Origin of the sequence: Autumnicola patrickiae (assembly GCF_031846525.1) — a bacterium.
Lineage (GTDB): Bacteria > Bacteroidota > Bacteroidia > Flavobacteriales > Flavobacteriaceae > Autumnicola > Autumnicola patrickiae.
Map to the genome: position 1 here is coordinate 1 of NZ_JAVRHM010000017.1, position 56,798 is coordinate 56,798.

A 56,798-nucleotide genomic window follows, 5' to 3' on the forward strand; every position below is an offset into this window, starting at 1 on the left:
CAAGCTTGGCCAGGTATCCATCCCCAAACTTAAAGCCCCAGGCCATCCCGGGATTTTCCAAAAAATGTAAGCGAAACCAATCAAGCCCAAGGACTTTTATTTCTTCGCCATAGTAAAAATTCGTCTTTATATAAACCTTTATTGCTTGGTCTATTGCCAACAACAGTAAAATCAAGAATGCTACATTTCTTTTATTCATAATCATCTTGTTGTTACCAATACATATTGCGGATCATATATTTAAATTATTTCGCCAGTTTCAATATTCTTATGGCACCGCGCATTACGAAAGTGAACACGATTCCACCAATCACCAAATCGGGCCATTTACTATCGAGAAAATATACCAGCACACCGGCCAGGATTACCCCGCCATTTACAATAATATCGTTGGAAGTAAAAATCGCGCTCGCCTGCATATGCGCTTCCTTACTTTTGGCTTTGTTGATCAACCAAAGCGAAATAAGATTACCCAGTAAGGCAAAAATGGAAACAATGATCATCCATTGAAACATTGGTATTTCACTTTCACTAAAGAATCTTCTTAAAATTTCCATAAATCCAAGTGTCGCCAGAGCCATCTGAAAGTACCCGCTAAACTTTGCCACTTTCTTCTTTCTTGAAATAGCACCACCAACCGCGAACAGACTTAATGCGTACACTATAGAATCTGCCAGCATATCCAAGGAATCTGCAATAAGACCCATAGAAGACGAAATCCAACCCGTAGTCATTTCGATAACGAAAAAACCAAAATTGATTCCCAAGACCCACCAAAGAATCTTTTTTTGTTTTGATTGGTCTTCCCATACGGGAGGCTCGGCTTCTTCGGTTCCCTGAAGTGTATCCCCGAGCTTTAAACTGGCTATCGATGTCTGTATATCTTCAATGCCATCCAAATGATACACGTGCAATTTTCTGTTGGGTATATCAAAATCTAGGTATTTTACTTGAGGGTAAGTCTCCAATTTCATCCGAATCATTTGCTCTTCGGAAGGACAATCCATTTTCTGAATGGTAAAATTTGATCTTTTCATTTAAATTTTATTTAGTACCATAAATTATTTTTCAAAACTCTTTATGCTAAACATTTGAAAATAATTTTAAGGCTTAAAATTAATGGAAATAATTATGCAACAGTAGTGCATTAACTTCCATTACATTTATTACAGATGCCTTTAACCACTAAATTGGCGTCCATAGCTTTAAATCCTGATGGCAAACTTATATGTGGAAGTTTTTGCTCGGTCAAACACTGTGTTTCGTTGCAGGTCGTGCAATAGAAATGAAGATGTAAGTCATTATCTATTTCACAATTACAACCTGCTTCACAAAGTGCGTATTTTGCCACCCCGGTGCCGTCTTCAATTTTATGTACAATGCTCTTTTCTTCAAAGGTTTTTAAGGTGCGGTAAAGGGTCGTCCTGTCAGATTTTTCAAAAGCTGCTTCCAGGTCCTGTATACTTCCTGCTGCTATTTGCTTTTGCAGTGTTTCCAAAACCAGCAGGCGCATTGCCGTTGGGCGAATATTTTTCTCTTTTAGTTTATTTTCAATATTTGAAAGCATAATTAAATTCTTTTTAAAAATAGATGTATCCTCTGGTAACTCCTTTTTAATTATTACTTTTTAGCTCCCCTACGCGCATTCCGTGCTTGCTTAAGGATTTCCCATCCTCCTTTTAATACAATTCCTACGGTTATAAGGCTGATGATTAAATCCGGAAGAGGGGAGTTAAGCAGCATCACCCCAATACCGGATAATACAATCCCTAAATTAACAAGCATATCGTTGCTGGTAAATACCATAGAGGCCTTCATATGGACTCCTTTTCCACTGTGGGATTTGAGCAAGCGCATAGCTATAAGGTTGCTGGCAGCATTCACCGTTGCAGTAATGATCATCGCCCAGCCAATTGGTTCGGCTTGTGTAACGAACCGCCTGATCACTTCACCTAGCAACAATAAGCCCAATATAATCAAAAGTATGCCTGAAAGATTTGCAGCACGTGATTGCGCAGCAACACCTTTGCCCACAGCGTAAATGCTTACAATGTAAACGGCTGAATCAGCCAGATTGTCAAGGGCTGCACCCAATAATCCTGTGGAATTTGCAACAAAGCCAACAATACCGGCCAATGCCACCTGAAACATATTGATTCCCAGGACCTGTTTTAATGTTTTTCTTTCGGCTTTATTGGCCGTATCGAGCTGGATCTCAGCTTCTTCGTTTTTAGTGTCAGGGCTCATTTTTTCTTTATTTTTTTAATCCACCCATAGTACATGGAAAAAACCAGTATGATAGGCCAAAACACTATAGAAAAAGTATTGAGTCCTTCAGTCAGGGCAATAAAACCAAAATCCAGGGGGAGGTTCGCATTAAATAATCCTATTCCCCAGTGGAAAATTATCTGGGCACTAGCGAAACCTGTAAAAAATTTTGCTGATTCTTTTTTTCGATTTGCCATTTTTCCAATTTTTAATTGCTTTATTTTTCGCTTATGGAACTATTCATACTTCGCATTCTCACATTTAGGCTGATGCTCAGCTGCTTTTTCAACATCTATTTAAAGAAATAACGTCCCATATAAAAAAAATGAGCTGGCAAGCCTGAGATTGTCCTCAGGACAATCAGGCGGTGCAAGTACGCAAGGACTTTGGATTAAGCAATAAGTATAGCATTGTTTTTAGTTGTTACCGCCAGTTTTGCATTGATTTAATATTATTGGGGTCAGTGTCAGACTTAACAGAATCGCTGAAATAATTGAAACAATTACATTTTTATATTGGTCTATCTCAAGTCCGCTCAAAAATTTTAATAATATAATTACCAAAGTCAATCCTATTAAGAGTCCCCAATATTTAAGATCAATTTTTATCTTTTTGTTTTTCTCAGTCGGTAGTTTGTAAACAGCATATGCAATTAAGAATACGCCGAGCACAGTGCTTGAACGTTCAAATATTTTAAAAAAAGAAATTTGGTTGCCAAATACATTTATGATCTTTGGCAACCTTAAAAAAGTCTGAGCGGAATAACCGTTGTCGTGGGTCAAACCATCCCAAAGAATATGAGAAGCAGCCCCTATTAATATTGAAATTACCACAACCAACCTTTTTGTTTTAAAATGTCGGCTCCAGTTAAGTTTCTTAAATGTGGATAACCGTGATTGTATAGCTGACGGTAAATTATCAATTAGACTGTCACGAACAATGTTGTGAAAAATGAAAGCAAGTAATAGTCCTAAGGGTAAATCGAACCATAAAAGTCCTTCAATCGTGTGACCGTAATTGCCTTTAATTTTCATTCTTAAGAAGTATTCAAAATCTGGGGTTAGGCTTCCAATTACAAGCCCCGTCAGCGAGAACCAGTGCTTTGGCAAATAAACAAATGGTAAAACAATTGCTGGATGTGAAAAGGTAAATGGCATCTATTTTTTATCGTTTTTTAATTGGCTGTAACACGAAGGTATTGCTATAAACCTGCAATGAGATTGCATATTTCAACTTGCACAGTTTTGACAAATGCCCTTTACAAGAACTTTTGTCTCCACTGGAATAAAATTTTCGGGTAAGGGCACATCCGGAACTTCAGATTTTGGCAGGCAGAAAGTTTCTTGGCAAATATTACAGTAAAAATGGACATGGATATCTTTAGGAGCGCATTCACATCCTTCTCCGCATAAAGCAAATTTAGTTGCTCCTGCTCCATCTTCTATCCGGTGTACCAATTTCATTTCTTCAAAGGTTTTCAACGTACGGTACAGGGTGGTTCGATCGGCCTTTTCAAGGGTCTCTTCTAAATCATCCAAGCCTACTGCTGTTTTTTGTCTTTGAAGTGTATCCAGTACCAGCAAACGCATGGCTGTTGGCCGTACCTTCTTTTGTTCAAGTTGTTTTTCTAAATCCTTTTTCATTATTCGTGACTTTTGTATTAATACGATAACTTTTAAAAACACAGCAGTTCTTGTTTGTATTTAAATATGCAAAGCCCTGTCATCTGTAGCTGCCAGACAGGCTTCTTTAAAGGTTTCTGAAAAGGTGGGGTGTCCGTGGGACATTCGTGCAATATCTTCTGCAGATGCCCTAAACTCCATTGCCACTACCGCTTCTGTATAGCTATCCGCAATTCGTGGGCCTATCATATGTACCCCCAATATCTCATCGGTTTCCTTATCTGTGATTACCTTAATAAAACCATCGGTATCCATACTTATTTTTGCCCTTGCGTTGGCCTTAAAGGGAAAGGAGCCTGTTTTAATTTTTCTTCCGGCTTTAGTTAATTGTTCTTCGGTCAAGCCTACCCCGGCCACTTCAGGTTGGGTGTAAACAATATTGGGAATAAGGGAATAATTGATATGTGGCTTTTGCCCAACAATCCGTTCGGCTACAAAAACGCCCTCTTCACTCGCTTTATGGGCAAGCATTGCTCCCCGGATTACGTCCCCTATAGCATAAATGCCTTTGACCTTGGTTTCGAGGTTCTCATCTACTGTTATCTGTCCTTTTTCGTTGATTTCCACTCCAATATTTTCAAGGCCTAAATTAGCGGTGTATGGTTTTCTGCCAATGGCCATAAGGCAATAATCGCCTTCTAAACTCATTTCTTTTTTATTGGCAAGATTTTCCGCTTTCAACGCCATTTTGCCTTCAGTTGCTGTTGCATTTGTCACCTTATGTTCCAAATAAAATTCAATTCCCTGTTTTCTTAGGGAACGGTGCAATTGATGTCCCAGTGCGCCATCCATAGTGGCAATGAGGCTATCAAAATATTCCACAATAGACACCTTTGAACCCAGGCGGGCGAATACGGAACCTATCTCGACCCCAATAACGCCACCGCCAACAACCATTAAATGCCTGGGGATTTCCCGTAGGACAAGGGCTTCGGTAGAAGAGATGATCCGTTTTTTGTCGATTTCAATATTGGGCAGTGAAGCCGGTTTGGATCCTGTGGCAATGATAATTTTATCGGTTGCTATGGTTTCAGTTTTGTCCTCGCCCTTAATCTCAATCGTGTTTTTGTCCTTGATGGTGCCGTGGCCTTCATAGACGGTAACTTTGTTCTTTTTCATCAGATAGTCAACGCCATTGATGATTTCCTGTACCACATCCTGTACCCTTTGGTTCATTTTCAAGATATCGACATTGGCTTCTTTTACATCAATCCCAAAGTTTTTAAATTGATGTTTCAGTTTGTAATAATGCTCAGAGGCTTCAAGCCAGGCTTTTGAAGGGATACAGCCCACGTTAAGGCAGGTGCCGCCAAGCGTGCTGTACCTTTCAATAATGGCTACTTTTAATCCTAATTGGGCGCAACGTATAGCACTTACATATCCGCCTGGTCCAGATCCTATAATAGTTACATCAAATTTTTCCATTCTTTGAAATTCAAGTTTTCAATATTGTTCACAACAACCCAAATATTAGGTCTACTTATTATAAAACTGCAATTACATTCCACTTTGACCAATACTTTCTGATAGGTTTCACAGGAAAGTTATTGGCTTATGCCTTAGGTTTCATCCTTCTAGATCATAAAACCATTCTTCCGCCTGTTTAATGGCTTTGGTTATCGCTTCTTTTTTTGTATATTTTCCCTCTTTCATAAGTTCGTTCGCTATTTCAAGAGCCTTCTCCCTCACTGCCGGATTCAGTGAATCCAGGTCTGTCTTAAAATCTTCAAACGTCCAGTCCATAATGACTTATTTTTGTTGAACAATTTTCTCCTGTTTGTTGACAGTTTCCCATCTTAAAAGGGAGTTTTTTTTACTAAGACTACCCCTTTACTAAACCAATCCAGGCTTTGGCCGTATCCTTTTCGTTTATATCAAAGTATTTTATTTGAGAGCCTGAAAAGAAATTTAAAACCTTTGTAGTTTTTTCCTGCCATTTTTTATCCCCAACAATAGCCCTATTTCCGTAGTCGGAAATATGTGCAGCATCTATTTTTAGATCCGCCCACAATCCTTCCAAATCGTAACCGTAGAAACCGTGCAGTTCAAAATAAAAATCCACTTTATTATTTTTAGCAGTAATTTCCTCGATAAGCGGATGCAAACTTTCTACCTCCTCTTTTGAAACCTCACCGCTCACTTCCACGGCAACTAGGTCCTTTTTATTTGAGTTTATAAGGTTTATCATAATTTTTAATATTTTACTTTATAAAATACTTTTTAGTTTGTCCACCACAGTAAGGTCTTCAAAATTACTGAGATTATGCTCCGGCTTTCACAGAACAAATATCTTAAACAACTTCTCCAAGCTCCTGTTGTTCAATGCTCCGGGTCTTCCCCATACTAAGCACAAGTACACCGGCTATGGCAGCTATAAGTGAAGCGAGCAGGACACTTATTTTTGCTACCTGAACCAGGTTATCATCTGCAAATGCGAGGTTCGTGATAAACAGGGACATGGTGAATCCAATACCGGCTATAAGTCCCGTACCTATTATATGTCTCCAACTGAGCCCTACTGGTAACCGGGAGAAGCCCATTTTTACTCCCAGATATGAGAAAGCGGTAATGCCGCAAACTTTCCCCAGCACCAAGCCTGTTAGAATGCCGAGTCCCAAAGGACTTGTCAGGACTTCTGAAATTCCAAGACTGAGTTCTACACCTGCATTGGCCAGCGCAAAGACCGGGATGATAAAGAAGGCATTGAAACCGGTAAGGGCATTTTCCAGCCGCAGCAGGGGAGGATGGGTGTGCTTCGTGTCATCTCGAATTGTTTCCAGAATATTCTGTTGCTTCTTGTCAGTGAGCAGATGGGTGTTTACCAGGTCGGTTTTTTCCAACTCCTCCACGTGGGACTTTGTCCGTTGTTGAAAATCCCCACTTTCTAATTTCGGTTTAACGGGAATGGTGAGGGAAAACAACACCCCGGCCAGGGTGGGATGTATACCGGAGTCAAGGAAAGCCAGCCATAATACAATACCCAGTAAAATATACAAAGACAGGTGTTTTATCCCTGTCTTGTTCAGTATGGCCAATATTAGCAAAGCTCCTCCTGCAATCAGCAGGTTTATCCAGGCTATTTGACTGCTGTAAAATATGGCAATGACCAGAATCGCGCCGATATCATCGGCAATGGCCAAAGCTACTAGAAATATCTTTAACTGCACAGGCACCCGCTTTCCTAAAAGGCCCAGTATTCCAAGAGAATAGGCAATATCAGTAGCCATGGGAATACCCCAGCCTTTGACAGTAGGCATGTTAAGGTTGAATAGGAAAAAAAGTATAGCTGGTACAAACATACCACCCAGGGCAGCAAATATAGGCATGGAAGCTTTTTTAAAATCAGATAACTCTCCTACCATTACTTCTCTTTTCAATTCGAGACCGGCCACCAGAAAGAAGATCACCATCAGCCCGTCATTAATCCATTCTTCCACCGAAAGGGAAATTTCCAGGTGCTCCGGTGCTCCTATAACAATTTCATCAGTCAGGTAATGGTGGTATATATCGGCCACACCGGTATTGGCCAATACCAAAGCGACCAAAGTAGCAAAAATGAGGAGAAGACCGCCTGAGGTTTCCCGGTCAAGAAACTTTCGGGCAGTTTCCCTCATGTAACTTACAGGGGTAGATTTCTTTTTTACTTCTCTATCCATTTTTGTCCTTCGCTTGCATGGTTTATTTCAAAAAATTTTACTTCGGCAGAGGTAAAAGGTTTCATTAAATCTGTCATCCAATTTTCCCATTTTTCATCCCCTACCATAGCCACTTTTTCAAATTTGTTGGCATGTTGTACATCAAATTTCAAATCTTTCCAAAAGGCTTTTGGTGTCCATCCTTCAAAACCTTCCATTTCAAAATACCAGCGGATTTTTTTATATCGCTCCACTATGTTGTTTAGCAGGGGCAATAGCTTATCGTAATCGGCTTCGGTCAAATTTCCTGTTGCCCTTGTGGCTATTAAATTCCCTTCTGTTTGTCCTAATATTAATAGCATAACTCCTTTTTAAATTATTATTTAATTTATTCCGTTTGGTAACATTAATTTCATTAGGGGTTTTTTAGCTCCTGAATTGCCCTAAGAGGATCATCGGAATTGAAAATACTACTTCCTGCTACAACAGCATCAGCTCCTGAATTCAAAATTTTCTTCACGTTATTCCTATTAACCCCGCCATCTACTTCAATAAAGGCCTTTGCATCTTTTCTTTGTATAAATTGCTTTAATTCCTTTGTTTTTTCCAGTGTTTGGGGAATAAATCCTTGCCCGCCAAAACCGGGATTTACAGCCATTAGGCAAACTGTATCTAAATCTTTGATAACGTATTCCAGACTTCCTAAAGAAGTATGTGGATTTAAAGCAACCCCAGCTTTACAACCCAGGCTTTTTATTTGTTGCACCACACTGTGCAAATGAAGGCAGGCCTCGGCGTGTACTGTAATTTGCTCTACCCCATATTTAGAAAAAACTTCCAAATATCTTTCAGGCTCCACAATCATCAAGTGCAGCTCGACAGGTTTCTTAGAGTGCTTCTCAATAGCTTCTAAAACAGGTGTCCCAAAGGAGATATTGGGAACAAACATACCGTCCATCACATCCACATGAAGCCAGTCTGCTTCACTTCTATTAATAGTTTCGAGGGTTTTGCCCAGGTGGGCAAAATCTGTCGAAAGAATGGAAGGGGCAACCATGAAATTTTTCATACAAGTTATGTTTTATCGCCTGTTTTGATACTTAAACTAAACCTTGAACACTGAATCTTCCTGAAGGAAATTATAAAACAGGTTCCAATACAACCTCTGTTAATACAGAGTTGGAGATAAAACATTCAGCATGTGCTTTATGATGCATTTTTTTCATTTCTTCTTCATCAGGTATATGTTCACCCGAGAATTCTACTTTGGGTCGTAAAAAAACCCTGGTCACAGCCTGTTTACCGTCCTTGTTTTTCTCAACCACTGCAACGGTTTCATCTATATAAGTTTTTATAATATACTTTTTAAAGGAGGCAATAGCCAGAAAAGTCAATAAGTGGCAGCTGGAGAGGGAAGCAGCAAAAGCCTCTTCAGGATTGACAAATTCAGCTTTCCCCAAATACTCCGGAGCTGCCGATGCAGTAATTTGCGAGCCTCCTCCAAAAATCCATTGATGGGTACGTGTATAATTCTTATAGGAAAAATCTTCGTAATCAGATTTCCATTCTAGTTTAACTTTAAATTCTGACATCATTTTCTTGTTTTAGTTCATGAATTTGTTTTATACGGCCTTCTGGAAAGGCAGCTTTGTTTTTTTTATAAGCCAATAATCTCAATGCGTTTCCAACCACCAATAAGGTGGAACCTTCGTGAACAAGTACTGCTATACCAATGTTGGCAAACCCGAAAATAGTGGCCGGAATTAATAAAGCTACAATCCCAAGGCTTACCCAAAGGTTTTGTCTTATGATAGCTTTGGCTTTCCGGCTCAGACCTATTGCAAAGGGCAGCGTTTCCAGTTTATCTGCCATCAGGGCGATATCAGCAGTTTCCAGAGCTACATCAGATCCTGCTGCTCCCATGGCAATACCTACGGTACTATGTGCCATAGCAGGGGCATCATTTACCCCGTCGCCCACCATGGCTACTTTATCCTCCTGTTTCTTTAATTTTTTAATAGCATCTACTTTTTCCTCGGGAAGCAGACTACCCCAGGCATCGGTAAGGCCAATTTCCCCGGCCACTGCATCAGCTACTTTTTGGTTGTCCCCTGTAAGCATGATCATCCGCCTGATGCCAATTTTTTTCAGTTCCACAAGTGTGGCTTTGGCTTCTTCCCGTGGAGTATCCATGAGGGCAATAATTCCAATATATTCCTCATTCCGGCGTATCAACATCGTCGTGTTCCCGGCAGCTTCCTGTTCCCTTACTTTTTCTACAGTTTCATCTGAAGGCTTTTGAGCATCGAGCGCATCAAAAAGGTCAAGATTGCCTATATATATCTTATTTGCCCCGAGATTGGCCTTTATACCTTTTCCTAAGACAGCTTCCATATTACTTGCTTCCGGAATTTCTACATTTCCCAAGCGTTCTTTTCCGTCCCGTACCACTGCCTTTGCAAGGGGGTGGTCGCTCAGGGCCTCGACCGCTACAGCCGTTTGTAGCAGTTCCTCTTCACTTACCTTTGTTAAGGTAATAACTTTAGTGAGTTTTGGTTTTCCTTCGGTAAGGGTACCGGTTTTGTCAAAAGCAATAGCGGTGAGAACGCCAAGGTCTTCCAGGGGGCGACCGCCCTTTACCAGAACACCGCCCCTGGCCGCGCGGGCCACTCCGCTAAGTACGGCACTAGGCGTGGAAATGGCCAGGGCACAGGGACTGGCAGCTACCAAAACAGCCATAGCCCTGTAGAAGCTGGCGCTAAAAGGTTCATCGAGGACCAGGAAGGCGAAATTCAGCAAAACCACCAGGGCCAAAACCGATGGTACAAAATATTTCTCAAATTTATCAGTCAATAATTGTGTGGGCGATTTCTGCGTCTGGGCTTCATTCACTAATGTCACCAGTCTTGACAGTGTAGAATCCTGAGAGGTTTTTATCACCTTTATTTCCAGGGTGCTATTTCCGTTGATGGTTCCCGCAAAAACCCGATGTTCTTCTTTTATCTCATTTTCTTTTGAATAGTCCCTGTCAGTATCGGGTACAGGAGATTTATCCACAGGAACGCTCTCACCGGTGATGGGTGCCTGGTTCACACTACTGTTACCATTAACAACGACCCCATCGGCAGAAATTTTGGTATTGGATCTTACTACAACAATATCATCTACCTGAAGTTCTTCTATTTTTACTTCCCGGGTCTTTCCATCTCGTTTTATCAAAGCAGTTTTAGGAGCAAGGTCTGCCAGGGCTGCAATAGATTTTCGCGCCTTGTTCATTGCGTAATTTTCCAGTGCATGGCCCAGGCTAAAGAGGAAGAGGAGCAAAGCCCCTTCTGCCCATTCTCCCAGAACGGCTGCCCCAATTGCCGCGACCAGCATAAGGAAATCAATTTCAAAACCTCCTTTGGCAACCGTTTCAATGGCTTCTTTTGCCGTGTAATAGCCTCCAAAAAAATAGGCGCCTATGTATAAGGCCAGACTTACCCATTCCGGCACAGTTTCACTATACGAAAGGCCAAAGCCGGCGCCCAATAACACTCCACAGATGATGGAAAAATACATCTCGGTATTTTTCCCCAAGATCCCACCGTGGTCATGGGCGTGGCCTTCATCTTTAAGCTCTGCCTCCTTGCGGGAATGTTCATGGGTTTCAGCCGTTTCAGGAGACATTTTTTCATTCTTTTTGGCGGTCTTGATTTTCAAGCCTTCGTTCCTCAGGATTTGACGAAAATCTTCTTCGTTGGTTTTAATCTTAATAAATTCCAGCCTTACGATTCCCGATTCGGAAACCGAGGCTTCCATTATCTCCTCCAATCCGTTCAGGGCATTCTGAATTTTCCTTGCATGTCTTGCATGTCTAATTCCCTCAACCTCGAGCAGCGTATGTCCAAATTCATTGGTCAACGATGCCCCTGCCTGTTTTGCAAGTTTTCTAATATGGGCAATGGAAATAATGTCGGGATCGTAATGAAAACAAAGCTGGGGGGTATCATCATCTTTTTCAGAAACAATATGCACCTTTTCAATACCTTCCCTGTTTTGCAGGTGATCCATTAGCCTCCGCACACATTGATCGTTCTCATCAGGAATTTCCGGCAGGAGTATTGGCAGTTTTACTTGCGTTTTTTTCATTTTTTCTATCAGTTTTTAATTTTGTCCGGCAAATTCTCTGAAAACTTTGATGGCAATGACCTTTTAATGAGAAGTGCCTTCACCTCCTCGAGTTTTTACTTCGTCTTTTAAGCTTAAAAATCCTTTTCCTTACAGCAACCATAAGTGCAAGAGCTATCCCCAGCAAAGCAAAAAGAAGGTTCATCAAGATTTGATTTTCATCATTAAAATTGAATATTTCTTGGTAACTCTCAGGGAGGTACTTCCACCAATTTTCATCTCCCTGTAAATAATTCATTTGTAGGGAAAGAACCAGCGGTTGCATGATCAATATTCCAAAGAGTACACCTGTTAGAATCGCCATGAAAATATTTTGCTTCCTCATAGTTTACTCCTTTCCGCAACTATTTCTAAAACTCTGTCCAATAACAGCTTCTTCTCCAGGAGCAATTTTGTATAGAGTTTTTTCAGTTGATTTTCTCACCGGTACCTGAATAATCCATTTGCTATTATCCAGGATTAATTGATTGGAAATCACACTAAATATGAACCTCCTTAATGACAAAAAATTTTTATTTCTTAATTTAAGAAAAATCTTTTTCACCTCCTCAACACCTTTTCTTCTAAATCATTAAAAAATAATACAGAAAAAACATGTTAGCGGATTTAATCTTTGTTTTCAGCATTTTCGTAACTCTGCTGTTCTTAAATCCGAGCAGTTTTATAGTTTGTTTCTTTTTATAGATTCCCCAGTTTTTATCTGGAAAGCATCTTCAATGTCTGACAAATAAATTATGCCGTCGCCTGGATCCGTTGTTTTTCCATTTTCGACTATGATGTCTATGGCTTTTCGTGCTTCCTCATTTTGACACACCAGTTCCAGTTTCACTACGGGACTATCTGTAATGCGAAAATCAAGGGAAGGACTGGCTCCTTTGGCTTTGAACGCACCGGTTCCTTCCCCCTGTGAGAGAGTCATGCTTTTAAATCCACTATCACTAAGGGCTTCAACCACTTTTTGTACCCTTTTTGGTTTGACAAATGCTTTAATTTCTTTCATCGCTATAGTTTTAGTTTGTATTAAGGATGAACCCTCTGGGTTAACTAATTAAGACAAAAATTATACAGAGAGCCCATCCATTTAATTTTTTAAATTAATGACCGTGAGAAGTTTGGCTTTTCTTCATCTCTGAAATTAAATAGTAGGCATTGTTCCAGGCCAACTTTGCATCTTCAGGTAGAGGCTGCAGTAATCTTATTTCTACCCAACCTTCATTTTCTTCTCCTGTCACCACTTCCACCGGCTTAAAAGACCACTCGGTTTCCCCGTTCTCCTCGTGCTCTTCAGCGATGAAGATGTAGGATTTCCCTTCTTCCTCAATAATGGCCTCCTCCGGCAAAGCCGTTACTTCTGTTCCTGTCCCGGTAATAATCCGGCCGTTGATGTACATGCCCGGTACCAGGTTTTCTGAATCCTCCTGTATCTCTGCATGGACGTGAACAGCTCTCGGATTTTCTTCAAATTTTTTACCGACTGAATAGATCTCAGCAGTATAAGTCTTGCCGGGCACCGATTCCATTTGTAGCAGGACCTTTTGTCCTTCCTTAACTTTATAAACATCTTTGGCAAAGACCATTAAATCTGCATGCACATGTTCGGCATTGATCACTTCCAATAGCTCTGTTTGGGGATCCACATATTGGCCTACTTGTACAGTTACATCTTCAATGCTACCTTCTATGGGACTTACTACAGGAATATTCTCCACAATATTTCCTTCCCGTATGTTTGAAACATTAAGGTTTAACCGCCTTAGCTGTGACTCGAGACCTTTCACTTCTGCCTGCACAACGCGATAATCGGCCTGCGCCTGTTGAAAAAGTTTGCCTGAACCAACTTCCTGTTCGTACAGCCTTTGTTGGCGGTTAAATTCTTGCTCCAGATTCTGCAGACGACTGTAAGCTGTCATATAATCAGTCTGTAACCTGGTGAGATTAGGGTGAGAAAGATACGCCAGGGTTTGGCCCTTTCTTACCTCATCCCCCTCAATCACCTCAATAGAAGTTACATTGGCTCCTATAACAGCAGTTACTGTAGCTTCATATTGTGGTGGCACTTCCAGTTGTCCTGTAGCCTCAACTACATCTGAAAGTGGCCTTGTAGGTAAAGTATCTATTTCTATACCTAAACTATTGAATTTTAGTTCAGAAAGATGCACTTCACCCATTCCTCCTTCTTCCGCATGACCGCCTTCTGCATGGCCTTCTTCTTCTTCTGTAGCCAGCTCTTCCTGAGCGGCAGTTTCCCCTTCTTCGCCTCCTCCATTATTACAAGCAACAAATAAGGTTGTTGCAATAAATAGGGTGAACAATTTTATAATGTATTTTTTCATTTTTTTATTCTTTAGCTATTAGTACCGATTTATTCTGAAGTATTCATATAATACTGAAGTTGGGAGCGGCTGTCGAGATAACTTGCCAATGCCTCCCAGGCATCAATCTCTATCCGTACAGCATCCCTAATATTTTGGAGAAAGGTCACATAATCAATTGCTCCTTCCCTATACGCAATGATTGCTCCTTCCCGCTGTTCGACGGCTAGTGGAAGCGCCTCCTCCTGATAATATCTCCACGAGTTAAGCCATTTAAGGTATTCCTCGCGCGCCCCGGTGTAAGCTGTTTTAAGCTCCAGTTGCGTTTGTTGTAGATTTGCCTCGGCTATCTCACGATTTATCCTGGCAGATTGTGTTCTCCCCAGCTCAGGTCCAAAGAACAACGGAATACTGATGCCCACTTGATATTGATAAAAGCCCGTTTGGCCGTCAATTTTTTGACGCCCGTACTGCGCCTGGAACTTTGGAAGAAACTGCGCTCGTCTTTCCCTTAGGGTTGCATCAGCCACCTCTATCCTTTGTTCATACACATTGAGCAGGGGATGATTACCAAGGGGGTTCAGTAATCCGCTTATGGGCTCATCAAACTGATCGGCAGGAACATTGGGTACCGTGTAAAGTGTGTCACTGGCAAACCAAAGGTTGAATCGCTGGATGGCACCCAGGTAATCGCGATAGGCCTGCTCTTTCTGAATTTCAACCTCATTGCCCTGATTTACGGTGGCCAAATATTCCAATCTGGAAATAGTCTCGGTTTCCAACCTGATTTGTGCAGCTCTTTCAATATCTGTAAATGAGGAGTCCAGCCTCCGCAGTGTTTCATATGCATTTTTAGCAGCATATACCGATGCCCAGGCCTGACTTACTTCCAGTTCTACTTCAAGAATGGAAAGATCGAGGGCCTCTTCTGCAAGCGCCACTCTTTCTTTCTGCAATCTAAGACGCGGAGCAATCCCGAAGATGTCGATATTTTGTTGCTGAACCCCAATTTGTGTGTAAACCCCGAGGTCAGCATTACTCGAACCTTCACTAATTTCTTCTGCGCCGGTAAATAGCTGGGTATTACCAAGATCCCAGGCCGTTTTCTTTAAAGCCTCCTGACTTTCTATCTCCAGGGCAGCGGCTCTTATTTTCGGAAAAGCTTCTATTGCCCGTTCCTGTGCCTCTTCTAACGAGAGGCTTGGCAAAGAATCCTGTTGGACAATTGTCTCAGTCTGTGCCGGAAAATTTTCCTGTAAAGAATTGTTTTCCTGTGCCTCTGCAGGGCTGCTAAAACCTAAGAGGCTTCCGACAGAAAGCAATGCCACCATTATTGCCGGGGCCGGTGAAAACCCATTACTACTATTATTATTCCTTCTGTTTTTCATATTTTCTATTAAAGTATAAAGGACTGGCAACACTACCAGGGTAAGGAGGGTAGCCGTGAGCATACCACCTATAACCACCGTTGCTAAAGGACGCTGCACCTCCGCACCGGCCGAAGAAGAAAATGCCATAGGTAAGAACCCAAAAATATCGGTTGTAGCTGTAAGCATGATCGGCCTGATTCGTTCTTTGGTACCTATTAATATTCGGTCTTTGATACTGGTTACGCCTTCTTCTTTAAGAGAGTTGAAGCGGTTGACCAGCACCAGTCCGTTGAGTACTGCCACTCCAAAGAGCACGATAAAGCCTACACCTGCAGAGATACTAAAGGGCATGTCCCGGAGCCAGAGCGCGAAAATACCTCCAATGGCCGCTAATGGAATGGCCATATAAATCATAATAGACTGCGAGAATGACTTCAGGGCAAAATACAACAGCACAAAGATCAGGAAGAGTGCGATGGGCACCACTATAGACAAGCGGTCTTTGGCACTTTGAAGATTCTCAAATTCCCCACCGTATTCAATGTAGTATCCTGGGGGTAAATCGAGTTCAGCATCCAGCCTTTCCTGGATATCATTTACTACAGACTCCACATCACGCCCCCGGGTATTCACCCCAACATACGTTCTTCGATAGGTATCGTCACGCGATATCTGCATCGGTCCGGGCACATAACCTATATCGGCTATTTCATTAATAGGAATCTGTGTACCATCGTCAAGATCAATGTATAAAGTTCTTAAATCTTCAATGCTTTGTCGGTGTGCTTCGTCAAAACGAACCACCAGGTCGAAACGCCTTTCTCCTTCGAAAACAACCCCGGCTACTCCGCCTGCAAATGCGGTACTTATATACTCATTGATTTTTTGAATATCCAGCCCGTATTGAGCGAGTTTATCCCGGTTGTAACGAACTGTCATTTGTGGCAGCCCTGACGTCCTCTCAGGGTTCACATCTCCGGCACCGGGTACCGTCTCAATAATTTCTGCCATTTCCTGGACTTTAGTAGAAAGAACTTCTAAATCCTCCCCATAGAGTTTTACGGCAATATCTTCTCTTACCCCTTCCAGAAGTTCATTAAACCTCAGCTCTACCGGCTGTGTAAAAACCAAGTTGACTCCGGTCAGGTTTTTATTTAGTAGGTCCTGGATTTGTTCAATGAGTCCTTCTTTGGTTTCAGCAGAAACCCATTTGTCCCTGTCTTTTTCGAGTATAATATACATGTCTGCGATATCCATCGGCATGGGGTCGGTAGGGATATCGGCCACCCCAATACGGGCTGTTACCGTTTTAATTTCAGGAAAGTTCTCCAATAACAAAGTTTCTATTTCCTCGGAAACTTCTATGGATTCAGTCAGGGAACTACCGGGCCTGATCAAAGCTTGCATGGCAATGTCCCCTTCATCTAACTGCGGAATAAATTCTCCCCCCATCGTGGAAAAAACATAGCCTGCAGCCCCTAATAAAACGATAGATCCTATGATCACCGCTGCTCTGAGGCGGAGGGAAGCCTTTAATAGCGGAAGGTAGGCACGGTGGATACCACCAATGATCTTATCACTGACTTTTTCCAGCCAGCGTTCTAACCTGCCATACCAGTTTTTCTTGTTTTCAATCGGCTTCATAAACAATGCCGTCATCATAGGAACGTAGGTAAGGCACAAGATGATGGCACCTATCATTGCAAAACCAAAAGTGTAGGCCATTGGCTTGAACATTTTGCCTTCCACTCCTGTTAGGAACAGGATGGGCGTAAACACAATAAGGATGATAACCTGGCCGAAAAATGCCGACCCCATCATAGTGCTTCCAGAATCGTAAGCTACCTCGTCCATAACAGCCTGATTAAATTTGACTTTTCCGGCTTTGATCCTTTTATGGATTTCATAAACGGCGCCTTCTATGATAATAACCGCACCATCAATGATTATCCCGAAGTCAATGGCACCCAGGCTCATTAAGTTTGCCCACACCCCAAACTGTTTCATCAGGATGAATGCAAAAAGCAAGGATAGGGGAATGGTAGTGGCCGTAATGAGGCCCCCGCGCAAACTTCCCAATAGGAACACTAGGGCGAAGATTACGATCAAGGCTCCTTCCAGCAGGTTTTTAGTTACAGTATCGGTTGTTCTGCCGATAAGCTCACTCCGGTCAATGATGGGCTCGATTTCAAGGCCTTCCGGCAAGGATTCTTCTACCTCTGCCATCCTGTCTTTTACATTCTGTATCACTGCATTAGGATTTGAACCTTTCAGCATCATAATAATACCACCCACGGCTTCCTCTCCATCCTGAGTAAAAGCACCGTAACGCACCTGACTTCCGAAGCTCACTTCTTCGGCTATATCCCCAATGGTAACCGGAATCCCGTTTTCATTGGTAACAATTATTTTCCTGATGTCATCTAGAGACTGGATCAGGCCTTCTCCACGAATGAAGTTGGACATTCTGTTCCTCTCAATGTAGGCTCCGCCGGTATTTACATTATTCCGGGCCAGGGCCTCATACACCTGGGAGATGCTTACATCCAGCGCATTTAATTTCTCAGGGTTGATGGCTACTTCATATTGCTTGATAGATCCACCAAACGAATTGACTTCCACAACCCCCTCCAGCAAGGTTAATTGCCTCTTTACAATCCAGTCCTGAATACTGCGAAGCTCAACAGGAGTGTATTGCGTCTCAAAACCGGGTTGCGGCTGGATCGTATATTCATAAATCTGTCCCAGCCCAGTGGAAATAGGCCCCATAGATGGGCTGCCAAAGTTTTCCGGAATGGTTTCCTGCAGCTCCGTCAATTTTTCCTGAACCAACTGCCGGGGCAAATAAGTACCCATGTCATCTTCAAAGACGATGGTTACCACCGAAAGTCCAAAGCGGGAAACAGACCGTAATTCAGTCACTCCGGGAAGATTTCCCATAGCCAGTTCGACCGGATAAGTCACGAATTGTTCAATATCTTCAGTACCTAAACTTGGGGATTGGGTGATAACCTGAACCTGGTTATTTGTAATATCAGGAACCGAACCTAGGTTTACGGTCATCATGGACCATATTCCGGCTCCTATAAGTGCCAATGTTAGCAGGCCTACTATAAACTTATTGTTTATAGAAAATGCTATTATTTTATTAATCATTAAAAATAAAGTTTAATTCAACGTAAATAGATGAGATAGCCATAGAAGAAATCAATGGCGTCAGGATATAATTATCCTATCACAAAAGTTAAATTAAACTTGGGGTGGATGAAAGATAGTACCTAAACTGGCCGAGGAAAATGGAGGTTGGTAGAATATACTTGTATTTTGATCCTCTAAGGGTTCAATTACAATTAGCTCAAAAGTATCCGAATTAACAAAGGAAAATCCATGAGAACACACATGATGACCTTGAAGCGGAAGTTCACCGTCATGTCCATCGTCCTTGTGGTTTTCAGAGTTTTTTTTATCTCCGTAGTGGTTATCTAGAAATTCAATAAAGCCAATACCGCTATCTTCTGTTTGTTCATCATAATGTTCAACAAGATTCGGTATTTTCAATAACTCACAACACCAATCCATCACTGGTCCCGAAGATTGGAACAAGAAAATGATAGATAAAAAAGTGGTTGTTAGAATTTTCACCTTGCAAAGATAAAAAATTTAAATACAACAGAAGTGCAAAAGTAGAACTTCCAGAAAAAAAGCTATTTCGCAACTTTTTTATGATGATTCATAAAAACTTATATAGGCGGGCTTATAAAAAGAAGAGCAATTACGGCTTTGGTAAAGTTAAAAAAATTATAATGAATTAAGAAACAGGACATGGAAATAAAATTTAGATATAATCCAGCGGGACTAAAAGAAAAAATGAGACTGATATTTACCAGCCATTTGAGTGGAAGGAGTCAGATATGAGACCTGTCTATAGAATAGATTTTTCGCAACAGTTGTCCCGGAAAAAAAATCAGTATCTTTTCATTTATATTTAATAAGTTGCTTAAATAATAAATAACATATACCTTAGCAGCATTAAAAATAATTTATGAAACTTGAAATAACCTGTACACGCGCTGAAGCTAACCATACACAGCTTTTAAATTGTCAAGCAACAATTGAAAATTTGGACCACGGTTTCCAGCAAATAACAAAACTCCTATCTATTGCCGGTAATGATGTGCGTTTAAAGATTCTCTTCCTTTTAAATATGGAGAATGAATTATGTCCCTGTGATATAGCAGACATTTTAGAAATGAGTATGCCGGCGATTTCACAACATCTCCGGAAAATGAAAGATGCCGGCTTCATTGCCTCCAGAAGGGAGGGACAAACTTTGTATTATTCGCTGGTAAAATCTGAAATCCAGGTTCTGGATAACATCTTCACTTCAATTAAATCATTAAAAAAATCCGCTTAAAATGGATACATCCCAAAATAAATCTAATAGAGCTGCTTTAGGCGGAGTAGCAGCAGCTATAGCGGCTTCTTTATGTTGTATTGCCCCGGTTCTTGCTTTAGTCGCGGGCACGAGTGGCATGGTGACTACCTTTTCGTGGATGGAACCTTTCCGGCCGTTTTTAATTGCTCTCACGGTGTTAGTTCTGGGCTTGGCCTGGTATCAAAAGTTGAGATATAGAAAAGAAGCTGAAAGTGATTGCGGATGTGCAGAAGATGAAAAACAATCCTTTTTGCAGTCAAAGAAGTTTTTACTGGTTGTAACATTATTTGCAGGGCTCATGATGGCTTTTCCAACTTACTCCGAGGTGTTTTACAGCCAGCCTAACAAGGAAGTGGTCTATGTCTCACAATCAAATATTGTTAAAGAGGTATTTGTTGTAGAAGGAATGACCTGCGCAGGATGTGAAGCACCGGTGGAAAGTGAAGTCAATAAACTAGAGGGTATTTTATCAGTCAAGGCGAGTTATGAAAATGCCAATACGGTAGTCGAATATGACAAAACAAAAGTAGATAAGGCTGCAATTATTACAGCCATAAGCAGGACCGGTTATAAAGTAGTAGATAAGTAACCTAAAAAAAGTGAGATGAAAAAGTATGATGTATTTGTAATAGGTTCAGGAATGGCAGGAATGAATGTTGCCAATAAATGTGCTTCTAAAGGCCTTAGGGTAGGAATAACAGATGAATTGCCCTATGGTGGTACTTGTGCCCTTCGTGGATGTGATCCAAAAAAGATCATGCTCGGCCCTACTGAAGCAAAACATTTGGCTGATAATTTTTACGAGAAGCAAATTTCTGAAGTGCCAGCTATTTACTGGCAAGAAGCAATGAAATTCAAACAGGATTTTGTGGATGCTATGCCACCTAAAATTGAAAAAGGTTACCAAAAAAACGAAATTGATACCTTTCATGAATCAGCAAAATTTATTTCTGAAACTCAATTGAAGATAGGAAATGAAATTATAGAAGCCGGAAAGATCCTAATAGCTACGGGTGCAAAGCCGAGAAAGCTGGATATTCCGGGTGAGGAGTATGCTATTAGCAGTACAGATTTTCTCAATTTCAAATCCCTGCCATCCTCTTTGCTGTTTATTGGCGGTGGGTACATCGCTTTTGAGTTTGCACATATGGCTGCCCGTTTTGGCAGTAAAGTGATCATAATTCACAGGGGGAAAAGGCCACTGGAGAATTTTGATCCTTTTATAGTAGATCAATTAACTGAAGCTACCAGGAAGTTAGACATACAATTAATTTTGAACACCAACGTTACGGCGATTGAAGAGGCGAATGGGGCTTTTCGCGTAACCGGAAAAGGTGAAAGTGGGGAAAAGAAATGGGAGGCTGCGCAGGTGATTAATTCTGCTGGAAGGCCTCCTGCCATTTTTGATTTGGACCTGCAGAAAGCAAATATCGCCTTTGGTAAAAAAGGAGTTGAAGTGAATGAATATTTGCAAAGCACCACCAATCCAAATGTCTATGCTGCCGGGGATGCAGCAGATACAGATGGTATTCCCCTTACACCGGTTGCCGTTATGGAAGGGCATATTGTAGCATCCAATATATTAAAAGGCAACACTAAAAAACCAGATTACACCGCCATTCCCACCGTGGTTTTTACGCTGCCCACAATGGCTTCGGTAGGACTTACTGAAGAAGAAGCCACTAAAAAAGGTCTTAATTTTAAGGTGAACAAGAACCGTGTTCCCGACTGGTTTACCGCCCAAAGGATCAACGAGAAAACCTATGCCTATAAGACACTCGTCGAGAAAGAAAGCGGAAAAATTTTGGGAGCACATCTCATTGGCCCACATGCCGAGGAAGTAATAAATCTTTTTGCCCTGGCTATAAAAGTCGGATTCACTTCCAAAGATTTAAAAACCATGATCTTAACCTATCCTTCATCAAGTTCAGATGTGGTTTATATGGTATGATTAACTAAAAATAATAAAAAAATGAATTTTTTTATCACCAAATCAACAATCACTTGCCCCAATTGCGGCCACTCTAAACAAGAAGAAATGCCAACAGATGCCTGCCAGTTTTTTTATGAATGCGAAGAGTGCAAAGAAGTACTGAAGCCAAATGCAGGAGACTGCTGTGTATTCTGTTCTTATGGCAGCGTACCCTGTCCTCCTATCCAACAAAATAATACTTGCGGGTCGTCTAATTATTGCTAATAAATTGACAATAAAAAAGATGGTTCATGGATATAAGAATAGGTAAAAGTGCTTAAAAATACCTGTAGGTCAAAATCAAAAGATTTATAGAAGTGATGTTTTCTATTTAATAATTGTTTTATGAGTGATTATAAGAAAGGGAGTTTAACCCTTGCCAATGCAGTGGCAATGGGAACTGGAGTAATGATTGGAGCAGGTATTTTTGCTCTTCTGGGGCAAATCGCTGAACTCTCTGGACAATATTTCGCACTATCTTTTATAGTGGGAGGGGTAATTTCAGGATTTAGTGCTTATTCATATATTAAAATGGCCGATGCTTATCCTTCCGCAGGGGGGATAGCTATGTTCCTGAAAAAGGCCTACGGGAAAGGCACAATTACAGCATTTGCAGCTCTTCTAATGGCTTTTTCCATGGTGCTGAACGAAAGCCTCGTAGCCCGCACCTTTGGAACTTATACTATGCAGCTCTTCAATGGGAGCCAGGACAGCTTTCTGGTTCCGGCGCTGGGAGTGGGACTTTTGGTAGCTGCGTTTATTATAAACATTCTGGGGAACGAGATAATAGGAAAGACAGCGATGACTACCGCAGCCCTAAAGATTGGAGGAATTCTTGTTTTTGCTGTAGGGGCGCTGTGGGCAGCCGATTTTAATATCGGTTCCGCCTTACCTTCGCAAGGTCCGCAGAATAAGATAAGCGAATACATTGCCTCACTTGCTCTTTCCATTTTAGCTTATAAAGGCTTTACCACGATAACCAATAGTGGGGGTGAAGTAAAGAACCCTCATAAAAACATAGGCCGTGCAATTATACTTTCCCTGCTCATTTGCGCAACCATATATTTTCTCACGGCCCTGGCAGTGGGCGCGAACCTCAGCATTGAGCAGATTATACAAGCAAAAGATTATTCTCTGGCAGAAGCTGCTCGTCCACTATTCGGGAACTATGGACTTTATTTTACGGTGGGGATCGCCATAATCGCAACAATTACAGGAGTTATTTTCAGTATTTTTGCTGTCTCCCGAATGACTGCAATGCTTACGAACATGAAATTGATCCCGCACTCACATTTTGGAATGCCAGGAAACATTCAGCAACACATGCTGGTATATATTACAGTGCTTTCCATCACCCTTACCATTCTTTTTGATCTTTCGGGAATTGCTGCTATGGGAGCTATTTTCTATCTTATCATGGATATTATCATCCACGTGGGAGTGCTACGACATATGAAAGAAAAAGTAAAGGCAAACCCGGTGATTGTAATTACGGCTATTGTGCTGGACGTCGTTGTGTTATTAGGATTTATTTGGGTGAGGGCACAAACAAACTTGACGGTTATTATTGTTTCCGGAGCCCTTATAGTATTTACCTTTTTCGGGGAAAAGATTTTTCTTGGCTTAGGTAATAAAAAAGGAAAAGGGAAAGAGAAACATCATCACGAGGATTAATTTAGTCATAAAGGAAATATTTATAGGAAACTGAACCTCAGGTAAAGTAATCTGACTTAGTAAAATAGTATATCATAAAGCACAAATGACAACCTTACTATTAAATAATTTTGATGGAGAAATAAAACCTAATTCAAGCTTGTTGTCGTCTTGGGACTTTTTATCTGCTGTAAAAATTATTCCTGCATATTTTATTTAATCTGAGGTCATTTGTTATAATTTATATCGAAAATTTCGGTTATCTTTGGTTTACGGAAAAGAATTGAAGCGAAGGTTACCTTTTCGGTTACCTCGTTTTATAGAAGTAAGTTAATTGTTTGATAATCAAAATATTGTAGGTTGATAGATTAGTTCTGGAAGTATCATCCGCATTTATCTGGTTAAGAATATGCTGAATTTTACCCAGCACAACTTTGTTCTGCGATCCAAAATTTGAACTTTTGTGGAGTTCTTCGATTTTCTTATCAAGGATTTTTCGCCATTTCTGCTTCTCATCAAGGTAGAATATCTGGTTTACCATGTGGTTTTCATTAAGAGTCAATCCGAGTCCATCAATAAAGCCCTGATGGAACAGGAAATCGTCGGAAGTAAACTTTTCATTGATCTTACTTGTCTGTACCAGATCATCAAAGCAGAGTTCGCTGTTGATTGCCAGGGTGTCAAAATAATTATCTCCAACCTGGACATTAGATTTATTCAGTAGCATATCGGTATCAAAGTCTTCTTGAAAGCCATTAAAAAAGCTATTGGTATAAGAGTGAATTTGCCATGAGGCCAGGGGTTGAAAAGACATTTTTCGGCTATTATTAATAAAGGAGACGGAATCGCTGACTGAGCTAATAAAACCTTTCAGATTATCATCCAGTTCCTGACATAGCCTTTTCGAAACCGCTTTAAAAGGATTAACATATTTTGGATTGTTTAAAGCTTTGTTACTGCTGAGGATAAAAAACAAGTAGCAGTGATGCTCCAAAAGTTCCCTGCCTTTGAAATGGTGATGTGTTGCCTTTTCTAAGAATGTAGTATTGGGCAACAATTCGGCAGAATAAGTCTTCTTCAAATAAATATCCTGTTTATGTACAACACTTCCTGTTGGTAAAGATTTTAGGGCCTGAAACCAAACTCCGTGAATATCTTCAAAGTCCTTTTCAGATAAAGAGTAGATTTCTGGTAACGTTCCCTCATAACATAGCACCACGTTTCCGTTGTTGGAAAAAATGATATTGTCCTGAATATCGATGATGGGCGTAAAGTCGGATAGATTAATCTTTTTCATAATTAAAACCTGAATTTCTTCTGTTGCTGATGATATCTGGAAATACTGTTGACACCTGGAATAGGTTGGATATAATGGTTATCCTGGTTAGCACTAGATAGAGGGTGCAATTGAAGATCAGGGTTCCAATGATAATCCAGAAGTCGAAGGAGAAAATGATGACGAGTAAAGAGGCTACTACACAAACCATCATTAGAGCAAAAGAGGATATGGACAGTCCAAAAATGACTGCCCCTTTCCTAATGTTCCTATAGATTTCAAATTGTTTCATTAGACGACCATTGAAATTAAATAGGTGAAGATGCCCACTACTACTCCCGCAATAAGGACAAAAACCAAAACCCGGGTAACTCCTTTTTTTAGGTCTGTATTCTCTCCAAAGAAATGGCCGGCGTTAAACAGGAAACCTACTAAGAAAATAACACCCAGGAGGATTGGGAAAACAATTCGGATGGTATCGGAAATTTCATTAACGGAATTTTCAATACCTCCAATTTGAGCAAAAATCGAAGTTGAAATCATCGAAAGAAGCGTGGTGAGGTAAATGGATTTTTTCATAACGAACAGTTTTAAAATTGATGTTGTTTTTGTTATGGGAAAAATACATATATTAGCTTATAAAACGCTGTAAATCAGTATAATAAATAAAAAATAATATTTGATATTCAATGTTTTTACTTGATATTAATTGATGGCAAATTCTATTAAAAATTCAGGGAGAATAGTAGTAAGTCCAAAAAAATATAATGCTGATGAGGCTGAAAAACGTCATTTTTATGCTTTTACTCCTGAAAATGTGTGTCATTTTTGGACAGGAAAAGGAACATCGAATAAGAATTATTGTTGATGTTGGTCATGGAGGAAAAGATCCTGGTGCAATCGGAATAAATGGTATCCGGGAAAAAGATGTGGTACTGGCCATTGGAAAAGAAATGATCAGCCTCAATAAATCTTTATTTGGAAATGAGTACGATATTTATCTGACCAGATACGACGATATGTTTATCACCCAAAAAGAAAGAATTATACTGAACGTTGAGAGGAGATATATTTATTTCCTTACATGCAAATTCATTTTATAGCGACGCCAGGGGAATGGAAATCTTTACTTGTTTTTCCTTAGCTAAGGAAGCCAGTAGTAACACCAGAACTTCAAGTGCTCTCGGGAATGAAATTCTTCGGGAATCCAGTGTTAATGTTAAAACAAGAAACAGAGGGATGAAATTCGCCAATTTTCAGGTGTTGAGAGAAATGATAAGTTTATGCCCTGCTATTCTGATTGAAGTAGGTTTTTTAAATAATCCCGATGAGGCAAGTCATTTTTCAAATCCTTCCGGTATTAGATCAATGGCCCTGGTTATATTATCAGGAATAAATAATCATATAAAAACAGCGTTATGAACGAAACATTTTCAGAGGTCATCAGAAGTATTGGAGAAATTGTAAAAGCAGTGGTGTCAGAGACACTGAGGTGTTTTTCAGGATTAAAGAGACAATAATTGTCCGATATTAGTTTTACTAATCCGGGTCTGTTGTGTATACTTTTCGATCCATTTCTATTTCCTTTTATCCTCCGCTCCCTCGTCAAAAGCCACAAGGTTAAACAATTCCCGCATTCGGCTACGGACTCTGTTTCCGTAGCGTTCTTCCAGCTCTTCGGCATTTAAGTTGGTCGTGGCATGGGTTTTAATGTTGTGCTTTGTTTGTAGAAAAAGTTCGTGGCGCGATAAAAGAACTTCTCCTATTACATTGCAGTCTTTTCCGTAAAACCTGCCTGCAGGTTCTACTCCTAAGTCATCAAAACAAAAAAACTTAGTATTCCCGTAGTCTTCAACAGTTTTATAGCCCAAATGGTTAAAGCTAAAAACTACGTTTCGACATGATATCATCTCGTAAGGTCGTTGCAGGGGAACCAAATGGCGAAGCAGCCTCATTAAACTCGTTTTTCCACATCCCACGGGGCCTGACAGTAAAATGCCTTTTTTAATATCCATTTCAAACTTATGACAGTTCTTTTGATCTTTAATGAAGTAGGAAGTCAGCTTAAGCAAGATATCCCTATCTTCTTCGTAGATCTTAAATTTTTCGCCAAACAACATTTTTCCTTTGGCGTTCAGGTAGACAAGAATTTTCGGGAAATCATATAGCACACTTTTCCCATCAAACTTCCCAAGGGAAAACTCTACACCACCTTCCATTATTTTAGAGGGGTTGTCCATAGTCTTTCGTTTTAGTGGTTTTTAGGTTGTCCTGAATTTGGGACACTCCATTTCTAGTTTGATTAGAAGATGAGCGGTATAACTCAGTACGATCTATCCAGTTTTTGGCTACAGCCTTCCAGTTTTTGATGTCTTGATCATTGCTGGTTTTCCATTCCCTCTCCCGGTAGTATTCAAAGAATTTTTTTCCTTCATCAGCAGAAAAACCTTTTTCCTTAAAAAAATATAAAACAGCCTGCCTGTCCTTTGGCTGTTTATTAATGTTTATTTGTTTAGTATTGTTTATATAAGATACCAATGCTTGTCCACTGATGGGACGGTGTTGGTTCAATGCTTGTCCACTGATGGGACGGTGTTGGTTCAATGCTTGTTCACTGGTGGGACGGTGTTGGTTCAATGCTTGTTCACTGGTGGGACGCTGTTGGTTCACAACCTGTTCAATAATGGGACGGTTCTGAACCACTGCTGGTTCACTGATGGGATAGTACTCTTCCGCCAGTTCTTCCAATAAGGGGTCGTAATCTTTTTCCAACGCCTCCTTTTTTACTCTGATGGATGTCATTTTAACTTTACTTCCCTTATATGGGTTGTTCGAGGGAAAATAGGAGAGATACCCCCATTGATCCATGTCCACAATACACCTGTGATAAGTGGACTTTGAACCGATCTTGGCCACGAGCATTATTTCTCTACGGTTGACAAAAAATTCCGCGGCAAACCGACTGCTGTTCCATTCCTGGAACAAGGCCATATACAGGCTGATATGAGTTGGGTTCAACCGGTCATCGAAATAGAATTTTTCGAAAACGGAGTTTAGTTGCTTGATGTAGTTCATGGTTACTAAACAGTTTTATTTTGTACCCGGTTTTCAGTCATTATCTTCTGAATTTCTTCAGCTTCATAGTAAATAATACCTCCAATCTTGGTGTAAGGTAGGGTGCCATTTACTCTTAAATTTTGAAGCGTTCCCGGACTCACCTGGAGTAGGTTCATAACATCAGAAGATTTTAAATAGGTCTTGAAATTTCCTGATGATCTTTTTGCAAGAAGATCTTTAATTTCCTCGAGTAACTCTAGTTTGAATTCCCGAAGATCATCTGTGGTAATAATAGTTGTTGGCATAATAGAACGGTTTTTAAAGAAAGGGACTAGCAAACGGTTTGTACATTTTAGTTGATAGCCCCTATCAAGGTTTGACTTTCGTTCTACAAATTTGGATAGGTTTAATGGAATTTATTCACTAGTTAAACGTAACCCTGAGAAAATTTAACATCTTGAATTTTGGGTTATTTTAGATGGATTTGTATTTGTTTCGGGTTCCCTGAATGGCACAAAATCCATCAAATAATATGGGAAATCGAAAAAAATCACTTTTTCGGTAGTTCGACGTAACTCCGTCTTTTTTTAACATTCTTATGAAGATTGAATACGCTATTCTTCGCTTTTATTCATCTCAGAAAGTAGGGCAGTAGTTACGAAATCAAGAAATTGGGTCCTGCTCTTTTTGCGATTTTTAAGATCCTGAAAAGTTTTATAAATGTCTTTAGAAGGTTCATAATCAAATATCTCCTGAAGTTTTTGAGATATTTTAATAATATTCATATTGTTCTGTTTACCCAAGCCTGCGGCACTTAAGGCGTAGACTAGTTCTACCCAATCTGCATTGGAAAATGGCCAGGGAATTTTTTCAGACTTATTAGAAATTGTAGTTCTTGTGTTTAAATTATTTTGAAGTTTAAACAGCCGTTCGTCTAAATAATTCACCAATGAACAGAAGCCTTTGTATTGCCCCAACAACATATCTTTGGGGGTGCAAAAATCAGGATCCTGAAAATAGAAATCGGAAAGAGGGACGTGGTAATCGTTCATACTGTCTCTGGTATAGTATTCTTTATCAAAACGGCTATCTTCGGAATCTACATACTGTGCAAAATCCAAATTGCTACGAAAGAACTGGTTGAGTTGGTTTATTTTCCTTTTCGTGAATTTAAGCTGGCAATCTTTATCTGCTTTGGGAAACTGGATTTCGAAAGAATGTATTTCTGTAAAATAAACGAGATGGACCAATGGAATCTGCTTTATAACCTTGAAGAATTTTATTTCGGCTTCAATGGAGTCAAACCCATTAGCGAAGACCTCTCTCTTAAATGTGCAGAGAAGAGTGCGGCATATCTTACCAGAGCGGTAGGATTGCTCAACAATATTTTTACTGTGAAATTTGATTTCCTTCAGTTCTTTTAGCAGATTGTATGAGAGCAATTCCGGATCCATCAGCAACAAACTTTTTATTTAGCTTCATACGCTTTTTTCCTGGTTAATAGGAGTAGAGCTGTCGCTTCGAAAAAGTCAAGGACTTCTTACAGGTATTTTATGACAGCTAAACCTGGTTGAAGATAAACTGGAAATACAATTTCATCACTTTTAAATACCGTATTTTTTTACGGAAATTCCCGTATATTCCTACGGAAAGCTAATTCTTTTTAGTTCTAAATCGGGATAAGAAATTACTTCTATTCTTAGATCCTGTTTTCTTAAAGATATTTGACGCGTGTTTGGAAACCGTGCTTTCTGCTATATATAAATCTTTGGCGATTTCTTTATAAGTCATTCCCCTCAGAATAGATAAGGCAATTTCAACTTCCCTTCTTGTTAAATCACCGTAAATAATTTTTGTCTTTAAAATTTCTTGGTTAGGTTCTTTAGTAAAAGCAAAAACATCAAAAATTTCTGGTCTATTTTTCAGGAAGCAGAGATATCGATTGATCTCCATGGCTGCTATTGCATAAAAGGCCAGGTTCATAACGGTAAAGGTTAACCATTGATAATCACCTATAACTGTTAGTATAGGTAAAAGCGCAATGCAACATAGACTTACAATGGCTAATTTGTTCCGTTTAGAAAAAAAAGAATCAGGATTGTCGAGGTTAGAGATTCTCTGGTAAAAAAGTCCAAGAAAAGCAAACGCAATAATTGAGACTGGAATAGTAAAAAGGAGTCTTGCTGAATCTAAAGAATTTGTAAGGAAGTAGGGGATTAAAAATAATATTATAAAGCAACCAACTATTAGTATTGTGATATTTCTAACGGATAAACGGAATTTCAAAAGGGTGATATCATAATCCTTGTACAGGTAATATATCATATATATGCATAAAGCGATGGCCACACCATAAGTAATTATGTATTGAACTATGATTGGTTCAGGAAAAGTATCGGTAGGCAAAAATCCGCCCGTTAAATTGTATGCAATGTATAGCAGCCCGAGAGTAATGTACCTTCTTAGACTTAATTTTTTATGCTTTGCACTTTGAATGACGGCAATGAATACAATTACAGTGTCAATCAACAAGTAAAAGAATGTTGTCCAATGGATTGAGGTGCCAAACATCATTATTTTTCATCTTTACGCTCAAATCTATTTGTCTTCAAATTTTTTCTAACATTGTTCCAATGAAAAATATCGCCATTCATAGCCACATAAACCCCTGGCTTCAAAAATTGTAAAGCACATATTGCATATCCTAAATTAAAAGGTGCATCGCTGTTCTTTGATGCACCTAAAATAAATGAACCTACAAGAACTATTGTTTTGTTAAGGTTAAGCTTTCCTAAATGCTTGGCGGTTTCTTCCATCGTGAAAGTCCCGTGGGTTATTAAAACTTTTTGAGCTTTGGACGATTGGATTCTTTCGACCAAATAATCCCGGTCTTTAGGCGTTATTGATCGGCTATCTTTTCTGAAAGCTTCTTCTATGGCAAAAGAAAATGAAACATTAGCCGCTTGCAGACTATTCGTTGAAATTTTCCTAGGATTCTGTTTTTGATCGTTGTCCAGTCCTCCGATGGTACCACCTGTTGTGATTATGTGTATCATAATTATAGGATCTGCGGTTTGCTAATCGCAAGGTAAGGGGCTGAGATATAATTTAATAATGACGATACATTCTTTAACATTAGAAATGGGAGAGAATTTGATGAGATTTTAATTTTTTTGAGAAGAAGTTTTGGAAAATCTTTGACTTGGATGCGAATAAATATTCTTTAAATACCGTAAATTAAGAACTTTTAAATCTACAAGATGTTACAAGAAATAAATGAAGCCTATGGTTTTATCTTTGAAGAAGACCTGATCCGGGAGATTCCGGAAGTGGGAGTTCTAAAACTTGCTGGTGCAGGTGAAATTATAATGGATATCAATGATTATATAACTTCCATGCCTTTGCTCTTAAATGGCGCAATTAAAATACTTCGGGAGGATGAAGATGGAAATGAATTATTACTTTATTTCCTGGAAAGAGGAGATACCTGTGCGCTTACGCTTTCCTGCTGTCTCGGTCAAACTCGAAGTGAAATCAGAGCAGTGGCTGAAAGAGAAACGAAGTACATCATGGTTCCTGTGAGCGAAATTGAGGAATGGACCACCAGGTATAAAAGCTGGCGGAATTTTATTTTTGAAAGTTACCAGTCGCGGTTGTCAGAAATGCTCGAAACTATAGACACTTTAGCTTTTATGAATATGGATCAGCGGTTACTGCGCTATCTTCAGGACAAAGCGAAAATAAACCAATCAGAGGAACTGCAGGTGACACACCAACAGATAGCATATGATCTAAATACTTCGCGGGTCGTTATCTCAAGATTATTAAAAAAGCTTGAAATGGAAGGGAAAATTCTTTTACAGCGGAATCAAATAATTGTTCAGGACTTGTAAAGGAACAGGTCTGTAACTTTTGTTACTGCCTAACCAGAATCCCAAAGTTACTTTTGCTTGGAACTTATAAGAAAGAGCTTTGGAAATAATTGACATTTTGGGATACTTCGGTGCGCTTGTAATAGGAATAACCCTTGGCCTTATTGGAGGTGGTGGATCCATTCTGACAGTACCCGTACTGGTTTACCTGTTATCTATCAACCCCGTAACAGCAACAGCATACTCGCTTTTTGTGGTAGGGGCTTCCTCTTTAGTAGGGGCAATAAACAACATGAAGAAAAAACTGGTGGATTTTCGTACTGCCACCGTTTTTGCCATTCCGGCTTTTATAGCCGTTTATGGTACCAGAAAATATCTTGTACCGGCCATTCCAGAACATATTTTCACCCTTTGGGACTTTGAAGTGACCAAAAATATTGGGATCATGTTGTTTTTTGCCATCATCATGATAGTGGCTTCTATCTCCATGATCAAAGGCAATGGAAAGGAAGAACTGCAGGAAGTGAAGGTCAAGTATAACTATCCGTTAATCATTATTGAGGGTATTGTGGTAGGTATTCTCACCGGGATAGTTGGTGCCGGTGGAGGATTTTTGATTATTCCGGCTCTGGTCTTACTCGCTAAATTACCAATGAAGAAAGCAGTGGCAACTTCTCTGCTCATCATAGCGGTAAAGTCTCTTATAGGGTTTATTGGAGATGTGGAAAACCTCGAGATAGACTGGACATTCCTGTTGATCTTTACCGGTTTGTCTATTGCCGGGATCTTTTTGGGAGGTTATCTCAATAAATTCATTGATGGCGGAAAGCTTAAAAAAGGCTTTGGCTGGTTTGTGCTGGTAATGGGGATTTATATTATCGGCAAAGAGTTGCTTTAAATACGCTTTTTAACTTCGGAGAAAAATTAAAATACTATGAAAACATTCTGGGATGAGCGATATAAACTGAAGGATTATGTCTACGGAAAAGATCCTAACGAATACCTGAAGGTAAAACTTAATGAAATAAAACCCGGCAGGATTCTTTTTCCTGCGGAAGGAGAAGGCAGAAATGCTGTGTTTGCAGCAAAGCTTGGATGGGACGTATCCGCCTTTGATATAAGTATAGAAGGTAAGAAGAAGGCGCTGAGGCTGGCTGAAGAAGAGGGCGTGATAATTAATTACCAAACTACAAATTCACCTGATCTCACTTTTGCAGGTGAAAAATTTGATGCTATCGCTCTTGTTTACGCCCATTTACCACCCGAAATACGTCAGGATTATTTTAGGCTTTTTAAACACATCCTTAAGAAGGGAGGGAAAGTGATCTTTGAAGGATTTGGTTCAAAACATCTTCAATACCAAACGTTGAATCCTTTTGTAGGGGGACCAAAAGAAGAAAAAATGTTGTTTTCAGAAAAAGAGATACGAGAGGCTTTTCACGAATTCAGTTTTGATGAGTTTTATGAAGGGGAAATAGAACTTAACGAAGGCAAATTCCATAAAGGCAAAGGTTATGTAATTAGGTTTGTAGCTGAAAAGAAAAGCTAAAAACAACATAACTTTAAAAGTAAAAAAGGTGTCCCGGAGGATGCCTTTTTTTATTCCAAGTGTAACTTATGTTACAGCCTGGGGCAATTCCACAGTGTATATTTGATAAAATTAAAAGAAGTTCAAATGATGATCTTACAATTTAGAAAATAAAAATGAAAACAACTATAACAGTACAAAATTTAAAGTGTGGTGGATGTGTGAATACCATCACTACGAAGCTTTCAGAAATAGAAAACATACAAAATGTACAGGTGGAAAAAGAGTCTTCTTCAGTAACATTCAATTACCTGGAACCTGAAGATGCATTTAAAGTGAAAGAGAAATTGAGGAAGCTGGGATATCCTGCTGTAGATGCTAAGAATTCCCTGGCCTCCAAAGCCATTTCTGTAATAAGTTGTGCGACTGGGAAAATGTAAGAGTCCGGAACAGGATTTTCAAAAATTTTCTAAAAAAAATCTTTACTATGAAAAGAAAGACGAAAAAAAATTTAATTGAATACGGAATCATATTTGCCATTTTCGGTGGGTTATATATAACAGGATTACATACAGAAGTGCTGGGATTCCTTCAGCGGGGAGTGCTTGCAACAGGATTAATGGATCCCGATCTTGACAAAAATGCAGATCTTGCTGTAAATGACACCAATTCCAAAGCATATTTTTCAATGAGCCTTATCAATTCCAAAGGTGAAAAAGTGGCTATGGAAGATTTAAGAGGGAAAGTAATCTTTATGAACCTATGGGCTACCTGGTGTCCCCCTTGTGTTGCCGAAATGCCCGGGATCAACAAGCTTTACCAGGATGTGGATAAAGATAAAGTTGCTTTTATCATGTTGTCCCTGGATCAGGATTTTCAAAAAGCTATAGACTATAACGAAAAGAAAGGCTATGATTTCGAGGTTTACAGGGTCAACGGAGCCATTCCCGAGATGTATAACTCTCAAAGCATTCCTACCACTTACGTTATCGATCCGAACGGAAATCTCGTACTGACCACATATGGGAATGGGAGATTACAACACCAAGGACTTCAAGGGTTTCCTTAAAGAGCAATACTAGGTTAAAGGCAGGAAGAACTTGTTTCCTTCCTGCCTTTAACCTTTTCAATACATTTCTTTCAGTTTACTTCTACGGGATTATAAAATTCCGCAGCTATTTTTTTGTCTATGAAATTATCCAATCCTTTATATCTTTTAGTGCTCTTGTTTTTTGGAGCATCTTCTGCTGTTGGGCAGATGATGGAAGCCCCTCAATGGGAGGTCAGCCTTAGTAATCCTGATGCTGAGCCGGGGGAAAAGGTGATTCTTCATTTTGAAGCAGAAATTCCCGATGACTGGTATATGTATTCCAATGATCTTGATCCTGATGTAGGACCTCTCCTGACAGAATTTAACTTTGAAGAGAGTGAAGAATATGAACTTCTTGGAGATATCAAGCCGGTAGGGCAAAAGAAAAAATATGATGAAATCTGGGAGGGAGAAATCAGTTATTTTACCGGAACGGCCAACTTCTCCCAGGAAATGCTTATAAAGAAGGATTCCCCCGAATTCAGGGGGAATATTTTCTTCCAGATCTGTACGGATGTCACCGGACAGTGCATTCCTTTTGATACAGATTTTGCCTTTGATGCTACAGGGAACTCCATTGCAGCAGATGCCGAAGAAGCTGAGGCAGGAGGCTCAGGGATCACAAATATGCTCTCCTCCCGGGAAACTACTGTAGCAACGGGGAATGAAACCGCTGATGCAGGGGAAGGTGCTGAGAAAAGCCTGGAACCATTTCAGAATTCCTTTACCAGGGAATCTGATGAGGATGGTCAGACCTGGGCCGGATTACTGACCTTCTTTTTTATCTCCTTTGGAGCCGGTTTTGCAGCTTTGCTGACTCCCTGTGTTTTTCCAATGATACCCATGACCGTAACCTTTTTCACAAAGGGTTCGGGAGGTAAAAAAGGAAAGGTGAACGCGCTGCTGTACGGGCTGTTTATAATTGCCATTTACACCATTGTCGGGACCTTGTTTGCAGTGCTTTTTGGCGCCGGATTCGCAAATTTCCTTTCCACCCACTGGCTGCCGAATCTTCTGTTCTTTGCAATATTTCTGCTGTTTGCACTTTCTTTTTTCGGGATGTTTGAAATCAGGCTACCGAATAAACTGGTGAACCGAGTAGATAAACAAGCCGATAGGGGAGGCCTGGTCGGAATATTCTTTATGGCCTTTACCCTGGTGCTGGTAAGCTTTAGTTGCACCGGTCCTATTGCAGGAACTATCCTGCTGCAGGCAGCCAGTGGTGAAGCCATTATGCCTCTTATAGGAATGCTTGGGTTCTCCCTGGCTTTTGCCATCCCCTTTACGCTGTTTGCCTTTTTCCCCGGTTGGCTAAGTTCGCTTCCCAAGAGTGGGGGCTGGTTGAATACAGTAAAGGTGATCCTAGGATTTCTTGAACTGGCACTTGCCTTGAAATTCCTGAGTATAGTGGACCAGGTGTACCACTGGAATATCCTTGACAGGGACATTTACCTTGCCCTCTGGATCGTAATATTTACTCTTTTAGGTTTTTATCTGCTAGGAAAGCTTGTGTTTCCTCACGAAAAGAAGATAGAGAGTATTTCCTTTCCTCGGCTCATGTCAGCAATTCTGGTGTTCAGTTTTGTGATGTACCTCATACCGGGTCTTTTCGGTGCGCCCTTGAAAGCACTTTCAGGGTACTTACCGCCTATGGGATCGCAGGATTTTAATATGGTAACGGCTTCTGTTGGCCCTGAGCCTGAAAGTAGTTCCAACTCCTGCGGAATACCCTTGTACAGCGACTTCCTTGAATTGCCTCATGGGATACAGGGATTTTTTGACTATGAACAGGCTGTTGCCTGCGCCAGGAAACAAAACAAACCACTTTTTATTGATTTTACGGGCCACGGCTGCGTGAACTGCCGTGAAATGGAGGCAAACGTCTGGAGTGATCCAGAAGTCCTTAAAAGACTCAAAAATGATTATGTAGTGGTGGCCTTGTATGTTGACGAAAAAACAATATTGCCAAAGGATAAATGGTATACTTCTTCTTATGATGGAAAGACCAAAAAAACAATAGGGGCACAAAATATGGATTTTATGATCCAAAAACTTAATGCCAATGCACAACCCTATTATACACTACTGGGAGAAGAAGGGAAACTGCTTGCAGCACCCAAAGGATATGATCTTGATGTGGCAGCATTTATTTCCTTCTTGGATAAGGGGAAACACGAATTTTACAATGGAGGTCTGGAATTTGAAAAAGGATAATTTATTTTCAAATAAACTTAGTTACGGTAATCTTTTTAACTTCTGGTGCGTTGACTTTCATTAAATTAGTAAAGTAAGATAATCAACCTTAGGAAATGCCAGTTATAAAATTACAAACTTTCATAAAAGCAAACAGGAATATTGTCTTTGATTTGTCAAGGAGTATTGATCTTCAGTCAAAATTTGTAACAGGTTCCAACGAAAAAGCGGTTGCAGGAAGAACGAGCGGACTAATTAACCTGGACGAAACAGTTACCTATAGAGGAAAACACCTGGGTGTTATGCAAAGTCTTACCTCTAGGGTCACCGATTTTCATCGGCCACATTTTTTTGCAGATGAAATGCAAAAAGGTGCTTTTAAAAGCCTAAGACACGAGCATCACTTCACTGCAACAGAAGAAGGAACAATAATGAAAGATGTTTTTGAATTTCAGTCCCCTTTGGGCATTCTGGGGAAGCTTGCTAATACATTATTCCTCAAATCCTATATGACTAATTTCCTCAAAAACCGAAACAAGATTATCAAGGATTTTGCTGAAAGTGAGAAATGGAAAGAACTTTTGCCCGAAAATAATATGGAGTATAATAACTAATTCCTTTTAAAAAGTAGGATGGATTTTTATATATAATTATTTTCAAGCTTAAAAATAAATAATTCACTTTTTGTAAAGGTTACTAACCTAGTAACGGTAACATAAGTTACAGTCTTTAATGATTCGAAGGATTACTTTTGTGAAGTAAATAAACTAAACTTGAATAAGTACAAAACAATTATTACAGAATCTTTTACAGGATATTTTAATTATCTAATTGATGAAATTTCAAATCCCTCTTGGACCAATTATTTCTATTGGTTAATTGCTCTTTCCCTGTTGGTCTGGATCATTGAGATCGTGATCCCCTGGAGAAAAGATCAGAAGGTTTTCCGGAAAGGTTTTTGGCTCGACAGCTTTTATATCCTCTTCAATTTTTTTCTGTTTTCCCTTGTGGGATATAATGCCATCTCAAATATTGGAGTAGAACTTTTCAATGATTTCCTTCAGCTTTTTGGCTTGGAGAATATTGTTGCTTTTGAAGTTCGTTCCTGGCCGGTTTGGAGCCAGTTATTGGTAATGTTCGTGGTTGCAGATTTTATTCAATGGAATGTGCACAGGCAATTGCACCGTCAGCCGTGGCTATGGGAATTCCACAAGATCCACCACAGTGTTAAAGAGATGGGTTTTGCGGCTCAGTTCCGGTTTCATTTTATGGAAACAATTATTTATAAGACCATACAATATTTACCGCTGGCTATGATAGGTTTTGGGATTCAGCAATTCATTGTGGTTCATATGTTTTCTGTTTTTATTGGTCACCTGAACCACGCTAATGTTGGCTGGGGTTACGGACCTTTGGGCTACATATTTAATAATCCAAGAATGCATATTTGGCATCACTCAAAAAAATTACCAAAAGAGCATCCTTATGGAATGAATTATGGATTATCCCTAAGTATTTGGGATTATCTGTTTCGAACGGCATACATACCAAATAATGGAAGGGATATAGAAATTGGTTTCTATGGGGATGAAAAATTTCCAACAGATTTTAAAAATCAAATGTTATATCCTTTTAGGAACCCTAAGCATTTTAAATAAATCTTCCGTTCAAATTTGTGAAAATTTGGATGGCTGATAACTATTTTATTTAATTTCTTTCTATTGCTGTAATATTAATTCTCATTCGCACCATCGGCCTCTTGCTGATTATTTTGAATATTCGGACTACCCGATTGGTATGGAATCAAGGGAGAATGAAATGATCAAAATATCTTTTACCTTTATTGTTTAACCAATATTTACAGTAAATTGATACTATATTAGATTTAAGCTTCGAATTTCTTAAATGAAAAATATAAAAATACCTGTTATAGCATTGCTATTTGTCTCCACAATAGGTTGTGAAGCCCAAAAAAGAGATGGAGTAAAAGTTCTTTCTCCCCAAGAAGCCACTGCAATGCTTGCGGAAGATGAATTGACTTTGATAGATGTGCGCACTCCCGAAGAATTTGCGGAAGGACATATTGAAGGTGCACAAAACATCAACTTTCTAAATGTTAATTTTAAAGTGCAAATGCAACAACTAGACAAGGAAAAACCGGTTTATATCTACTGCCGTAGCGGGAACCGAAGTGCAAAAGCAGCAGAGAAACTCCAGGAAATGGGCTTTCAAAAAATCTATGATATTGAAGGCGACATTTTGAACTGGGAAGGCTAATGTTTCAAAAAGAGTATAAAAAAACCTGCAGCTTGCGCCGCAGGTTTTGTGGTTTTGAAAAGACGTTTATACTATTGGAATAAATATTCAGTCCCCGGTACTGTTGAAAAAGAATACTCTCCAAGATATTCACAGTATGCGCGGCCATCCAGCTTTGGAGAAACCGGGGAATTCTTTTGTAAATATTCCTCGACCACATCATGGATAGTGTAATCTTTTACTTCCACATCTTTCACATTAGGGATACGGCACAAATTATCAATAGGATCCCCGGGACGTACACAGGCAGAGATGGTGTAGTATTCATCCATCTGCATTTCTTCTCCTTTGATCGTTATTGATTTAACGCGTTCTCCTTTGTCGCCCTGGCTGTTGAAATCAACCTCCATTCCGGAGAATCTTACCAGCCAGCCGCCAAACCTTTCGGTAGGAACCTTTGCAAAAGCATTATGCATTTCCCGCTCCAGCCAGTCTTTCACCTGTTGCCCAGTTACTTTTCCGGTTTTTACTTTTTCATTCACCGGAAGCAAATTCCAGAGATTTGCACGGGTAATAGGCGCAGGTTTTTCATTTTCAGGAACTATGGGGTTCCCGAACCTGAATCCGTTGGAAATAGAGATATCGGCTCCGGTTTTCCATCTTGCGGCATCGGTGATCATATTATCCATGGGATTTTCCACAGTAAGGTACCTGTAAATGGGCGTGGCTGTATGTCCTACCACAGTCTCAAGGTGCTCTTCGTAAGGTTCCTTTGCTTTATCAACCAACTGCTGAAGTTCAGGATCTGCGGGGTAAACTTTCGGATCTACGTCCATTAGTTTGTACTCATCTCCTACCAGCTTTCCATCAACAAAATGCAACGTCAATTTCCCAACGAAAGAGCCAAAAGCTCCCGGCTCACTTACCTTGGCATATTTCCCCTGGATAAGTTCCCGCACCCGCTCGTGCGTATCATTCCCCAGGATGTAATCCACATCTTTTGACATTTCCTGGTTAGCAAGATCCACCTGTTTAAAAACTCCCATGTGAGTCACCAGGAAAAGCACATCTACTTCTTCCTCTTTTTTAACGGTGGAAATAAGCTCTTTAACTTCATCCTCGATCCCGCTAAAGGTAATTCCTTCACTAAAAACAGGATTTTGGCGCACCGGTACATCGGGATCATTAATTCCGATAAAACCAATTTTCACTCCTTCTATTTCCTTTGTCCAGTAGGGTGGGAAAAGTTCTTTCCCATCTTCTTCATGGAACATATTCTGGGCGATCACGGGAGTATTGTAATTAGTCATAATATCCATCATTCTGTCTTTTCCGTAGACTACTTCCCAGTTTCCGGGAATGATCAGGTCATAGCCCATATTACTGATGATCTCCGGAAAAATCCGCCCTTCTGAAAGTGCTGCATAACCGCTACCCTGGATGAGATCTCCTCCGTCAACGATCACCGTACGACCGGGGTTTTTTTGACGCTCTTCCTCAAAAAGGGTTTTGATATTGGCGAGACCGCCTCTTTCCTTAAAAACGATTTCCTCGTTTTCCCAAAACAATTCCCGGTGGGGATCCAATTGCCCGTGGATATCTGCTGTTTGCAACACAGTGATGCTAAGGGTATCTTTTGCTGTTTCTTTATTATCTGAATTCTTTCCTGTTACCTGATTGCAGGATGCAAGACTTACCATTCCCAATACTGCCAGGATCCATAAGGATGTTTTCAAATTAAACTTCATAAATGCTTTTTTATAGTTGTAAACTGTAATAATTTTTATTTTTCTGTAGCTGGATAAGGTGCGTATAAGCGTGATCCACTACTTCTATATAATCGTGCAGCTCAGCCGGATTAATTCCCAGCCTGTCCAGTGAGATCTTACAAACCGAAATGCTTACCCCTGCAGCTTTTGCTTCCTTGGTGTAAGTTTCCATTTCGGTCTTATTTGTAAGTCCTTTTACATTGGACCCATACATCACGATCTGGAAGTCGCCAAACTTTGAACCGTCCTCTTCTTTTAATGCTTCAGCGGTAAGGATGATTGGCTGTAGTTGGGGGATCTTAGTTGTTGATACCACATAATTGTTCAAATCTCCCTGCGGAGTTGTTTGTGCATTACCTGAAATTCCAAGTATTATAAGCACCAATAAAATTCCTATTGATCTTTTCATGATTTCCTGTTTTTAAAGTGAAATGCTAGTGTAACCTTTCTTTTGTAGCTGAAGGTTGTATAGGATCCCGTTCTCGACAACGCGAAATTCTGGGGAAATATCCTTCCGGTCCACTCCAAATTTATTCAGAGAGAATCCACAGGCAACAAGCTCCACATTGTATTCCTTTGCTTTATTGATATATTTCTGCATCACTTCTTTATCGGTAAGCTCCTTTACGGTTTGTCCGCAAATGATCACCTCGAATCTTCCGAAGTTTTTTCCGTCTTCTTCAGCTAAAGTTTCAGCAGTTAAAAAAATAGGTTGTAGCTGTGGGATCTTCTTTGTGAGGACCACGTAATTTTCCTGTTCATGCTGTTCCTGTGCATTGACAGGATTGGAGAATAAGATAAAAAGGAGTACGATAGTGCTTAAAAAATACTTTTTCATAATTATTTGTTTTTGAGGCTCAATTCGGATTGAGCCGGGTTTGTTTTTGTTTCTTTCGAAAAGTCATTTATTATAAAAAACAGGAGTCCGCCCATGATGGCTACATTTTTAAATAATGGCCCCAGGGTGTGCACCTGCCCTACCTGTACAGTTATTGTAATAGGTATAAGTACTGCCAGCAGGATCATTGCAGCCCACCTGGTATGGGATCCTATTAAAAGGGCAATACCTGATATAAGCATGGCAATACCTGAAAGGATCACCATCAATTCAGGATCTCCAAAGAGATAGGCAAATTCCTTCAAACTAGCCGCATCAATGCGTTTTGCTGTTTGTTCGACGTTCATGAGGTGGTTGGAGCTGGCGATAAGGAATATGCCGCTAAGCATTACTCTCAACACCTGAATAGAACGACGGCTGACGGATATATTAGTCGTCATATTATGTAAATTAAGGTTATTAGAACCTCAAAGGTTCTGTAAAAAGAATTGTATAAAGTCTGGGTATGTACGTTTACAACCTAAACCTTCGGGGGAGGGTAGAACCTTTCCTGAGTAGCTTCAGGAAGGGGAGGAGTATGATATGCATATTCCCGGGTTTCTTCAGGTAATATCCTCTGTTCCCAATTAAATATTTTAAACTGAAAGGCAGTGTTACAAAAAGAATCTATGGAAATATTAAGCTTACCCGAATCCTCAGAGAAGGATGTATTATCTGTTCCCGAAATTTTGGCATTCTGCTTTTTACATAACGGATTTACATAGGTAATTTCTTGGGCATCCAGAATGGCAACCAGGAGTTTTGAATCCATCACCAAAAATTTTCCAAAGAAAAGAATGGCAAAGAAAAGCGCTATGTAAGAGTTTACATTCATAAAGTTCGGCAAATATAAGAATCGATTTTTAATGCTTTGTGACTTATGTTACACAACCGGAAATTAAACTTTCCTGTTCGTAACTTTTGTTACTGAATATTGCAGGTGTTTTCATGAATATTGCAGCCAAATTTATAACCTGAAGATGAAAACTCTCTTTTTAATCCTATTTTTCTTCCTATTACATTTTACAGCATTTTCTCAGGATTTTTTAAAAGAAGATACTGTGAATAAGTACAGGGTGAAAGACATCTTTAAAGACGCATATGTTCATGGGCATGTGCGGAACTTCTTTTTAACTACTAATAATCAGGGAGGTCTTAAGGATTATTATACCAATGCAACAGGGGGTGCAATTGGTATAATAACCGGTAATCACAAGGGTTTTGAAATAGGTGTAAAAAACATTTTTACATACCAAACTTTTGGTGGCAATCTAAAGGCAAAAGATGTGAACACGGGTTATAATGCAAAATGGGAGTATGAATTATATGACGTATTAAATAAAGGTAATTATAATAATATTAATAGGTTAGATGAACTCTTTTTGAGGTATAGGTTTAAGAAATCCTATCTTTCTCTGGGAAGATTAAAGCCTGAATATACTCCATTGCTAAACCAAAGTGATGGCAGGATGATGCCGTTTTCCCATAGAGGATTCTGGGGACATTTTAATTTTCATCCACGCCACACATTTAATGTAGGCTGGCTGGACGGTGTGGCTCCTCGTGCTACCACAGAGTGGTTTGATCTTGAGGAGGGAATTGGACTTTTTAACAATGGGTATCAGCCCAATGGGGAAAAGGCAGATTACTATAAATTTTATCCATCAAAAGGGATTGGTATTATTACATATCGATACCTTCACAAGAACTTTAAAATCGCCTTATATGATTTTTATATAGATAAATTGAACAATACGTTTCTTACAGAAGTAGGTTATAATGTCATGGATTTTAACCTTGGCTTACAGGTAGTTTACCAGACACCCCTGCAATTTTCTGAAGATCTTCCTTATGAGAACCGGTATGTCCAACCCAAAGAGCACGGGCAGGTAATCAGTTCACAGCTGGGATGGGGTAATAAGATATTCAAATTTGCCTTTGCTTACACCCATGCCTTTGATACAGGGCGTTTTTTGTTTCCAAAGGAGCTGGGAAGAGATAGGTTATTTACCTCTATTTCCCGGTCACGACTCGAAGGATTAGGCGGTGTAGATGTCGTTACGTTCAAGAGTGAGTTCAGACTTCTTAAGCCAGAACTTCATGTTTCTATTGATTTGCAGAAACTCACCGGATTGGAGGCAGGCCAAACGACATTAAACAAATATAAAATTTATGAAACTTTCCAGGCGAACACCCGCATAACTTATACCCTACAGGGATTTTTAGATGGTCTTACCTTGGATCTTCTCTGGGTTTACAGGGTAAATCAAAATATTAAAGAGGCAGAGCGCATCTTTAACAAGAGCGATTTTAATCAGTTTAGTTTTGTAACGAACTTCTATTTTTAAAGAATTGATGGCTTCAGAAAAAGAGATCCGGACTCTCTTTTCTATAGATAATTTTAAGATTCACAGATGATTGAACAAAAGGATATACACCTCGGACTAAAAGAAAACTGGACACAATTTACCTTGCTGGTACTCGTAAACGCTTTTGTAGGCGGAATGGTCGGGCTGGAACGGAGCATCCTGCCGGAGATTGCCGAAAAGGAATTCGGAATGGCAGCCACTTCTGCTATTCTTTCCTTCATTGTCGTCTTTGGTATTGTAAAAGCTATCTCCAATTATTATGCGGGAGCACTGGCAAATAAATTCGGCCGCAAAAAACTCCTGGTGCTCGGTTGGATCTTTGCCATTCCGATTCCATTTATTCTTATGTATGCCGAAAACTGGAACTGGATCATCGGTGCCAATGTGTTGCTGGGAATCAATCAGGGACTTGCCTGGTCAAGCACCGTAGTTATGAAGATAGACCTGGTAGGAGAAAAGCAACGCGGATTTGCGATGGGGCTGAATGAATTTGCAGGATATCTTGCTGTTGCAATAGTCGCTTTCCTCACAGGATGGATTGCAGGTGAATATGGTTTAAGGCCATACCCTTTTTACCTGGGAATTCTTATAATGATACTTGGGCTGTTTATGAGCATTTTATTTATAAGGGATACCCGCGGCCATGCAAAGAAAGAAGAAAAAAGTAGTGCAGTTTCACTCCTAAAAAATATTTTTTGGGATACTACCTGGAAAGACAAGAATCTGGGATCTGTGACCCAGGCAGGGCTTATTAATAATCTTAATGACGGGATGGCGTGGGGACTTTTCCCTATCCTGCTCGCTGCCAATAATTTTAGCCTGGAACAAGTTGGTATTGTAGTGGCTATTTATCCGGCTGTTTGGGGAATCGGGCAGTTATTCACAGGAAGAATGGCAGATAAGTACTCCAAAAAGCACCTCCTATTCTTGGGAATGTTACTCCAGGCATTGGTATTAATCAGCCTCGTTTGGGCAGAGACTATGGTGCACTTTGTAAGTTTAATGGCATTACTGGGTTGGGGAACAGCAATGGTCTATCCCACCTTTCTCGCAACAATTGCAGAATATACCCATCCACGGGACAGAGCAGAAAGCATTGGTATCTTCAGGTTATGGAGGGATTTGGGGTATGCCGTGGGTGCAGTCCTCACCGGAATAATTTCAGATTTAATAAGTATTGAAGCCGCTATTTTGGTGGTGGGGATTATCACGTTATTTTCTTCAGGAATTATATTTTTCCGGATGAATACTTCGGAAATGAAATAACTTCGACAAAAAATTAGTAGTCCTCACTGCAACTTTATCCTTCCCGGCCGGAAAAATCCAAATAAGGACGAAGTAAGGGATAGAGTTGAAAAATTTTCATTAAAATGCGGTAATTTTAGATTGTTTTATTGGTGAAAACGAAGCTTTCTGTGTAACAAATGTTACTGCCTAATGCGTTAAATGAAAGTATTTTTGCATTAGTAAAATTAAAAGAAAAAGGTTGAGAAGCTTTTTCAGAGTTGAATAAAACTTAAACGACACAAACATGAAAATAGAACAATTTAAAGACGAACCATTGGCTCATTATTCTTATGCTATAGTAAGTGAAGGCGAAATGGCTTTAGTTGATCCCAGCAGAAATCCCAGGCAGTATTATGAATTTGCTGAAGAGCACAATGCAAAGATAGTAGCGGTTTTTGAAACCCACCCTCACGCCGATTTTGTAAGCGGACATTTGCAAATTCACAAAGAAACCGGCGCCACTATTTATATAAGCGAAAAGGTAGGAGTGAATTATCCGCATGAACCTTTTGATGAGGGACAGAGTACGAAAATTGGCAAAATTACTATCCGACCTTTACACACCCCGGGGCATTCTCCGGATAGTCTAACTTTTGTAGCCGAAGAAGACGGAAAAACAGCATTATTCACCGGAGACACACTATTTATAGGTAATGTGGGTCGGCCTGATCTTAGAGAAAAAGCAGGGAATATGACTGCAAAGCGTGTGGAACTGGCAAAAGCAATGTATCATACAATGCAGACCAAGTTTAGTGATTTACCCGATGAGGCTTTGGTTTATCCGGCGCATGGTGCAGGGTCTTTATGCGGTAAGAACATGAGTGCCTCTCCATCCAGCACCCTTAGAGATGAGCGTATGGGAAACTGGGCATTTAAAGAACAGACTGAAGAGGAATTTGTAGAAGAGATCCTTAAGGATCAGCCGTTTATTCCTTCTTACTTCGGATTCAATGTAGATCTTAATCGCGACGGTGCCGGGAACATACAGCAGGAAAAATATCGCGTACCTCTAAAAATAGCTGTAGATGAAGTTGAGGCAGGAATAACCGTAGTGGATGTGAGAGATGAAGATGCCTATAAAAAAGGACATCTTCCTAATAGTCTCAACATCATGTCCCGTACTGAGGGGGACAAATATGAAACCTGGTTAGGGGCAATCGTTGAGCCAAATGAGCCTTTTTACCTGGCAGTCAGTTCTGTAGAAGACATTGACGAGCTATTGGAAAGAACGGCCAAGATTGGATATGAAAAACAAATGAAAGGAGTGATCACGCTAAGTGAAAAGGTTTCAGGGAAATCAGATGAATTTGATCTTGAAAACTTTAAAAATAACAAAGAGGATTACACAATCGTAGATATCAGAAATGAAAGTGAGCTGGCAGAAGGAAAGATCTTTGATGATGCCATAGGAATTCCGTTGAACGAATTACGGAATCGCGCAGATGAGCTTCCAAAAGACAAGCCACTTGTAGTGCACTGTGCTGGTGGATACCGCTCTGCAGCCGGAAGTAGTATTTTGGAGAACAAGTTTAAAAACCAGAAGGTATTTGATCTTAGCGAAGCCATTCAGGATTTTAAATAGCTAGGATTAGATGTTTGCGAATTGAGGTTGCTTTAGCAACCTCAATTCTTCTAAATTTTTATATGGCAATTTAGCCAATTTTCATTTTTATCACTAATTCTCAGACCCTCCCTCTTTTATTAATTGTGTAATTTTCTTTCTAATGACAAATATAATTTTTACCGGTAACCATCTGGATTGTCTCTCTGCCTGGGCAGGATTTGAGATTAATCTTAAAGAGAAATTTAATGTACTGGTCGAAAGTGATGTAGATTTTATAGAACTTTTATTGTTATTTGAAAAGTATTTTCAACTTGATTTGCTGGAAACAGATAAAGACAGGCAAGATTTCTCTACTATTGAAGAATTTGTAAAATGGGCACTTGAACATCCTGCTCAAGAACCAATACACTACGTAGAACGTGGAAGTATACCTTTTGCCAAACATCTTCGGCAGCGAAATTATATCTGTCAGCAGGTGGGAGCATAAGTAGGTGTTTCCAAGAAAAAGATGTTTAATAGGTTTAGAATTTTTGGAAAACGGCTGTCTGCAAAGTTAAAAGAACCTCATCCTAATATTTTTCAGGATCTTGGTTGATTTTTTTAAACAGCCTCTTTTTATATGTCTGTTTAATTTTTTGTTGTTGCCTCAAAGTTCTTTTTAGTATTAGAAGGACCTCCCTATTTTTCCCGATCCAGCTATGGTCTGGTCTTTTTTTCCATAGATATAAAAATAGGGAAGGTAGGACACCATCCCTACAAAAAAAGAAAAGAACATTGATGGGGAGAATGATTCAATACTCGTGTAAAAAAATAGTAATAGCGATCCCATTAATGCAAAACTTGATATGTTGATTTCCTATAATCGCTCAATTTTTCCTTTTCCAGCGCTTCGATTATCTTCTAAATTACCGAACTGGTGAGAAGACGTAATGAGGGTATGGATATGGATCCTAATGAAAAGCGCGGCAGCGAAAAGAGGTTATCTCCAGGGCCAATTCGCAGGATGGAGAGGATGCAATAAAGGATAAATTTTCGGGACTAACAGAGTCGATTCCGATGGTAGAGAGTAAGAAATTGGAGGTTACGGTGCAATAGTAGACATTCGGGTCCCAAAGGAAATTCTTATTAAATTAGATCTTTAGGAACAATGAAAAATTCTCTAACAGATTTATAACTAAAAGTATTGATGCGGTATAAAAAACTAAGAAAAAGTCATCCTGAAGTTATTTGAGGATCATAATTAACTGAAATTTAATTCAATTAATTAAGGCTGGACAATAGATTTTCAATCTGCCAAATCGGAATATTTGAACGACTTTGCTCTCAAGTGCTCCAGACTTTTCCAAGTGCAACAAAAAATCCCGAACTCCACCAAAGGAATCCGGGATCTGATAGGTTATATATAAAGCTGCTTAAGCAGTTTGGTTTTTTGAAATTAGCACCTTGTTTTCCATATAAACTTCAGAAGTGATTGAATTGGAAATCAAACAGGCTCTTTCGGCTTTGATCATGATCTTTTCTACCTTTTCCCTATCAGCCTCATTTGGAATGGTAACAACCGGCTTGAGCAGGATCTCTGTCATAGCGAATCTGCCATCTTTCTTATCCAAAACGCCTTCTGCAGGGCAGGTAAGGCTTTCGAATTCTAATTTCGAGTTTTCAGCAATTGCAAGAAAAGTGGTCATAAAGCAACTACTTACTGCAGCGGTAAAAAGATGTTCCGGAGACCAGATCCCGGGCATCCCTTTTGGGAATTCCGGTGGAGTTGCAACTTCAACTTTCTGGTCAAGAACCGGAGAGGAAATCTCCCCTTTTCTGTCCATTTTCCATTCAAGGTCTACGTGATATTTTTGTGCTTCCATACTATTAGTTTTTATTCAAGGTACACTCTGATTTTTTTATTATTTATGATCTGTATCAGTTTTGATTTCACAGTTTCCTGTGGCGCAATTCCCCGATGCACATCCAAGCGCAAATAATCCCATTGCAGCCGGCCAGGCACCCAGTGCTATTCCAATCCATTGACCTTCAAGCGCACTCTGTACAATTACCCAAACTCCAATGAAAAGGTAGGCAGCACGCATCAAGCTCCAGTTGCTAAAGATTCTGTTCATCATTATCCGATTTTATTGTTTAGGCTGGTCCAGCTACCGCCGTTATGAACTTTGTTGTAACCTTTAGACTGTAATATACTTTTGGCTGAAGCACTTCTCATTCCCGAAGCGCAACAGGTGATAATTGGTTTATTTTTATCCTTTGGCAAGGCAGCACTGGAATTGAGGCCATGTAAAGTGATGTTTTTAGATCCCTTAATATGTCCGCCGGCATATTCACCTTTGGTTCTCACATCTACTATTACTCCGCCTTCCTTAAGCAGCTCATTGTAATCTGGTGCCTGAGAAAACCCTAACATTTTCTTTAGTTTATCGAACATACTATACTTCCTCAGAGGTCAGATAATTTACTTCGAGCCAGGATCCACCGTTCACACAATTCACTCCCTGGCGGCTAACATAATTGGTTGCCTGTCCACTTCTGTTCCCCGAGGCACAGCAAAAGATCAAGGGTGCCTTCATCTCCTTTAGTTCATCCATCCTGTCTGGGATTTCATTTAATGGGATATTTACTGCACCGGAAACGCTTCCACCCATGAATTCACCCGGGGTGCGTACATCTACAATAGTGCCTTCGTTGTTTCTTATTATTTCTTCTGTGTTCATTACTGTTATGTTTTAAGTTCTAAATTGGTTACTTTTAGCGGTTATTCCTAACTGATTTATACCTGCAAATTTAAACCTAAAGACAAGTTTCCACAGTTACTTTTGTTACACAGAGCAGTTTAGGCAAAGGGGAAAAAGAGCATTATTGGCCACTTTTCTAAAATTCTACTAAACTTATAGGAACCGGTAGATTAGATTCCCGTCAATTCTTAATAGCATTTTGACATAAGCAAATAACGGGAAGATTAAATCATTAAGATCTAAACATTGTTATAGTCGCGGTTCATTCCTTGATTTCCTGATTTTAACCTGGGGAGAATGAGTTACGAATGAGTCGTCGGGAACAGAAGAAGTTAACCACACATTTCCACCAATAATACTGTTAGCTCCAATAACAGTCTCACCGCCAAGAATAGTCGCGTTGGTATAAAGAGTAACGTTACATTCGATCGTAGGATGTCGCTTAACATTCCGAAGATCCCGTGCTACGTTTCGAGCGCCAAGTGTTACTCCCTGATAGATTTTGACGTTATCCTTGATTACATCGGTCTCACCAATTACAACTCCTGTACCGTGATCAATAAAAAATGATTCTCCAATTCGTGCACCGGGGTTTATATCTGCTCCGGTTATACGATGGGCGCACTCAGCCATAAGGCGGGGAACCAGGGGCAATCCGAATCTTAGAAGTTCATGGCTCAGCCTGTAAATTGCAATAGCATAAAAGCCGGGATAGGATAGATAAACCTTCTCAACAGAATTTGCGGCAGGGTCATTGGTGGCAATTGAGGTGGCATCTTTATTAAGCTTTTGTAGGATTTCGGGTAATGTTGCGCAGTATTCATTCCAGATCTCCCGGCAGGGATTCTTTGGCTCCCAGCATACCAGATCGGCCAATTCTTCAAAATCGCGACCCAATTTTTCAATATTTGATTTAACAGCGGTGTCTGCGTCAAATAAAACATAGAACAGTTTTTGAGTGAAGATTTCCGTCTTATCCTTTATCTGGTACCTTAAGTTCGGAAGCTGCTTTTGCTTTACAATGTTATCTATGACTGAATTTTGATCCATAACCTTTTTGTAAGCTGATTGAAAAAGTAGTTATCAGTTTTACTTGCTTTTAGTTTTCTTACAACATCTTTTCGTTTAGGACTTTCCTTAATAAAATGGAAGTCCCTTGAAAATTTGAATTGAAATGGAGATTTTAGGAAAGCCGTTCAATTACCGTCTTAAGCTTCTCCCGGACTTCTCCGGCAATTCCTCCCAATTCTCTATTATCTATAGCTGTCATGGAGGCAACAGGATCTACTGCAGAAACTTCAGTTTTCCCGCCCTGGGTCTCCTGAACGATCACATTACACGGCAGCATAGTTCCGATCTTGCTTTCCGTAGAAATAGCCTTGTGCGCCATCTGAGGATTGCAGGCACCCAGAATTCTGTACTTCCTGAAATCCACATCAAGCTTCTTTTTAAAAGTTTCTTTTACGTCAATTTCGGTAAGGATACCAAAACCTTCTTCCTTTAATTCGTTTGTGACTTTATCTATTGCCTCCTCAAAGGAAGTGTCGAGAATTTTTGAAAAATAATAGCTCATAAGTCAGATTTTTTGATTCTCTTAAATTTAGCTCTTTTAGACCGCCTCAAAAAAAACTTACTATTAATCTTATGTGAAGATAGATGCCATTTTAGATCTTAACTTTCAGAAAGGATAAAGTCGGCAGCCATTCTTGCATGAAGTTGCGTGGTCGCGATCATTGGCAGGTCGTAATCTGAAACCTCTATGAGCATAGGCAGCTCAGTACAACCAAGGATGATCCCTTCTGCACCCTTTGCCTTGAGCATTTCCATTTGCTTCAGAAAAAATGCCCTGGCTTCATCGCTAAAGATCCCCTGCGTAAGTTCGGCAGAAACAAAATGATGATTTTGGTCTATAAACTGTGCATCGGGAATAATTGTTTCGATCCCGTAGTTGGTTTGCAAATGCTTCGGAATAAAACCTCCTGTTATTGTAGGCCGGTTTCCAAGAAGTCCTAAAGTCTTTAAACCTTGTTTTTTAGACTCTTTTGCAATTGCATCGGCAATATGAAGAATCGGAATATCAATTTTCGGTTGCACGAAATCATAAACCATGTGCGGTGTATTGGCACCGATCACCAGGGCTTCGGCTCCTGCAGTTTTGAGGGTGCGGGCGATCTCCAGATATTTATTGTTGATCTTCTCCCTGTTTTGCTCCCGCATGAGTTCAATGTTGAGGCTGTAGATGATCAATTCAGGATTGGCATGAGCCCCTATTTTTTCCCCAACCATCTCATTGATAAGCCTGTAATAAACTATTGTTGAATGCCAGGAGGTGCCTCCAATTAAGCCGATCTTTTTCATAACATATATTTATAACCCTAAGATACCATAATAAAATAGGAGCGGAAGTAACAATAGTCACACAGAAATATTCTTCATTTTCATCTCTAAAAAAGACTAAGAAAGAGGCTGATCCAGAAAGGTGAAAGTACAATCCTGCCTTTAAAGTAATCTAGGGTCGGTTCTTATCAGGAATTTTTACAACAGCAAAGTAGATCAGCCTCCTAAAGTTTCAGCAACTCTGGCCGGGTTTCATCTCGTCTTTCACACCCAGCTTAATAAGGATCTTGTCCATAAGACACCAGCGGGTTAAGGAAGATTGAAGCAGGTTTGCGCCCACGAAAGCGGTAAACCACAACCAGTGAATATTTACATATATAGCGAGGAGCAGACTAACGAGGATGAAAGTTCCTGCTATTCCACGTACAATTCGATTAATCATAATTTCTGTGTTTAAAGGTTAAATTGATTGTTCTACGGGTAAAACCACCGCACGGATGGGATTATTAGTCTCCAACTGATCGTTGTACTCCTTCAAATTTTTGAATAGATCAGCGATCTTTTCCTCATCTGTGAACGAGAAGAACATGGAAGATTCATTACCTCCCTTTTCTCCCGGAAACCAACTCTGAGTGGCCACTAGGTTTTTCCTGCTCTTATAACCGTCAATCTCCGAAGAGCTGAAGGCTTCAATATTTGCTTTTTTGAATAACTTTAATACGTCTTTTTGAAAAGAGACTACGCTTGTTACTATTAGTAATTTCATCTTGTTAAGATTTAAAGTTTAATGTTTTTATCGGTGGTCAGTTATCAGTTGTCTCTTGTCAATATCTAAGCCGCAGCTCCCTATATACCCCCAACCCCCTGCAGGGGGAGAAGGGGCTTTCTTGTTCAATTTTTTTGCAATTCCACTTTTGGCCTCGCTTTAGTCCCGATAGCTATCGGGAGGGGTAAAGCGGAAAATGCAACCCGCAAGAGGCAACCTGCAACAGTTATATCACCTCCTCAGTTTCTCGTTTTTCCGTAACCTCCGGTTTCACATCCCTGTCCTCATACTTCTTTCTTTCGATCATGTAATAAACAAGTGGCACTACCAGGAGCGTAAGAAAGGTAGATACTATAGTTCCGCCCATCAGCGAAATAGCGAGTCCCTGAAAAATTGGGTCGAAGAGGATCACAAAGGCTCCGATCACTACCGTACCGGCAGTTAATAGAATTGGTGTGGTCCTTACGGCCCCGGCTTCGATCACCGCCTGCTTCAACGGAATTCCGTCTTCCAGCCGTAGGTTCACAAAGTCAATGAGCAGCACCGAGTTCCGTACCATGATCCCGGCGAGCGCGATCATTCCAATAAAGGAAGTGGCGGTAAAGAACGCACCCATGATCCAGTGGCCCAGCACGATCCCTATCAGCGATAGCGGAATGGCTACCATCATCACTATAGGTGCCCTAAAGTTCTGGAACCAGCCTACGATCAGGATGTAAATGATTACGATCACACCAAGGAAAGCAATTCCAAGATCCCGAAATACTTCTAAAGTTATTTGCCACTCTCCGTCCCATTTTACCGTATAGTCATCTTCATATTCCGGCTGACTCATATACAGGTCGCTGATCTCATAACCGGCAGGCATGGCGATCTCCTTTAGCTTTTCTTCCATTCCGAGGATAGCATAAACTGGACTCTCAAGTTCGCCCGCCATGTCGGCCAGCACATAAACCACCCGTTTTTGGTTCTTACGGTAAATGCTTTTGTCCCTTATTACTTCTTTAGGCTCTACCAGATCGGCTATTGAGATCATTTGCCCACTCTGGGAAGCGATCTGGATATTCATGATATCCTCAACCGAAGATTTTTCCTCTTCATCCAGGGTAAGCACGATTCCCACCCTTTGGGTAGCTTCTTCATCATAAAGCTGTGTAATGGCTCTTTCTCCCATTGCACTGTTAAGGGTATAAACGATCTGCTGGGGAGCAATGCCATTGAGCATGGCTTTTTCCTTATCTATTTCGAATTCGTACTCTTTTTGATCGGTTTCTACCATCCAGTCAATATCCACCACATCTTCAGTGTTGTAAAGTATAGTCTGAATACTGTCAGCAAGTGCGATCTGTGTCTCATAATCGGGTCCATAAACTTCTGCGACTATGGTAGATAGTACAGGAGGTCCGGGCGGAACTTCCACTAACTTGATATTGGCTCCGTATTTATCTCCTATCGCCTGGATATCCGGGCGCAGTAGTTTCGCGATATCATGACTCTGCAGATCACGCTCTCCTTTTGGCAACAGGTTCACCTGAATATCGGCCGTGTTGCTTGCCCTACGTAGGTCGTAGTGACGTACGAGTCCGTTGAAGGTTATAGGGGCAGAAGTACCAATGTAGGTCTGGTAATTCACTACCTGTTCACTTCCGCTTAGGTACTGTCCTACTTCTTTGGTCACTACAGCTGTTCGCTCCAGAGTTGTTCCTTCGGGCATGTCGATCACCACCTGAAATTCATTCTTGTTATCGAAAGGCAGCATTTTCACGGCCACATCTTTAGTAAAGAACAAGGCAACAGAACCCAATAGAAGGACAATTGTAATTCCGAGGAAGGACCAGCGGATCTTTTTATTATCGATAAGTGGTTCTTCAAAGCGCTTATAGATACGGTAGATCATGGAATCTTCAATCTTCTCTTCAGGCTTTTCAGGTGCTCCTTTTTTGGTCTTTTCCCTAAGAAAAATAAATCCGAGGTATGGCGTGATGGTAAGTGCCACGAATAGTGACAGGATCATCGCGATAGAAGCCCCAATTGGCATCGGGCTCATATATGGTCCCATCAATCCGCTTACGAAGGCCATTGGCAGTACCGATGCAATTACGGTAAAGGTCGCCAGGATGGTAGGGTTCCCTACCTCGTTAATGGCATAAAGCGCGGCCTGTTTGAATGGCAGTCGCTTCATCTTGAAGTGCCGGTGCATGTTTTCGGCAATAATGATCGAGTCATCCACCACAATACCTGTTACAAATACAAGTGCAAACAGGGTGATCCTGTTCAGGGTGTAATCCAACATGTAATAGCTGAGCAGCGTAAGGGCAAAGGTGATAGGTACCGAAAGGAATACTACCAGTCCGCCGCGCCAGCCCATGGCCAGCATCACAACCAGCGTCACTGCTATGATGGCACCAATAAGGTGTAATAATAATTCCCCAACTTTATGCGAAGCAGTTTCCCCGTAGTTACGGGTTACTTCTACGTGTACATCTTCGGGAATGAGGTTCGTTTGCAGGTGTTCCACTTTTTCAAGGATCAAATCGGCGATCTTCATCGCATCGGCTCCCTTGCGTTTTGCTACAGATAAGGTTACCGCAGGATATTCCCCGGGATATTCCGAAGCATTTATTGCCTGTCCAAATCCAAAATTCACATAGGATTTAGAAATTTCAGGCCCGTCCTGTACGGTGGCAATTTGCTTCAGGTACACCGGTTGCCCGTTATTCACTCCCACGATGAGGTTCTCCACATCCTGCGGGGATTCCAAAAAGCTTCCGGAGCTAACCAGAACTTCGCTGTCGTTGCGGTCAAAACTTCCGGAGGAAAGCTGCTGATTCGAGGCTTTGATCTTTTCAGAAACCCCTAGCATATCCACTCCGCTGGCAGCCATCCTGTCCTTGTCGAGCACCACGCGCAGTTGCCTGTCACGGCCGCCAATGGTGTTCACGATAGAAACATCTTCAACCTTTTCGATCTCATGCCGCAGCTCGTTGACCATTTGCCGCAGCTGGTAATCATCATAATTTTCGCTCCACAGGGTAAGCCCCAGTACCGGAACATCGTCAATAGCCCGCGTCTTCACCAGCGGCTGAGTCACATTTGGCGGGAATTGGTCCATATTCTTCATGAGCTCGTTGTAGAGCTTCACATATGAACGTTCAATATCCTCGCCCACGTAGAACTGCACGATCAACATCCCCTGTTCCTCCATTGAAGTTGAGTAGACATACTCCACACCCGGAATGTTGGAAACCATCTTTTCCAGGGGTTTAATGATGCGCTGTTCCACCTCGGTGGGGCTGGCACCGGGGTAGCCTACAAAAATGTCGGCCATGGGCACGTCGATCTGTGGCTCCTCCTCGCGGGGAATGAGAAACGACGCGTACACACCCACGATCATGAACACGATCATGAGCAACACCGTCAATTTCGAATTTATAAAGCCTTTGGCAATCTTGCCTGCTAATCCTTCTTTCATATTGTTTATGGTTGTTTAGGCGTGTCCCTCCTTCGCAAAAAGCTTCGGCGGGTCCGGCTTTCGGCGCTACACGGTAGCTGCCTCTATCCCTCACGCAACATTTTTTACTCCTGTATGCTCACTTTTGCTCCGTTGAACAATTTTCCGTCTGCTATAACTATATAGGCCTCATCAGGGTTGAGTCCGCTAAGAACTTCTACCCGGTTTCCGTAAGTCCTTCCCAGTCTCAGCCATCGTAGCATCGCGGTATTCTGCTGACTCACGGTGTAAACACCTTTCAGGTCACCACGAGTAACGATGGCTTCTGTTGGGATCATGACCGCCTCGGCAGTACTTTCCTGCTTCTCTACCGGAAAACGAACGGTGGCATACATGCCCGATTTTAAATCGGCTCCGGTGTCTTCAAGAGCCACTTTCACCAGGTATTGTCCGCCGGTATTACTGGCCGAAGTACTAACTTCCGCCACGGTGCCCGGAACTGTCTGCTCAACAGACTTTACAATAACATCCACTTTAGTTCCTGTTTCTATTCTTGAAATATTGGACTCCGCAACTCTTGCAGTTACTTCAAAATTTCCCGGCGCCTCAATGGCTAAAAGCGGATGACCAGGATTGGCCATGGTGCCTTCCTCGGCGAATTTGTTGGTAATCACTCCGCTAAAGGGAGCACGTATGTTCACGTAAGCGAACTGGGAATTGATCTCGTTCTTCATCTGCTTTGCAGTTTCCAGCCTGGCTTGAGCCATCTCAAAACGGGCAGTCTGGTCATCCATCTCTTTCTGGGAAGCCGACTGTTCTTCGAAAAGTGCCTTAAATCTTTGGTAATCTTTTTCAGCATTTCGGTAAG

At 40.5% G+C, this 56,798-nt stretch carries 64 protein-coding genes and 1 pseudogene (1 of these 65 running past the window's edge); 21 read left to right on the forward strand and 44 right to left on the reverse strand.

From position 1 onward, the window contains the following. From RM549_RS13925 to RM549_RS14020, 20 genes are all read right to left on the reverse strand, one after another. On the reverse strand, positions 1 to 199 hold a 199-nt coding region (locus tag RM549_RS13925), incomplete at its 3' end, for a signal peptidase II (RefSeq protein WP_311685874.1). Positions 200 to 245: 46 nt separating this feature from the next. After that, positions 246 to 1,037 (reverse strand): cation diffusion facilitator family transporter, encoded by a 792-nt coding sequence (locus RM549_RS13930; RefSeq protein ID WP_311500653.1) that lies wholly within the window; start codon positions 1,035 to 1,037, stop codon positions 246 to 248. Positions 1,038 to 1,147: 110 nt separating this feature from the next. Beyond that, positions 1,148 to 1,567, reverse strand: a complete 420-nt coding sequence (locus RM549_RS13935; protein WP_311500654.1) for a Fur family transcriptional regulator — start codon at positions 1,565 to 1,567, stop codon at positions 1,148 to 1,150. A 53-nt stretch (positions 1,568 to 1,620) separates the two neighbouring features. After that, positions 1,621 to 2,247: a cation efflux transmembrane domain-containing protein gene (locus RM549_RS13940; RefSeq protein WP_311500655.1), complete on the reverse strand. Its 627-nt coding sequence runs from the start codon at positions 2,245 to 2,247 to the stop codon at positions 1,621 to 1,623. Next, positions 2,244 to 2,465: a hypothetical protein gene (locus RM549_RS13945; protein WP_311500656.1), complete on the reverse strand. Its 222-nt coding sequence runs from the start codon at positions 2,463 to 2,465 to the stop codon at positions 2,244 to 2,246. The genes RM549_RS13940 and RM549_RS13945 overlap by 4 nt, the downstream gene beginning before the upstream one ends. A gap of 219 nt (positions 2,466 to 2,684) precedes the next feature. Next, positions 2,685 to 3,425: a DUF4184 family protein gene (locus RM549_RS13950; RefSeq protein ID WP_311685877.1), complete on the reverse strand. Its 741-nt coding sequence runs from the start codon at positions 3,423 to 3,425 to the stop codon at positions 2,685 to 2,687. Between the two features lie 72 nt (positions 3,426 to 3,497). Next, the gene (locus RM549_RS13955; RefSeq protein WP_311685879.1) at positions 3,498 to 3,911 is read right to left on the reverse strand and encodes a Fur family transcriptional regulator; all 414 of its coding nucleotides are present in this window, start codon (positions 3,909 to 3,911) and stop codon (positions 3,498 to 3,500) included. A gap of 60 nt (positions 3,912 to 3,971) precedes the next feature. After that, on the reverse strand, positions 3,972 to 5,375 hold the full coding sequence (gene lpdA / locus RM549_RS13960) for a dihydrolipoyl dehydrogenase (RefSeq protein WP_311685881.1): 1,404 nt from the start codon (positions 5,373 to 5,375) through the stop codon (positions 3,972 to 3,974). Between the two features lie 141 nt (positions 5,376 to 5,516). Next, the gene (locus tag RM549_RS13965) at positions 5,517 to 5,693 is read right to left on the reverse strand and encodes a hypothetical protein (protein ID WP_311685883.1); all 177 of its coding nucleotides are present in this window, start codon (positions 5,691 to 5,693) and stop codon (positions 5,517 to 5,519) included. A gap of 79 nt (positions 5,694 to 5,772) precedes the next feature. Beyond that, a complete protein-coding gene (locus RM549_RS13970; RefSeq protein WP_311685885.1) occupies positions 5,773 to 6,138 on the reverse strand; it encodes a SpoIIAA family protein in 366 nt (121 codons plus the stop codon). Positions 6,139 to 6,241: 103 nt separating this feature from the next. Next, positions 6,242 to 7,606 (reverse strand): Na+/H+ antiporter NhaA, encoded by a 1,365-nt coding sequence (gene nhaA, locus RM549_RS13975; protein WP_311685887.1) that lies wholly within the window; start codon positions 7,604 to 7,606, stop codon positions 6,242 to 6,244. Beyond that, positions 7,591 to 7,947 carry a SpoIIAA family protein gene (locus RM549_RS13980; RefSeq protein WP_311685889.1) on the reverse strand — a complete coding sequence of 119 codons (357 nt, stop codon included), beginning with the start codon at positions 7,945 to 7,947 and terminating at the stop codon, positions 7,591 to 7,593. Before RM549_RS13980 ends, nhaA begins: the two co-directional genes overlap by 16 nt. 53 nt (positions 7,948 to 8,000) lie before the next feature. Beyond that, a complete protein-coding gene (gene rpe / locus RM549_RS13985; RefSeq protein ID WP_311685891.1) occupies positions 8,001 to 8,654 on the reverse strand; it encodes a ribulose-phosphate 3-epimerase in 654 nt (217 codons plus the stop codon). Between the two features lie 70 nt (positions 8,655 to 8,724). Beyond that, positions 8,725 to 9,180, reverse strand: a complete 456-nt coding sequence (locus RM549_RS13990) for an OsmC family protein (protein ID WP_311685893.1) — start codon at positions 9,178 to 9,180, stop codon at positions 8,725 to 8,727. After that, positions 9,164 to 11,716 (reverse strand): heavy metal translocating P-type ATPase, encoded by a 2,553-nt coding sequence (locus RM549_RS13995; RefSeq protein WP_311685896.1) that lies wholly within the window; start codon positions 11,714 to 11,716, stop codon positions 9,164 to 9,166. Before RM549_RS13995 ends, RM549_RS13990 begins: the two co-directional genes overlap by 17 nt. A gap of 79 nt (positions 11,717 to 11,795) precedes the next feature. Next, the gene (locus tag RM549_RS14000; RefSeq protein WP_311685898.1) at positions 11,796 to 12,059 is read right to left on the reverse strand and encodes a hypothetical protein; all 264 of its coding nucleotides are present in this window, start codon (positions 12,057 to 12,059) and stop codon (positions 11,796 to 11,798) included. A gap of 357 nt (positions 12,060 to 12,416) precedes the next feature. Then, positions 12,417 to 12,755 carry a P-II family nitrogen regulator gene (locus RM549_RS14005; protein ID WP_311685900.1) on the reverse strand — a complete coding sequence of 113 codons (339 nt, stop codon included), beginning with the start codon at positions 12,753 to 12,755 and terminating at the stop codon, positions 12,417 to 12,419. 94 nt (positions 12,756 to 12,849) lie between these two features. Beyond that, positions 12,850 to 14,088 (reverse strand): efflux RND transporter periplasmic adaptor subunit, encoded by a 1,239-nt coding sequence (locus RM549_RS14010; protein WP_311685902.1) that lies wholly within the window; start codon positions 14,086 to 14,088, stop codon positions 12,850 to 12,852. 29 nt (positions 14,089 to 14,117) lie between these two features. Then, a complete protein-coding gene (locus tag RM549_RS14015; RefSeq protein ID WP_311685904.1) occupies positions 14,118 to 18,593 on the reverse strand; it encodes a CusA/CzcA family heavy metal efflux RND transporter in 4,476 nt (1,491 codons plus the stop codon). A gap of 93 nt (positions 18,594 to 18,686) precedes the next feature. Further along, entirely contained in the window at positions 18,687 to 19,079 is a 393-nt protein-coding gene (locus RM549_RS14020; RefSeq protein WP_311685905.1) for a hypothetical protein, read from the reverse strand. Positions 19,080 to 19,479: 400 nt separating this feature from the next. Between RM549_RS14020 and RM549_RS14025 the strand changes: the two genes are divergently transcribed. The 5 genes from RM549_RS14025 (at position 19,480) to RM549_RS14045 (ending at position 23,518) form a co-directional block, all read left to right on the forward strand. Next, positions 19,480 to 19,851: an ArsR/SmtB family transcription factor gene (locus RM549_RS14025; RefSeq protein WP_311500673.1), complete on the forward strand. Its 372-nt coding sequence runs from the start codon at positions 19,480 to 19,482 to the stop codon at positions 19,849 to 19,851. A gap of 1 nt (position 19,852) precedes the next feature. After that, positions 19,853 to 20,461 (forward strand): mercuric transport protein MerTP, encoded by a 609-nt coding sequence (gene merTP, locus RM549_RS14030; protein ID WP_311500674.1) that lies wholly within the window; start codon positions 19,853 to 19,855, stop codon positions 20,459 to 20,461. A 15-nt stretch (positions 20,462 to 20,476) separates the two neighbouring features. Then, a complete protein-coding gene (locus RM549_RS14035) occupies positions 20,477 to 21,823 on the forward strand; it encodes a dihydrolipoyl dehydrogenase family protein (RefSeq protein WP_311685908.1) in 1,347 nt (448 codons plus the stop codon). Positions 21,824 to 21,844: 21 nt separating this feature from the next. After that, positions 21,845 to 22,069, forward strand: coding sequence for a GDCCVxC domain-containing (seleno)protein (locus RM549_RS14040; RefSeq protein ID WP_139067566.1), 225 nt, complete (start codon positions 21,845 to 21,847; stop codon positions 22,067 to 22,069). Between the two features lie 120 nt (positions 22,070 to 22,189). Continuing rightward, on the forward strand, positions 22,190 to 23,518 hold the full coding sequence (locus tag RM549_RS14045) for an APC family permease (protein ID WP_311500676.1): 1,329 nt from the start codon (positions 22,190 to 22,192) through the stop codon (positions 23,516 to 23,518). A gap of 325 nt (positions 23,519 to 23,843) precedes the next feature. Here the strand turns inward: RM549_RS14045 and RM549_RS14050 are convergent. Continuing rightward, positions 23,844 to 24,794, reverse strand: a pseudogene (locus RM549_RS14050) (DUF3875 domain-containing protein); the annotation flags it as partial. Positions 24,795 to 24,922: 128 nt separating this feature from the next. On the opposite strand from RM549_RS14050, the gene RM549_RS14055 reads away from it, so the two are divergent. Continuing rightward, positions 24,923 to 25,048 (forward strand): hypothetical protein, encoded by a 126-nt coding sequence (locus RM549_RS14055; protein ID WP_311685910.1) that lies wholly within the window; start codon positions 24,923 to 24,925, stop codon positions 25,046 to 25,048. A gap of 16 nt (positions 25,049 to 25,064) precedes the next feature. On the opposite strand, the gene RM549_RS14060 is transcribed toward RM549_RS14055, so the two are convergent. Further along, positions 25,065 to 25,352, reverse strand: a complete 288-nt coding sequence (locus RM549_RS14060; RefSeq protein ID WP_311685912.1) for a hypothetical protein — start codon at positions 25,350 to 25,352, stop codon at positions 25,065 to 25,067. 194 nt (positions 25,353 to 25,546) lie between these two features. Here RM549_RS14060 and RM549_RS19490 point away from each other — a divergent pair, with 194 nt between their 5' ends. Both RM549_RS19490 and RM549_RS19495 read left to right on the forward strand, forming a co-directional pair. Beyond that, a complete protein-coding gene (locus RM549_RS19490; protein WP_349254675.1) occupies positions 25,547 to 25,876 on the forward strand; it encodes an N-acetylmuramoyl-L-alanine amidase family protein in 330 nt (109 codons plus the stop codon). Positions 25,877 to 25,889: 13 nt separating this feature from the next. Further along, positions 25,890 to 26,195, forward strand: coding sequence for an N-acetylmuramoyl-L-alanine amidase family protein (locus tag RM549_RS19495; RefSeq protein ID WP_349254676.1), 306 nt, complete (start codon positions 25,890 to 25,892; stop codon positions 26,193 to 26,195). Between the two features lie 155 nt (positions 26,196 to 26,350). Here the strand turns inward: RM549_RS19495 and RM549_RS14070 are convergent, their stop codons facing one another. From RM549_RS14070 to RM549_RS14095, 6 genes are all read right to left on the reverse strand, one after another. Next, positions 26,351 to 27,013 carry an ATPase gene (locus RM549_RS14070; protein WP_311685914.1) on the reverse strand — a complete coding sequence of 221 codons (663 nt, stop codon included), beginning with the start codon at positions 27,011 to 27,013 and terminating at the stop codon, positions 26,351 to 26,353. Then, complete coding sequence (locus tag RM549_RS14075) at positions 26,997 to 27,848, reverse strand: hypothetical protein (protein WP_311685916.1); 852 nt, start codon at positions 27,846 to 27,848, stop codon at positions 26,997 to 26,999. The genes RM549_RS14070 and RM549_RS14075 overlap by 17 nt, the downstream gene beginning before the upstream one ends. Positions 27,849 to 27,853: 5 nt before the next feature. Then, the gene (locus tag RM549_RS14080; RefSeq protein ID WP_311685918.1) at positions 27,854 to 28,135 is read right to left on the reverse strand and encodes a helix-turn-helix domain-containing protein; all 282 of its coding nucleotides are present in this window, start codon (positions 28,133 to 28,135) and stop codon (positions 27,854 to 27,856) included. A gap of 309 nt (positions 28,136 to 28,444) precedes the next feature. Next, complete coding sequence (locus RM549_RS14085; RefSeq protein ID WP_311685920.1) at positions 28,445 to 29,284, reverse strand: RteC domain-containing protein; 840 nt, start codon at positions 29,282 to 29,284, stop codon at positions 28,445 to 28,447. Positions 29,285 to 29,483: 199 nt separating this feature from the next. Next, on the reverse strand, positions 29,484 to 30,404 hold the full coding sequence (locus tag RM549_RS14090) for a helix-turn-helix domain-containing protein (RefSeq protein WP_311685922.1): 921 nt from the start codon (positions 30,402 to 30,404) through the stop codon (positions 29,484 to 29,486). Next, entirely contained in the window at positions 30,404 to 30,886 is a 483-nt protein-coding gene (locus RM549_RS14095) for an asparaginase domain-containing protein (RefSeq protein ID WP_311685924.1), read from the reverse strand. The genes RM549_RS14090 and RM549_RS14095 overlap by 1 nt, the downstream gene beginning before the upstream one ends. Positions 30,887 to 31,090: 204 nt before the next feature. Here RM549_RS14095 and RM549_RS14100 point away from each other — a divergent pair, with 204 nt between their 5' ends. From RM549_RS14100 to RM549_RS14140, 9 genes are all read left to right on the forward strand, one after another. Further along, positions 31,091 to 31,723, forward strand: a complete 633-nt coding sequence (locus tag RM549_RS14100) for a Crp/Fnr family transcriptional regulator (RefSeq protein ID WP_311685926.1) — start codon at positions 31,091 to 31,093, stop codon at positions 31,721 to 31,723. Positions 31,724 to 31,802: 79 nt separating this feature from the next. Beyond that, entirely contained in the window at positions 31,803 to 32,600 is a 798-nt protein-coding gene (locus RM549_RS14105) for a sulfite exporter TauE/SafE family protein (RefSeq protein WP_311685928.1), read from the forward strand. A 36-nt stretch (positions 32,601 to 32,636) separates the two neighbouring features. Continuing rightward, positions 32,637 to 33,251 (forward strand): class I SAM-dependent methyltransferase, encoded by a 615-nt coding sequence (locus RM549_RS14110; protein ID WP_311685930.1) that lies wholly within the window; start codon positions 32,637 to 32,639, stop codon positions 33,249 to 33,251. Between the two features lie 155 nt (positions 33,252 to 33,406). Further along, positions 33,407 to 33,670 (forward strand): heavy-metal-associated domain-containing protein, encoded by a 264-nt coding sequence (locus tag RM549_RS14115; RefSeq protein WP_311685932.1) that lies wholly within the window; start codon positions 33,407 to 33,409, stop codon positions 33,668 to 33,670. A gap of 47 nt (positions 33,671 to 33,717) precedes the next feature. Further along, positions 33,718 to 34,299, forward strand: coding sequence for a TlpA family protein disulfide reductase (locus tag RM549_RS14120; protein WP_311685934.1), 582 nt, complete (start codon positions 33,718 to 33,720; stop codon positions 34,297 to 34,299). A 120-nt stretch (positions 34,300 to 34,419) separates the two neighbouring features. Further along, positions 34,420 to 36,534, forward strand: a complete 2,115-nt coding sequence (locus tag RM549_RS14125) for a protein-disulfide reductase DsbD family protein (RefSeq protein WP_311685936.1) — start codon at positions 34,420 to 34,422, stop codon at positions 36,532 to 36,534. 95 nt (positions 36,535 to 36,629) lie between these two features. Further along, a complete protein-coding gene (locus RM549_RS14130) occupies positions 36,630 to 37,127 on the forward strand; it encodes an SRPBCC family protein (protein ID WP_311685938.1) in 498 nt (165 codons plus the stop codon). 159 nt (positions 37,128 to 37,286) lie between these two features. Then, positions 37,287 to 38,171 (forward strand): sterol desaturase family protein, encoded by an 885-nt coding sequence (locus RM549_RS14135; protein ID WP_311685940.1) that lies wholly within the window; start codon positions 37,287 to 37,289, stop codon positions 38,169 to 38,171. Between the two features lie 247 nt (positions 38,172 to 38,418). Next, positions 38,419 to 38,790: a rhodanese-like domain-containing protein gene (locus RM549_RS14140; protein ID WP_311685942.1), complete on the forward strand. Its 372-nt coding sequence runs from the start codon at positions 38,419 to 38,421 to the stop codon at positions 38,788 to 38,790. A gap of 71 nt (positions 38,791 to 38,861) precedes the next feature. Here the strand turns inward: RM549_RS14140 and RM549_RS14145 are convergent, their stop codons facing one another. The 5 genes from RM549_RS14145 to RM549_RS14165 form a co-directional block, all read right to left on the reverse strand. Further along, the gene (locus RM549_RS14145; RefSeq protein ID WP_432264717.1) at positions 38,862 to 40,469 is read right to left on the reverse strand and encodes a bifunctional metallophosphatase/5'-nucleotidase; all 1,608 of its coding nucleotides are present in this window, start codon (positions 40,467 to 40,469) and stop codon (positions 38,862 to 38,864) included. Between the two features lie 58 nt (positions 40,470 to 40,527). Then, entirely contained in the window at positions 40,528 to 40,947 is a 420-nt protein-coding gene (locus RM549_RS14150) for a DsrE family protein (RefSeq protein ID WP_311685946.1), read from the reverse strand. A gap of 12 nt (positions 40,948 to 40,959) precedes the next feature. Beyond that, a complete protein-coding gene (locus RM549_RS14155) occupies positions 40,960 to 41,376 on the reverse strand; it encodes a DsrE family protein (RefSeq protein WP_311685951.1) in 417 nt (138 codons plus the stop codon). 2 nt (positions 41,377 to 41,378) lie between these two features. After that, on the reverse strand, positions 41,379 to 41,816 hold the full coding sequence (locus RM549_RS14160) for a DoxX family protein (RefSeq protein ID WP_311685953.1): 438 nt from the start codon (positions 41,814 to 41,816) through the stop codon (positions 41,379 to 41,381). Between the two features lie 80 nt (positions 41,817 to 41,896). Further along, positions 41,897 to 42,187 carry a hypothetical protein gene (locus tag RM549_RS14165; protein WP_311685955.1) on the reverse strand — a complete coding sequence of 97 codons (291 nt, stop codon included), beginning with the start codon at positions 42,185 to 42,187 and terminating at the stop codon, positions 41,897 to 41,899. Positions 42,188 to 42,476: 289 nt separating this feature from the next. Here RM549_RS14165 and RM549_RS14170 point away from each other — a divergent pair, with 289 nt between their 5' ends. The 4 genes from RM549_RS14170 to RM549_RS14185 all read left to right on the forward strand — a co-directional run bounded on the left by RM549_RS14170 (position 42,477) and on the right by RM549_RS14185 (position 47,122). Next, the gene (locus RM549_RS14170) at positions 42,477 to 43,763 is read left to right on the forward strand and encodes a hypothetical protein (RefSeq protein ID WP_311685957.1); all 1,287 of its coding nucleotides are present in this window, start codon (positions 42,477 to 42,479) and stop codon (positions 43,761 to 43,763) included. 66 nt (positions 43,764 to 43,829) lie between these two features. Further along, positions 43,830 to 45,050, forward strand: a complete 1,221-nt coding sequence (locus RM549_RS14175; protein ID WP_311685959.1) for an MFS transporter — start codon at positions 43,830 to 43,832, stop codon at positions 45,048 to 45,050. 265 nt (positions 45,051 to 45,315) lie between these two features. Further along, on the forward strand, positions 45,316 to 46,653 hold the full coding sequence (locus tag RM549_RS14180) for an MBL fold metallo-hydrolase (protein WP_311685961.1): 1,338 nt from the start codon (positions 45,316 to 45,318) through the stop codon (positions 46,651 to 46,653). A gap of 142 nt (positions 46,654 to 46,795) precedes the next feature. Continuing rightward, positions 46,796 to 47,122 (forward strand): hypothetical protein, encoded by a 327-nt coding sequence (locus RM549_RS14185; RefSeq protein ID WP_311685963.1) that lies wholly within the window; start codon positions 46,796 to 46,798, stop codon positions 47,120 to 47,122. Positions 47,123 to 48,047: 925 nt separating this feature from the next. Here RM549_RS14185 and RM549_RS14190 read toward each other — a convergent pair. The 11 genes from RM549_RS14190 to RM549_RS14240 all read right to left on the reverse strand — a co-directional run. After that, a complete protein-coding gene (locus RM549_RS14190; RefSeq protein ID WP_311685965.1) occupies positions 48,048 to 48,497 on the reverse strand; it encodes an OsmC family protein in 450 nt (149 codons plus the stop codon). 39 nt (positions 48,498 to 48,536) lie between these two features. Continuing rightward, positions 48,537 to 48,752, reverse strand: coding sequence for a hypothetical protein (locus RM549_RS14195; protein WP_311685966.1), 216 nt, complete (start codon positions 48,750 to 48,752; stop codon positions 48,537 to 48,539). Next, entirely contained in the window at positions 48,752 to 49,069 is a 318-nt protein-coding gene (locus RM549_RS14200; protein WP_311685967.1) for a rhodanese-like domain-containing protein, read from the reverse strand. The genes RM549_RS14195 and RM549_RS14200 overlap by 1 nt, the downstream gene beginning before the upstream one ends. A gap of 1 nt (position 49,070) precedes the next feature. After that, positions 49,071 to 49,355, reverse strand: coding sequence for a rhodanese-like domain-containing protein (locus tag RM549_RS14205; protein WP_311685968.1), 285 nt, complete (start codon positions 49,353 to 49,355; stop codon positions 49,071 to 49,073). A 270-nt stretch (positions 49,356 to 49,625) separates the two neighbouring features. Next, on the reverse strand, positions 49,626 to 50,426 hold the full coding sequence (locus RM549_RS14210) for a serine O-acetyltransferase (RefSeq protein ID WP_311685969.1): 801 nt from the start codon (positions 50,424 to 50,426) through the stop codon (positions 49,626 to 49,628). Positions 50,427 to 50,559: 133 nt separating this feature from the next. After that, a complete protein-coding gene (locus tag RM549_RS14215) occupies positions 50,560 to 50,949 on the reverse strand; it encodes a DUF302 domain-containing protein (RefSeq protein WP_311685971.1) in 390 nt (129 codons plus the stop codon). Positions 50,950 to 51,047: 98 nt separating this feature from the next. Further along, positions 51,048 to 51,734, reverse strand: a complete 687-nt coding sequence (locus RM549_RS14220; RefSeq protein ID WP_311685973.1) for an aspartate/glutamate racemase family protein — start codon at positions 51,732 to 51,734, stop codon at positions 51,048 to 51,050. 211 nt (positions 51,735 to 51,945) lie between these two features. Then, entirely contained in the window at positions 51,946 to 52,155 is a 210-nt protein-coding gene (locus RM549_RS14225; RefSeq protein ID WP_311685975.1) for a YgaP family membrane protein, read from the reverse strand. Between the two features lie 18 nt (positions 52,156 to 52,173). Continuing rightward, a complete protein-coding gene (locus RM549_RS14230) occupies positions 52,174 to 52,479 on the reverse strand; it encodes a hypothetical protein (RefSeq protein ID WP_311685977.1) in 306 nt (101 codons plus the stop codon). Positions 52,480 to 52,705: 226 nt separating this feature from the next. After that, complete coding sequence (locus RM549_RS14235; protein WP_311685979.1) at positions 52,706 to 55,951, reverse strand: efflux RND transporter permease subunit; 3,246 nt, start codon at positions 55,949 to 55,951, stop codon at positions 52,706 to 52,708. Positions 55,952 to 56,055: 104 nt separating this feature from the next. Further along, positions 56,056 to 56,798: the 3' portion of an efflux RND transporter periplasmic adaptor subunit gene (locus RM549_RS14240; protein WP_311685981.1), read on the reverse strand. It continues 340 nt past the right edge of the window; 743 of the gene's 1,083 nt are visible here — the last part of the coding sequence; its start codon lies off the right edge, out of view; it ends in the stop codon at positions 56,056 to 56,058.

Bases quoted from the DNA above. Each gene is read 5' to 3' on its own strand.
- RM549_RS13930 (WP_311500653.1), bottom strand. From the start codon at position 1,037: ATGAAAAGATCAAATTTTACCATTCAGAAAATGGATTGTCCTTCCGAA.
- RM549_RS13935 (WP_311500654.1), bottom strand. From the start codon at position 1,567: ATGCTTTCAAATATTGAAAATAAACTAAAAGAGAAAAATATTCGCCCA.
- RM549_RS13940 (WP_311500655.1), bottom strand. From the start codon at position 2,247: ATGAGCCCTGACACTAAAAACGAAGAAGCTGAGATCCAGCTCGATACG.
- RM549_RS13945 (WP_311500656.1), bottom strand. From the start codon at position 2,465: ATGGCAAATCGAAAAAAAGAATCAGCAAAATTTTTTACAGGTTTCGCT.
- RM549_RS13950 (WP_311685877.1), bottom strand. From the start codon at position 3,425: ATGCCATTTACCTTTTCACATCCAGCAATTGTTTTACCATTTGTTTAT.
- RM549_RS13955 (WP_311685879.1), bottom strand. From the start codon at position 3,911: ATGAAAAAGGATTTAGAAAAACAACTTGAACAAAAGAAGGTACGGCCA.
- lpdA (WP_311685881.1), bottom strand. From the start codon at position 5,375: ATGGAAAAATTTGATGTAACTATTATAGGATCTGGACCAGGCGGATAT.
- RM549_RS13965 (WP_311685883.1), bottom strand. From the start codon at position 5,693: ATGGACTGGACGTTTGAAGATTTTAAGACAGACCTGGATTCACTGAAT.
- RM549_RS13970 (WP_311685885.1), bottom strand. From the start codon at position 6,138: ATGATAAACCTTATAAACTCAAATAAAAAGGACCTAGTTGCCGTGGAA.
- nhaA (WP_311685887.1), bottom strand. From the start codon at position 7,606: ATGGATAGAGAAGTAAAAAAGAAATCTACCCCTGTAAGTTACATGAGG.
- RM549_RS13980 (WP_311685889.1), bottom strand. From the start codon at position 7,947: ATGCTATTAATATTAGGACAAACAGAAGGGAATTTAATAGCCACAAGG.
- rpe (WP_311685891.1), bottom strand. From the start codon at position 8,654: ATGAAAAATTTCATGGTTGCCCCTTCCATTCTTTCGACAGATTTTGCC.
- RM549_RS13990 (WP_311685893.1), bottom strand. From the start codon at position 9,180: ATGATGTCAGAATTTAAAGTTAAACTAGAATGGAAATCTGATTACGAA.
- RM549_RS13995 (WP_311685896.1), bottom strand. From the start codon at position 11,716: ATGAAAAAAACGCAAGTAAAACTGCCAATACTCCTGCCGGAAATTCCT.
- RM549_RS14000 (WP_311685898.1), bottom strand. From the start codon at position 12,059: ATGGCGATTCTAACAGGTGTACTCTTTGGAATATTGATCATGCAACCG.
- RM549_RS14005 (WP_311685900.1), bottom strand. From the start codon at position 12,755: ATGAAAGAAATTAAAGCATTTGTCAAACCAAAAAGGGTACAAAAAGTG.
- RM549_RS14010 (WP_311685902.1), bottom strand. From the start codon at position 14,088: ATGAAAAAATACATTATAAAATTGTTCACCCTATTTATTGCAACAACC.
- RM549_RS14015 (WP_311685904.1), bottom strand. From the start codon at position 18,593: ATGATTAATAAAATAATAGCATTTTCTATAAACAATAAGTTTATAGTA.
- RM549_RS14025 (WP_311500673.1), top strand. From the start codon at position 19,480: ATGAAACTTGAAATAACCTGTACACGCGCTGAAGCTAACCATACACAG.
- merTP (WP_311500674.1), top strand. From the start codon at position 19,853: ATGGATACATCCCAAAATAAATCTAATAGAGCTGCTTTAGGCGGAGTA.
- RM549_RS14035 (WP_311685908.1), top strand. From the start codon at position 20,477: ATGAAAAAGTATGATGTATTTGTAATAGGTTCAGGAATGGCAGGAATG.
- RM549_RS14040 (WP_139067566.1), top strand. From the start codon at position 21,845: ATGAATTTTTTTATCACCAAATCAACAATCACTTGCCCCAATTGCGGC.
- RM549_RS14045 (WP_311500676.1), top strand. From the start codon at position 22,190: ATGAGTGATTATAAGAAAGGGAGTTTAACCCTTGCCAATGCAGTGGCA.
- RM549_RS14055 (WP_311685910.1), top strand. From the start codon at position 24,923: ATGATAATCCAGAAGTCGAAGGAGAAAATGATGACGAGTAAAGAGGCT.
- RM549_RS14060 (WP_311685912.1), bottom strand. From the start codon at position 25,352: ATGAAAAAATCCATTTACCTCACCACGCTTCTTTCGATGATTTCAACT.
- RM549_RS19490 (WP_349254675.1), top strand. From the start codon at position 25,547: ATGAGGCTGAAAAACGTCATTTTTATGCTTTTACTCCTGAAAATGTGT.
- RM549_RS19495 (WP_349254676.1), top strand. From the start codon at position 25,890: ATGGAAATCTTTACTTGTTTTTCCTTAGCTAAGGAAGCCAGTAGTAAC.
- RM549_RS14070 (WP_311685914.1), bottom strand. From the start codon at position 27,013: ATGGACAACCCCTCTAAAATAATGGAAGGTGGTGTAGAGTTTTCCCTT.
- RM549_RS14075 (WP_311685916.1), bottom strand. From the start codon at position 27,848: ATGAACTACATCAAGCAACTAAACTCCGTTTTCGAAAAATTCTATTTC.
- RM549_RS14080 (WP_311685918.1), bottom strand. From the start codon at position 28,135: ATGCCAACAACTATTATTACCACAGATGATCTTCGGGAATTCAAACTA.
- RM549_RS14085 (WP_311685920.1), bottom strand. From the start codon at position 29,284: ATGGATCCGGAATTGCTCTCATACAATCTGCTAAAAGAACTGAAGGAA.
- RM549_RS14090 (WP_311685922.1), bottom strand. From the start codon at position 30,404: ATGATGTTTGGCACCTCAATCCATTGGACAACATTCTTTTACTTGTTG.
- RM549_RS14095 (WP_311685924.1), bottom strand. From the start codon at position 30,886: ATGATACACATAATCACAACAGGTGGTACCATCGGAGGACTGGACAAC.
- RM549_RS14100 (WP_311685926.1), top strand. From the start codon at position 31,091: ATGTTACAAGAAATAAATGAAGCCTATGGTTTTATCTTTGAAGAAGAC.
- RM549_RS14110 (WP_311685930.1), top strand. From the start codon at position 32,637: ATGAAAACATTCTGGGATGAGCGATATAAACTGAAGGATTATGTCTAC.
- RM549_RS14115 (WP_311685932.1), top strand. From the start codon at position 33,407: ATGAAAACAACTATAACAGTACAAAATTTAAAGTGTGGTGGATGTGTG.
- RM549_RS14120 (WP_311685934.1), top strand. From the start codon at position 33,718: ATGAAAAGAAAGACGAAAAAAAATTTAATTGAATACGGAATCATATTT.
- RM549_RS14125 (WP_311685936.1), top strand. From the start codon at position 34,420: ATGAAATTATCCAATCCTTTATATCTTTTAGTGCTCTTGTTTTTTGGA.
- RM549_RS14130 (WP_311685938.1), top strand. From the start codon at position 36,630: ATGCCAGTTATAAAATTACAAACTTTCATAAAAGCAAACAGGAATATT.
- RM549_RS14140 (WP_311685942.1), top strand. From the start codon at position 38,419: ATGAAAAATATAAAAATACCTGTTATAGCATTGCTATTTGTCTCCACA.
- RM549_RS14145 (WP_432264717.1), bottom strand. From the start codon at position 40,469: ATGGTAAGTCTTGCATCCTGCAATCAGGTAACAGGAAAGAATTCAGAT.
- RM549_RS14150 (WP_311685946.1), bottom strand. From the start codon at position 40,947: ATGAAAAGATCAATAGGAATTTTATTGGTGCTTATAATACTTGGAATT.
- RM549_RS14155 (WP_311685951.1), bottom strand. From the start codon at position 41,376: ATGAAAAAGTATTTTTTAAGCACTATCGTACTCCTTTTTATCTTATTC.
- RM549_RS14160 (WP_311685953.1), bottom strand. From the start codon at position 41,816: ATGACGACTAATATATCCGTCAGCCGTCGTTCTATTCAGGTGTTGAGA.
- RM549_RS14165 (WP_311685955.1), bottom strand. From the start codon at position 42,187: ATGGATTCAAAACTCCTGGTTGCCATTCTGGATGCCCAAGAAATTACC.
- RM549_RS14175 (WP_311685959.1), top strand. From the start codon at position 43,830: ATGATTGAACAAAAGGATATACACCTCGGACTAAAAGAAAACTGGACA.
- RM549_RS14180 (WP_311685961.1), top strand. From the start codon at position 45,316: ATGAAAATAGAACAATTTAAAGACGAACCATTGGCTCATTATTCTTAT.
- RM549_RS14185 (WP_311685963.1), top strand. From the start codon at position 46,796: ATGACAAATATAATTTTTACCGGTAACCATCTGGATTGTCTCTCTGCC.
- RM549_RS14190 (WP_311685965.1), bottom strand. From the start codon at position 48,497: ATGGAAGCACAAAAATATCACGTAGACCTTGAATGGAAAATGGACAGA.
- RM549_RS14195 (WP_311685966.1), bottom strand. From the start codon at position 48,752: ATGATGAACAGAATCTTTAGCAACTGGAGCTTGATGCGTGCTGCCTAC.
- RM549_RS14200 (WP_311685967.1), bottom strand. From the start codon at position 49,069: ATGTTCGATAAACTAAAGAAAATGTTAGGGTTTTCTCAGGCACCAGAT.
- RM549_RS14205 (WP_311685968.1), bottom strand. From the start codon at position 49,355: ATGAACACAGAAGAAATAATAAGAAACAACGAAGGCACTATTGTAGAT.
- RM549_RS14210 (WP_311685969.1), bottom strand. From the start codon at position 50,426: ATGGATCAAAATTCAGTCATAGATAACATTGTAAAGCAAAAGCAGCTT.
- RM549_RS14215 (WP_311685971.1), bottom strand. From the start codon at position 50,949: ATGAGCTATTATTTTTCAAAAATTCTCGACACTTCCTTTGAGGAGGCA.
- RM549_RS14220 (WP_311685973.1), bottom strand. From the start codon at position 51,734: ATGAAAAAGATCGGCTTAATTGGAGGCACCTCCTGGCATTCAACAATA.
- RM549_RS14225 (WP_311685975.1), bottom strand. From the start codon at position 52,155: ATGATTAATCGAATTGTACGTGGAATAGCAGGAACTTTCATCCTCGTT.
- RM549_RS14230 (WP_311685977.1), bottom strand. From the start codon at position 52,479: ATGAAATTACTAATAGTAACAAGCGTAGTCTCTTTTCAAAAAGACGTA.
- RM549_RS14235 (WP_311685979.1), bottom strand. From the start codon at position 55,951: ATGAAAGAAGGATTAGCAGGCAAGATTGCCAAAGGCTTTATAAATTCG.